The following is a 57,671-nucleotide window of genomic DNA, read 5'->3' on the forward strand; positions in this document are numbered from 1 at the left end:
AGAGACGATAAAAAGAGAGTACAATGGACTACCTGTTCCTACATCGCGACAAGCGCACCTTTACTTCCGAAAGGCAGAAGAATCTGCTCTTCAGGGCGGCCCATCTTTACTGGGAGCAGAAGTTTGCAGGCCGCGAAATGGAGACGGCAAGGAAAGTCGATTGTGAGCTATATAAATATGTATTGTACTATTTGGAAGTGCGCCAGGTGTTTCTTGACCCGGAGATTTCGTTAAAGAAACTGAGTGGAATGATTGAAACGAACCAGACCTACCTGTCCAACGTGGTGAACCGCTATTTCGGCTGCCACCTGAAGGATTTGCTGAACAAGTACCGCGTGGAATATGCCAAGGAACTGCTCCGGTCGGACACATATACGCTAGAGGAGCTGCCCCGGCGTTGCGGATTCCTGTCACGAAGCACGTTCTACGCAGCTTTTAAGAAGATGACGGGCGCCTCTCCAAAAAAATATATGAAACATGAACAGAGGGCACAGCTCTCGGAAACTATAGAATATGTATAACCAATTTTAGTTTTTTAAATTTATAAATTTAAAGTTTTTCTATTATGAACAANAAGCACGTTCTACGCAGCTTTTAAGAAGATGACGGGCGCCTCTCCAAAAAAATATATGAAACATGAACAGAGGGCACAGCTCTCGGAAACTATAGAATATGTATAACCAATTTTAGTTTTTTAAATTTATAAATTTAAAGTTTTTCTATTATGAACAAAAAGTTTTTAAGTGCAATCCTGTTCGGAGCCTTAATGGTTTCGTCAACAGGAACATTTGTGTCTTGTAAAGACTATGATGATGACATCAAGGACTTACAGGAACAAATTAATTCTAACAAGGATGCGATTGCAGCTTTGCAGAAACTGGTGGGAGAAGGAAAATGGGTAACCAATATCTCTTCTATTGAAAACGGTTTCTCTGTAACCATGAGCGACGGTACCACCACCTCTATTACAGGCATCAAGGGTGCAGACGGAAAGAACGGTACTGAATGGACTATCGGCGAAGACGGCTTCTGGTATAAGGACGGCGAAAAGACCGCTTCTCAGGCTGTTGCCAAAGACGGAGAGGATGGCAAGGCAGGCGCAACTGCTCCTTCTCCTAAAATCAGTGCTGACGGTTTCTGGGTGGTTTACGAATGGGATGCCGCCAAAGGCGAATTCGTAGAAAAAACTACTGAAATCTCTGCTCAGGGTACTGGTGCTTATGTTGTGAAGAAAGACGGTGTTTACGTTCTGCATATCGCTGACGAAACAGGTGCATTCCAGGATGTTACTTTGCCCGCTACTTCTGATTCATTCGTAGCTGAAGCACCTTATTCAAAAGTTCGTGTGAAATACGAAACTTCTATTTGGAATAAGTGGAACGCCAACAAGGACGATGCTAAAACATTGTTGAAGAAATATCCTGAACTGGCAAATATAGCAAAAGATACCCCGATGAAACAAGGTGGTAATTTGCCTATCTTGGTTACTCCTGCAAATGTAGAACTGACAGATGCATTCTCATTCGCTTTGCAAGGTGTTGATGGAAAGACTGCTGATATCAAAATCTCTAATCCGACAAAGGGATTACCTGTTAATACAGAAATAGATAATGGATGGTATTGGTTTGATGAAAATGGTAACGGACAAATAGACCAAGGCGAAAATAGATATTATGGTTCTTCTATGGTAACAAGAGCAGCAGAAAACAATTGTTTCTGGTCTGTAAAAGTTGATCCTGCTTATGATGCTAAAAAGAAAAAATATGCAGAAGCAGAAAACTCTTCATTGTCTGTAACAAATGCTAAAGGTACTACTGTAAAAACTGCATTTGCATATAATGTGGAGTGCGATGTTATTTCACAGGACGTAAATGTATGGAATTCAAACTCTAATGTAGAATACGCAGCCAGCATTGATGTTTTTGCAAAACAAGGAGACAACGCTCCTATCTTTACAAAGAACCATGACTATGCAGGTTATGTAGTTCTTGAGGCAACCAATGCATTGCAGATAGAAAAATATCAACTGTCTATTGACGGTAGCAAGCTGATTATCGGTAATATGCCGGCTAATGAAAATGCTATTACTGTAGCTTTGAAAGTAACAGTTCTTGGTTTGAATGGTTCTGTAAAATCAGCTACAGCTGATGTGAAAATCGCTCAGTCTGTAGAGGTTGAAAGCTCTTTGAGTGCCAAAGCAATCACATTGAGTAAAGATGCCGTAGAAGTAAGATGGAATATGAGCGAACTGAATATGTCTGCTATTCAGTTAGATCAGTTGATGAAGGGACAGATTAAGTTCTTCATTAGCCGTGTGGATGCTGATGATGCTGACAAGAAATATGTAGCTTACAACGGAGATGTTAAGTTCTATGATGCTAAGAAGAATGAAGTGACTTATTCTAATGGAAAATGGTATATAAAGAATACTAATACAGAGTCTGCTGCTACTACATTCGGTCTTGACATTAAGGCTGCTACTGCCAATGTAAAAGTCAATCAAAACTATGAACATAACAAAGAAACTTATGTTGGTGAAATGTGGATGCCGAAAGAATATACAGTAGAAATGACTTCTGTTGATGGTTCTACTGTTGTCTTCTCTGCAACTACTACATTGGCTGTTTCTAACCCCGATGTAACTGCTGCTTATATCAAATTGGTTCCTGCATTTGTAGAAAACAATGTATTCCAAATTACAGGTAAGGTTGATGTTCAGAATGGTAAAGTGACTTATAAACTGGCTGATGGTCTGATCTTGAATAACGGTACTGCTTTGAAAGGCTTTATTGATATGGATAATAAGAACTATATCGATAATGGTGGTGATACTGAAGATAAGGCTGCTTATGGCAATTATAACTGGTTAGATGGCGATAAGGAAGCTGATCCGAATGCTGAATTGTCTGTTAATGTATGGAAGACTAAAACTCCAGCTACCCAAGATTGGACTGCGGCAAAATGGAACCAGTTGTATACTGAACGTAACATCCGTGCTGTCTACACATGGTTTGGCAATGACAAGAACATAGATAAATTTGACTATAAGGTAAAAGTTAAGAGTGAAATCTTCAGTGAAACTCCTGCTGAGGCAATCATCATGGATGCCACTAAGTTGTCAGCTGTATTCGGTGGACAGAATAAAACTAATATTATTGATATCAAGAAGGCTATCACTAAGGCTTTGGTTGCTGCCGGTACTGACAAGGGTAAGACTTATGAATTGTTTGGTTCTAATGGTAGTGAAGTAACTTATAAAGTAACAGATTACGATCAACCTGAAACAAATGGTGACTATGTAGTTAACGCTTCTGGTAAACCGGTTGCTATCAGTGCAGATGATTTGTTGGATTTGGGTATGACAATGGAACAATACATTGAATATACTGCTCTGTCTTCTAAACCTGCAATTCATATGACAGCTACTGATAAAGATGTAACTATAACAGGAGTAACAGGTGATGTTGCTTTGAAGGGTTGGGGAACATTGCAGACTACATTCGCTAAGTATTATACTGTAACAGGAAAGAATGAAATCAAGTTTAACAAAGAAAATGCTTCAGGTGTAACTGAAGAAAAGAATATTCCTGATGCAGATAAGAAACTTATTGCTTTGTTCAACAACTATAAAGCTAAGATTGCATTCTCTGAACATAATGGCGACAAAGAAACTACAGGAATCGTAGCTGTTGATTCTCGTATCGCTGCTAATGGTGTCGTAATCGCATTTGCTGATGCTTTGGAAGCTACTAAATACTTCCAGAATGTAGCTGCTGATGGTGTGGTTTCCGGTACTACAATCACAGCTGTAGATAGTGCTCCTGCCGATGTAACAGGTGGTAAAGTTACTGTTCCGATGCAGATTTCTGTAACAGATATCTGGGGCAAGACCATGGTACGTACATTTGATGTTACTGTAACTACAAAATAATCAACCTATAAAGTAAAAGCTTGCTTCCCCTTCGTGAGAAGCAGCTTCTACCCAAGGTAGAAATTATAAACTCTTTCAAGCGGGGAAAGAAAGCGCATCCGGCAACGGGCGGTTCTTTCCCCGCTTTTTTACTTTAAAAAGAAAATGACTATGAAGAATTATTTATTTCTGTCCCTATTATTATCTATAGGTATCTGCGTGGGATGCTCTTCCTCAGACGACAACAAGCCCAAAACTCCTGATGTGGAAATCCCCTCAGTAGACGAGTTGACCTCCATACAAGTAGGTCTGGTGGCCTATTACACTTTCAACAATAGTACAGGTGATGACGGTACCTCCCACCACTATGATGCAGCCCTTATCAATCATCCGGAGATGCTCTCGGATACCCCTTCGGGCAGAGGAAAGTCCGTCTGGTTGAAGAAAGAAGAAAAACAGTACATCAATATTCCCTACCAATTATTCAAGAACACTACTTATTCTGCCACCTTATGGGTGAAAGATTTTGGAGCGGGTATCCTGTTGTCTGCGGTAAACATAGACAAGGCGTTGGATTTCCCCTGCTTGGCAGCACGTACAAAGAGTGGCAAGTTTGAACTCTATTCCAATAACCGGGCAGACTTTAGTAAATCGTATGCCTTTTCCTACCCCTTCAGTACTTTGCAGGATGGGAAGTGGCACATGATTGGCTTCACCCATATTCCTAATGGTGACGGGTTCAGTTGTGAAAAGAAACTGTACGTAGATGGTAAGTTTGTAGCCAACTGTGAAGGCGTGTACGATGTACCTTCTTCTATCAAAGTACAAATAGGCGGTGACTGTGACGGACATTATAGCAGTTTCTCAGAAGATATGAAACTGGATAACATACGTATCTATGACCGTGTGCTCGAAGCGGAGGAAATGGATGCGATATATCGTTTGGAACGGCTGCAATAAATAAAGGCAGGGCATTTTGAGAGCTTGTTGGAATATGGATACATTTGATTCAAAAACAGAGGAATTCATTGATGCCTATGTCACTGCATTGCACCAGAACACTGCGGCTGTTTTTCTAGGGGCAGGTATGTCCAAAACATGCGGCTATGTGGACTGGACCGAACTGATGAGACCTGTAGCCGCGCATTTGAGACTGGATGTTGCCAGAGAGAGCGACTATGCGTTACTGGCTCAATATTATGTGAACGACGAACGCAACAGAGGGGCGTTGAATAAATTGTTGTTTGATAAAATGACTCCTGATGAAGCGACTTATTCCGAACGGCACACCATCCTGTCCCGGCTTCCTGTTTCTGTTTATTGGACTACCAATTATGACGAATTGATGGAGAAAGCACTGAAAGCGGAAGGAAAAAGAACAGATGTGAAAACCTGCATAAGCAATTTTATCCATCCGTTAAGTGGAAGTGACGCTACCCTGTATAAAATGCATGGTGAGGCATCAAAGATACATGATGTGATTATAACCAGACGCGACTATGAGGGATACAACGACAAATACCAAATATTCAGTGACCAATTCCAATGCCACTATGCCTCTAAAACCTTTCTTTTTCTCGGATTCAGTTTCTCGGACCCGAATATCAATTTCCTGCTCGGCCAGATAAAGAACAGGTATGGAGAGGATATGCCCGTTCATTTTTACATCACAAAAAAAGAAGATGACGCATACTTGAAGCAGAGGCAGAAGCATCAAACCGCCTTTCTGCAGACTTATGGGATTAAGACCGTATTCATAGAGGATTATTCAATGCTTGTGCCTGTTCTGAAAGAGATAGAAAACCGGTATAACCGAAAATATGTACTCATAGCCGGTAGTGCCGACGGATATGGTGACTGGGACACCCGACGTGCGGAGCTTTTTCTTTATCATCTGGGGTACCAGTTAAGAAAGAAAGATTATCAGCCGGTAAGCCAGCTGGGGAACAATATCGGAAAACTGGTGATGATGGGAGCTAATAAATGGGAACAAGGCGGTGCGAAATCTTATAGGACATGGACGCAAAAGGTATTGCCTCCTCCCGCAGAGGATGATGCGGACTTCATCTCTCTTTCTTATTCGGGGATAGGGGCCTGTATCTATTTGTTTGGCAACGAAGAGGGAAGCGAGGAGCTGGTTGACACTCCGACTTGGGAACGGGAACTGAATGCTTTCCGTAGGAGTGGCTTGAATATAGTGCCTGTGGCCAGCACCGGGTTTGCCGCAAGACGAATGTGGAAGAGAATCAGTGACCGTCCTGAAATATACGGTCATTGTCTTAAATATGACTCACCGGCAAAAGAAACGGGTATTTTTAATAGCCTGGGGATACCTTACGAAGAGAAGGAGATTCCGGCAAATGCTTTCGCGGACTATTTGAACGAACCGGAACTTCTGCCCGATTATGGACTGATACTGACTATTATAAGAGCTTTGGATATAAACCCTTAAAACAAAATATGCTATGGATGAATTCATTAACAAAAATGAATATAAGTATGATATATTCATTTCTTATTCCAGTACCGACAGACCTTTTGTGCAACAAGTGGTATATACCTTGAAAAACAACGGTTACCGGGTGTGGCGCGATGAGGATATCCTCTTCAAATATAGCGGAGAGAGATATAGACCCCATGTTGAGAGTGGGATAGACGAAAGTGCAGTGGTGCTTTATATTCACTCCAACTCGTCGGTACGAAAGACTTTCGTGCAGGACAAGGAACTACCTTATGCCCTGAAGAAAAAAAAGAAAATCTTGCTTTATCCGCATGGGATTAAGTCCAGACCTAAAAATCCAGAAATGTGGAGCATCCAGCGTGTAGCCATAGCAGATAATCCGGAAACGGGAGAAAAGGACGAGATGTTCAGCATCCTTTCCGCTGTACAACGTTGTTTCGGTGACCTGACCCCTTCAGGCCGATATGTGAAGCTTGAGACATGTAGTGAGATATGGTCACCGGAACACATAAGCGCGCAACTGACCAATGTAAAATTTATTCTGCCAATTCCCGAGAGCAGAAGGGAGGAACTGAGAAGTCTGGGATTTTATTCCGAAGCATCGGAAGATACACGGATGCTGGAAAGACTCCGCTGCTTTTTCGAGAAGTATTATAATGATAAAGACGCTGACACTTTCATTGAAGAGACGGCCTGTGAAGTGGCGGATTATGTTCTGGAACGTTTGAGAAGCCATGCTACCATGTTCAACGGACCGATGGTCGGTGTTTCTGAAATTACTGCCCAAAGATCGCCGGACGGAATAGAAACCCATTCATTGACGATGAAAATGTATCGTTCGGACTATTTCACCTTCAAGGTAATGAGCAAAATATATGGGAATTTGATTGCTTCTCTGGGTGACAAGGAGAATCCTTTTGATATACATACCGTTGAGGACATTCCTCATTATGCTCCTTTCCTCTGTTCTTTGGGAATGGGAGGCTTTCTGTTACAGAAAGAAGAACAGAAAGAAAGTGCCTTGTGGATAAAACGCAGTTCGGGATGCGAGGCTGCCAACCTTTATCATTTCAGCTATGACGAGACTGTGGCTATAAAAGACTTGGAGGAGGATGGGAAGACTGTGAATCTGTATGGAACATTATACCGAGGTATCAAGGAAGAATTGGGACTGTCTGGTGATGAACTGATGCACGAGGGAGGAATTTTCGAGATAGGTGTGATTCTGACTTCCAGCCGGATAGAATTGGAATTGCTGTCTTTCCGGGTACTGCATCCTTCGGCTCACTCCCGCTTCCCGGAACTGCTTGAAGCGGCAGATGACTCCAAACTGGAGGTGGGCGAACAGTTTTTCTTGCAGTTGGGAGATTATAGACGGGAGTTGGCAGGACGTTTCCCTACTCCGGAGGCACTGGCCCTAATACAGCGTCTGGAAGTACGTTATAAGGATGAGATGTTGCTGAAGCAGAAACGTAATACACTGTTGGTGCAGATAAGCCCTCTGGCCGAAGTGGGCAAAGATGTGAAGACTGACGACTTTGTGATAATGGGTGACCGTTGCCGCATAGGACAGGAATGCAAAATACACCATTTTGTTCATATCGATGATGATGTGGTGATAGGCAATCGGGTGAAGATACAGAACAATGTGATGATTCCGCATGGGGTAACCCTGGAGGATGGGGTGTTTGTAGGTCCGTCCGTGGTATTTACCAATGATAAGAATCCTCGTTCCATCACTCCGGACGGTCAGTTGAAATCGGGTGATGACTGGACGATGACACCTACCGTAATAAAGGAAGGTGCGTCACTGGGCGGTGGCGCGGTAATTGTCTGTGGAGTGACCATAGGCAGATGGGCGATGGTAGGTGCAGGCGCCGTGGTGACCAAAGATGTTCCAGACTATGCATTGGTCGTGGGCTGTCCTGCCAAAGTGGTAGGGAGAGTGAATGAAAAAGGAGAAATCGTAGCTAGGGAGGAGTTATGAGTAGGATAGATGCATACCGCTATCAGGTAGTGTTGCTGGGAGATTCCACTTTTCTCCAATCGGTCTCTCAGGACTTGCAGCAACAATTAGAGGACAAACTGGCGGAATTGTCTATAGACCGTATGCTGGTGAGGCTGCTTGTGTCGGAGGATGCCCAGGCGATAGATTACAGCTTGCCGGTGGTGGGACTTTATTTCGGTGGCGCGGCATGGGAGGAGAGGTTTGAAACCGACTCTCCCGTTTTACAGTCTCTGCTGAGTAAGGGCATCACTGTCTTGCCGGTAATAAACAGTTCGGATAGGTTCCGGCAGAATGTGCCGAAAGAATTGCATCCTGTCAATGCCATGCGCCTGGGGTCCGGAACTTCCGAAGAACGATTGGCTTCTGTTCTGAACTTTATCTTGCAGGAGTTCCATTTGTTACGCCATCACCGGAAAGTCTTTATCAGTTACTGTCGGGAAGACGCTCTTACTCAGGCTATGCACCTGTATGATACATTATCGGCTCATGGGTTCAATGTTTTTTTGGACACGCACAGCATTAGTAAAGGAATAGATTTCCAACAAGAACTGAAACACCAGTTGATGGATGCGGACATGATGGTAGCATTGCATACTGATAATTATATGAGTCGGGACTGGGTGAAGGAAGAGTTGAATGAAGCCAGTGTTCTGCAAATAGGAGTGATAGAGTTACTGTGCACAGACCAAGGGGACGGACAGGCAGGAAAGAGTATACCGGGTAGCTTGGGATTGCCCATTATAATGAAAAAGATGGATTTGTTGTGTCCTGTCCGTTATCAGGAGATTGAGGAAAAGATAGCCCTTGCCGTAGAACGTTTTTTGGCGAGGAGTTTGCAGGCCCGTATTTCCAATTTGATGGGACCTTTTATAAGTTGGCTGAAAAAAGAGAATTTATCTTATACGCTACATCCTTCACATGTGGTATATGCAGAAGAACAAGATAAAAGGATTTTATTTGTGCCCGCGATAGGTATCCCTGACGCCAAGGTGATGGATGACGCCCGACTGTGGATACAGGAGTATTTGCAGGATGAGGCAGGAAGGCAGGAGGTGAAAGTGTGCCTGGTATACGATCAGCTGTACATGAAGAAGAAATGGATGGAACATCTGCAATGGCTGGATGGGTACTTACCGGTAAAGACTGTTTGTATCCGTGAGTTGGATTCATATTCATATCATCATATATTGGAAAAATGGAAAACAAATTGAAGCATATTTTTCTGTCGGCCAGTATTCCTTCTCCGGAGCGGGATGCGAAATACTATGAAACTGCCGATATGATAGGCATCCGTGACGCAGTCCGCGCATTGGCCGCCACTATTCTTCCTCATGCCCGGTTGGTATGGGGAGGTCATCCTTCCATAACTCCCCTGATTCGTGAGGTGCTGGAAAGAGTAGGAATTAGTTCTTGTGAGATAGAAAAGCATGTGACCCTGTATCAGTCTGCTTTCTTTGAGGGCATGTTCCCCCCAGACAATGAATGTGTGGAACATATAATCTTGACTCAGGTAAGGTTCAGCCAAGGTGTGAAAGACCGCAAAGCCAGTCTGACAGAAATGCGTGAGCAGATGCTTGCTCCTGCACATAACTATGTAGCGGGTATTTTTATTGGAGGCATGGAAGGAGTGGAAATTGAATATGAACTGTTTAAAGAACATCATGCCGATGCGTTACTATTGCCGATGGCAAGTACGGGAGGTGCGGCATTAGAGATTTATAACCGGAATCGGGAAAGTTTTGATATACGTTTGAAGAATGACTTTGATTATCGGACTTTGTTTAGCGAACTGCTGAAGAACAGGCTGTAAGAGTACTGTCTGAGCCGCCCCCGATGCTTTGGCAAGAGCCTGTTGGTAGCTACATTGGAAGCCTATTTCCCAGGTAAGTATGTAGATACAGAAGTGAAAAGTGTTATCGACGAGTAGATAATAGCTTTACATGCATAATATGCGCTGTTTTTCCTTCAAACCTGTCAGCCATACCCTACCCCAACAATGGATTCCGTATCGGCTGACGGATTTGAAGTTTTTTGTTCCTAATACGGTATCCTGTTAAGATACAGACTTTTTTTAGAAAAGTTCTTTCAATACTTGCTTGTTGGCTTCATCGATGACAGCCGTATCCAGCGACGACAAATAAATCATGGTCGTTCCTTCGGAATCATGTCCCATGCTCTCGCTGATGACAGACAAAGGAATATGCTTATGTTTCGCCACGCTAGCCCATGAATGGCGCGCACAGTGCATCGTCAACGGATGGGTAAGCCCTACCATCCTGCCTATGTCCTTCAACCTGCGATTCATAAGAGTGATGGCATTTTTATACTGCTTTCTTTCGTCCACACCACTGTTTTTGAGAATGGGAAGCAGATAAACAGTGCGGTTCCAGGGATATTTCTTCACAATATTTTCCATACATCTCTCCCACCTGATATGGAGCAATTGCCCCGTCTTCTTCCTTTTATAGGATAAAATACCTTCCGACAGGTCTTCCTTACGCAAGTAGGCCATATCGACAAAAGACATTCCGCGAGTGTAGAAACTAAACAAAAACATATCGCGTACATAATCCAAAGTCGAGTTTGGAGGCAATTCCAGCAACCTTATCTGCTTTATCACACTGAGCGGAAGGGCACGCTTGATGGTTTTGCACACTCCTGTATAGACATGCTTGAAAGGATAGCGCTGCAAGGTAATTCCTTGCTCCACCGCACGATTGTACACTGCCCGAAGGATGCGCATATAGAAAGAGACAGTATTCATGCTCACTCCATTGCTCTTTAAATAGGCTTCATAAGCCACCATCATGTCTGAGTCCATTTCACTTAGCGATACATCTTCGCCATTCGTAAATCTCATAAAACTATTAAATGCAGCCGCATAGGTTTCACCTGTACGAGCTTGTTCCGACTCTCTCAAATGAGTAATGTTCGTCTGCATAAATAGTGCCAGGGATTTTTTACTTGAACACCTGTTCTTTAGGTTAATTGTAATCATCGTAATCTAATCTTTAAATTATTTTTCTGACTTAACAGCATCCGACAAAGATAAGTTGTCTGTTTTTTTATTCCTTTGTAATTGAGAAGATAAAACGATGAAGGCATAAGGTATTTTATAAAATGGGACTATTCGCTATGATTACAGGGCGTTCACCTCTGTCTTTAACCGCCCCAAGAGGAAAAATCTCATTTTCCGGGGTTTTATTTCTTTGGTCTGTCTAAAATCCCCCATTTCATCGAAAGAACGGTTAAGAGGAAAGAATCTCATTTCCACTTAACCGTTCTTATTTACAACATGATTACCGAACTTGCCTGCCATAAGCAGAAAGACAAGCTGTTCTCCGCCTTTGTGACAAAAACAAAGGCATAAAGAGAGCGAAATCCGTCTCCCCTACTATAGGCGGTTTTGGATATCCGTGTTACTCAAGTTACGTTCTTTACGTTTGATATCGGCACCGAAGTTATAGCTTACCCCGATACGGAAGCTCGTATAGGTAAAGGTATTGTTGAACTTCGTATAGAGTCCGTTGGAGTAACTGGTTCCGCGCATATTCTTCACCAAAAAATCGCTTACATTCAGGCTCAGATTCAGTTTGTTGCCCAACATACTGTAACGGATACCTCCACTGGCTCCATAGGAACCTTCCCGATGAATCACCTGGCCATGACTCGGTCCGGAATAGTAACCGGAAAGACTGGCAACCAACGTTTTGGCTGTATTCAGATAGAATGTGTTGCGGATATTGATGTTATAATCCCAACCGGAATTTTTAGGATGGGTTTCGGGCGCACTGGAAGTGGTCCTGTTATACTTTAACGTGTGCTGGACAAACGTCTGCAACCACCCCAAACGGAACGTATAAGAGTTGGTAATACCGAAAGAACGGTTTTTCATATAGTTGTCCCACAAAGTGGAAAGGACATGTGTTTCCTCGTTCAGCATCAGCCGCTGCGAGAATACATCAGTGGCATACGAATAGAATATAGAGAAATTCAAGTTGTTCTTCAGGGTATAAGAAAGCTCTGCATTATAGCGATAACTGGGTTTCAGGTCTTCTTTTCCGCGATGTTCGCTATATTTGTTTTCGTAAGTAAGGAAAGGGTTCACCATATTCTGTGCCGGACGCGAAATGCGGCTGGATATATTCATATTCAACACATTATCTTCATTCGGCTTATACATCAGATAGAAAGTAGGGAACAAGCGGGTATAGTCATGCTTGTCCGTTGTCTGCTGGGACTCGGAAATGCCTGTTGTCCGGGTATGCTCCAGACGAAGACCGGCTTTCATTGAGAAATGGGAGCCAAAGTTATGGCTATAGTCGGCATAAAGGGCATAGATTTGTTCTTTATACCGGAAAAAGTCATTTTGAGTGAAAGACACATTGGAGTTATCATACATCAGACGGTTGCGCGTGTCGGTGAAAGATGCTTTCGCACCTGTCGTGAAGCTGTAACTGTCACCGGGAAGGATGAAATCAAGTGCAGAAGAGATTACATCTACCGTACGGTGCTGATTCTTATCATAATTAAACTCCGAGCCGGGGATTATTTCTCCTGTCGGCAGGTGGCTTTCAGAATCAAAATCGAAGAATGTATTGGATTTGTCTTTCAGATAATCGACATCCCATATCATCTTGTGTCCTTTATCTCCCCATGACTTATCGACGTGGAAGTTTACATTCACACGATTCTGTGAATAGTCCTTATCATCACGGCCGAGCATGAATGAATCGGTACGAAGTTCCTGAATGTCGTGCACTTCGGTACGGTTGTCGGTTACATTATTGGGAGCATTGTTGATATAGGTAAGTTGGGTACCTATATTCCATTGTCTGCCCATATCGATATCTATTCCTCCGTCTACATAAAAGGAAGAAAGAGAATAATCGCTTTCGGAACGGCTGCGCCATGTTTGGTCGGTATAGAAACGCCCGTTACGCTCCACATAGCCGGTTTTACCGTAACTTCCGCTACCGTTCAGGTAAGCGGTTACGCGTTGGCGATTGAACTGTAGGCTCAGGCCGCCATACCCATAGTTATATTTCTCACCATACAGATAAGAACCGAAAGCGTTGCCTCCGATATGGTCTTTGACACGTTCCTTGAGGCGGATGTTAAGGATGCCGGCATTGCCTTCGGCATCATAGCGGGCAGGAGGAGTGGTAATCACTTCTACCTTGCTAATTTGAGAAGCACTGTAGGAGCGCAGAAAATTAATGAGTTCCTCACCGGAGAGTTTGGTCTCACGGTCGTTGATATAAATCTTGATTCCTCCTTTTCCTATGATGTCGACCCCGCTTTGAGACACGCGCAAGCCGGGTACATCGTGAAGGAGATCCAATGCATTACCGCCTACGCTGGCAATAGAGTTTCCCGCATCAAAGACAACACGGTCTATCTCACGCCTGATAACGGGCTTGGCGGCTGTCACAGTCACCTCACTCATCGCTATGGACGAGTTTTTCAATACTAAACTGCCTAAATCAGTATCTTTGGATAGGGTAAGAGGCAACGACAAATCCTGATAGCCCAACAGGGTAATACACAGTAAATAGTTCCCTTTGGGTTCTTGCAACCGGAAGCAACCATTCGTATCGGTAATCATTCCATCCAGATACGTACTGTCAGTGGAGTGAAGCAATATAACATTGGCCACTTCGACAGGAGTTCCCGTCTCATCTTTCACACATCCTGATATTCGGTAAGTTTGTGCCGTGATTGTTCCCCATGTACAACATAAAAGGACGAATAGGGAAACAAGTCTTTTTCGTAATAAAGTTTTCATTCTGTAATTCGTTTTGTTTGGCACAAAGGTAACAGCAAGAAGGGGCTTAAACAGACTAAACCAGGAAATAAAAAGTCTTAATCAGATAGAACTATTTCACTGATTATCAAATAGTTTTATTTATAAAAGTCTTAAACAGGGCGAATCGAATCTTAATGGAGACTAAATCCGTATTATGCTGCCTGCGTATTATTTATATATTCCACAATATCTCCTTTCTCATCCATTCCCAACTTCTTTCTGATGGCTGTTTTGCGAACATACACGCTGGCCACGCTCTGTTGTGTCACCACCCCGATTTCTTTTGTCGAGAAGTCGGCACACAACAAACAACATACCTGCTTTTCTTTCTCGGAAAGCAAGTATCCGTAAAGCGTCTCCATCCGGGAATAAAATCCGCTATAAATAGTATCGATAACCTGATAAAGGTCTTCCCACACCAAAAGAGTATCTACAGGAACCTCCTTGTTGGTGATTCCCGATATGCGGCGCAGCAAGTCCTGATTCTGCGAAGTGGGAGCAGTCGCCACCAAACGGATAATACCCAGTTGCTTCAACAGTATCTTTTTAAAGAAGGCGCTGTCATGCTCTGACTCACTCGCTTTATTCGCGTCTTCCAATAGCCGGGTAAGTGTTTCGACACGGTCTTCGGCTTCCGCCAAACGCAGGTGTCGATTGCGAATATAAAAGAAAACACACAAACCACCCACCGCAAAGATAAATAAGAAAGTGACCAGTAACAGTTGTGTACGCTGACGGTCGATTATCAATGTATAATTCTGACGTTCGAGCTTGATTTTTGTATCCATCTGTTGCTGTATGGTGCTCTGCTTGTTCCAATCTGCCAAGATAAGGGAATCGCCAAACCGTCCGGTTCTAATCGTCGAGATACTACCTTCCATAGCGTAGTCCACCACATTCTGTAATTCATAGAGCAAAAGGCGTGTACTGATGTTCACACCAGACTGCTGCTCTGCTTTCGCTTCAGCTTGCCACGCCATATCCAGATAATATGCAGCCGAATCAAGTTGCCGCAAATAAAGAAAGTTCTCAACCAGGATTGCATGGGTGACAGCCATCTTTTCACGATATACCGGCATCAACTCCCAAACACGGCGAATCAGTGCATTTGATTTCTCCACCTTCTCGGAACGCATCAGGTTAGAAGCATAGTTCCGCATATAATGGCATAAATATGCTGTATCTTTATTGGCTTCAGCCATCGCAATGCTCTTCTCATAATAATAAGTGCAAGAGTCGTCGCCAACCAGCCCAAGATTAATGGCGAGAAAATAGAACATTCCTGCCAAATCAGGGGAAGTAGTGTCAGGGGAATAAGCCAAGGCCTCTTTCACATGGCTGACCACCTTACGGTAATCTCTGCGAAGCTCGTAAACAATATTCGCCTTATAATAAAGCAGGTCGCGGACATTGACGGAGTCATTGGCTTGCTTTGCCCGTGCCACTCCGCTATCCAGCTCTGCAATGGCATCATCCAGCCGGTCCATCCATTTCAGGTAGTTCGCCTTCAGGATATAGCCTTTCATCACTTTCTCCCGGTCGCCATGCTTGCGGAAGTAATCCACCGCTTTAGGCAATAAAGAATCTTCTGTCATCGATATATTTCTTGCGCTATGGGCCATCGCTTTTATCCACACATAATTCATCAGTTCTTCTTCCGAGAAGTCGGCCAAATGTTCTTGCTGTTGCGCAAGCAGAGACAGGACACTATCAGGATAATCCGCCATCAATGAATCGGCGCGCTGTAGCAAAGCACGATGATTGGACGGACGACATCCGGCAACAAACAGCAATATGATAATAATTCCCCAAAGGAAAGGTAATTTCTTCATGATATAAATAACAAAGTTATGCCACAAAGATACAAGATTTAAACAAAAACGCATGGTTATTCCTTATAAAGAATTATATTTGTAAACGAACTCTACAAACCCTATATCTGTTATGAAAAGGATAAAATTCATATATTGGCTGACAGGGTTCTGCGTACTCTGTTCCTGCAACTCGAAAGCGGAAAACGACACGCAACAGGCCGCCGCTTTCGAAGTCCGGGATTCCATAGCCGAAACTCCTGCCGAAATTATAGTGAAGGAACTGGCAGCTGAAGATATAAGAATAGAAAAAGAACTGCTTTATGACAAGCATACTTTGGAGGATGTCTATCCTTATAAGGATACGACACGCTGCTTTCAATGGGAAAAGATAAAAGAGAGATTAGCCTTGTTGGAGAATATCCGGCAGAAACCATCACAATGGTGTATCCTTCAGAATTATAAAAACCGAAATGGAGAAGCTCCGCTGGTCAAGAATTTTAAACGGGATGCTTATAAACGTGTGGCCGATACTTTGGGGGTGGAACGATACCAGGGAGTGCCGTTATATGAGCTCAATGATACGCTCACCCCGGTACGTTATGGACTGGATGGACTGCTGACGCGCCATCTGGGTACGGATGGAAAGTTTACGAAAGTCACACCTCTATATATAGGAGGAGAATGGTATGCACCTACCAAATATGTGAAGCTCATTCCTGATACTGTTGTTTTTGATAAAGCTATCTTTGTAGACCGCCACAACCAGAATATCACGACCCTGGAACGAGAAAAGGAGGGGGAATGGTTGGTGCGCAGCATGAATCCGGCCACGACAGGGCAACGGCGGCCGCCTTATGCACAGCCCACACCACTGGGTATGTTTGTCTTGCAAGAAAAGAAGCCAAAGATGATTTTCCTCAAAGACGGCTCCACCGCAACCGGAGGTTTTGCCCCTTATGCCAGCCGCTTCAACAATGGTGGCTACATTCATGGTGTGCCCACAAATGCACCGGCAAAAGGTATTATCGAGTATAGCTATACTTTAGGGACGACACCCCGTTCGCACATGTGCGTGCGCAATGCAACCTCACACGCCAAGTTCATTTTTGATTGGGCACCTGTTAATGAGGCAATTATATTTGTTTTGGAATAGAAATCTTCATAACTAAAAAAGAAAATAACAGCAGACTATTTCCCTGTTATTTTCTTTTCTTCCGACTTTAAGCGCCGTTCTATCTTCTTCACATCCTCACCTCCAGGAAGCTGTTCGGGATAAATACCTCGACTGACCATCATATCACGTACGGCAGCATTATTGTCAATATGTTCTTTTTCGATAGCTCTCTGTCCATAAAGGTCTTTCTGTTGTACATTGATGGAAGTCATCTCTGCAGCAAAATCTTTCGCTTTTATACTAATAGTAGGAAGAAAATCAGCTAATGGACGACTATCAGGAGCACCCAGCTTACGCTTTAATAAGGCTGTATCCAAACGAAATAATGCTTTATCCCCCTTCGAACGGATTATAGCAAATCCTTTGCTATCTACCCCACGCTCATATAATACTCCGGACAGTAGCTTCTCTGTTTCTGCAAGCTTGGTTCGTGCCCGAACCCTCTCATAATCCAATAAACGTTGCTCTACCAGTTCGGCACGTCGGGTCTGTACCGCAAAATAATTTTGGGCAAAAGCTATCGCCGGCTTACGCGCATCACCATTCTGGGCAGTCAAGTAGCAGGCATAACGAGTAAGATAAATATCATCTATCTCTCTTTCTGCCCCTTTTGCCAAACTTATCATTTTGCTGACGTCAGCAAAATGATAAGCTATATCTTCGCCGGCATTGGCACATGCAGCCTTTGCTTTATTGATTATAGCCTCAAAGTTTCTCCATTGGGTGTATCCCAAAAGCGAGTATAACTCTCGTGCACTCCAACACTCCACTCCGTGATAGTCACAAACAATGCTTTCAAATTGTTTAAACAAGTCTTTTATTTCTTCGCTTTTCATTATACCCGCTTTTTTAATACATTTATATATAACCTACAAATATAGCTGTATTTTTCGATTTCACACTGTTAATGAGGCAATTATATTTGTTTTGGAATAGAAATGTACGTAACTTTGCACCCATTATTTAGTTTTCACCTATGTACAAAGCTTTTTTGTTTCTAGTCCTGTTTTTCTTCCCATTCAGTAACGTATCCACCCGGACATCTGTCCCCGAGGAGATGGCAAATATGGTCATTCCTGAAAACGAAGCACCGGACGGCGAAGCTTTATTTGAGGAAATGGATTTGGGAGGGACTGTAAACTTTCTGGCATTCAGGCAAGCTGTGCAAGGTTACAACAAAATAGAACAGAAAAAGAAACCTGTATTAACTCTTATCGACTTTACCAAACCGTCGACCGAAAAGCGTTTGTTCGTGTTCGATATGAAAGACAGAAAGCTACTTTATTCATCAGTGGTAGCACACGGCAAGAATAGTGGAGAAAACTATGCCACTTCTTTCTCCAATACGGTCGGTTCGTATAAAAGCTCACTCGGTTTCTATCTCACCGGAAGCACTTACCAAGGAAAGAATGGTTATTCATTATTATTGGATGGACTGGAGAAAGGAATCAACGACCGCGCACGCGAGCGTGCCATTGTAGTACATGGCGCCGCTTATGCCAATCCTTCCGTATGCAAGTCCGGAAGACTGGGAAGAAGTTTCGGATGTCCGGCATTGCCGCAGGCACTCACCAAACCAATCATTAATACAATAAAAGGAGGCAGTGTACTCTTTATTTATGCCAACAATAAAGAGTATATGGCGAAAAGTACTATTTTACCGCCTCTACAACCGCAAGAGTGGCTCTCTGAAACTCGAAAAACAGCAAATCAGCCATCTTCTTTCTAGAATAAGAAGTTCTTTTAAAATTCTCTTTCCTTCTTTTTTCTATAAAAACCAGGGGAAGAATATGCATAAAGTCATGATTAAATAGAATTACCCGACCAAAAAGATAACGTCAAGGGAATTAACCTATCAGATGCCGGCTTCACCAATCTACGAGAATCGCTTAAAAATTTCCCTCATGCATCCTTATCCGAATTAGAGGATTTATTTGTACTTTTGTTCGCATAACAAAAACACACAACAGTTATGGTGCTCAATTATATTTGGATTGCCTTCTTCCTAACCGCCTTTGCAGTTGCATTGGTACGACTCGTTTTGCTGGGAGATACCCAAGTCTTCCCCGAGATTATCAACTCAACCTTCAGTTCTTCCAAAACTGCATTCGAGATTTCATTGGGATTGACCGGTGTGCTTTCACTCTGGCTTGGAATTATGAAAATAGGTGAGAAAGGAGGAGTCATCGCTTTATTCTCTAAATTGCTGAGCCCTCTGTTTTGCAAACTTTTCCCGGAGATTCCCAAAGGACATCCGGTGACCGGGAGCATCTTTATGAATCTGGCGGCAAATATGCTGGGGCTGGACAATGCAGCCACACCGCTAGGACTGAAAGCAATGGAAGGTTTACAGGAACTGAACCCCAAGAAAGACACAGCCACTAATCCGATGATTATGTTTCTGGTCTTAAACACTTCCGGACTGACACTCATCCCAATCAGTATCATGGTATATCGTGCCCAACTGGAGGCAGCGCAACCGACAGATATTTTTGTACCCATTCTTCTTGCCACTTTCTTCTCAACTCTTGCAGGGATTATCACTGTCAGCATTTACCAGAAAATAAACTTGCTTAACCGCACTATCTTATTGTTTCTGGGAGGAATGAGCCTCCTGGTAGCAGGTATCATCTACTTTTTCAATACCCTCTCCCGGACACAGATTGATATTTATTCGACCACCATTGCCAACGTTTTCTTATTCTTAATCATTATCGGTTTCATCATAGCAGGAGTGAGAAAGAAAATCAATGTATATGATGCATTCGTAGAAGGAGCAAAAGAGGGATTCAGCACCGCTGTACGCATCATCCCCTATCTGGTTGCAATCTTGGTTGCAATTGGCGTTTTCCGTGCTTCCGGTGCAATGGACTATCTGATTGACGGCATCGAAGGTACAGTCAAACTATGCGGCATCAACAGCGATTTTGTGGGCGGACTGCCTACTGCCTTAATGAAGCCGTTAAGCGGAAGTGGGGCCAGAGGACTTATGGTAGACGCCATGACCACTTACGGTCCAGATTCCTTTGTCGGACGTCTGGCATGTATCTTTCAAGGCTCAACGGATACTACTTTTTATATCCTTGCTGTTTACTTTGGCAGTGTAGGTATCGTAAAAACCCGCCATGCGGTGCCTTGCGGACTGTTGGCAGACCTGGCAGGAGTGATTTCGGCTATCTTTATTTGTTACCTTTTCTTTGGATAAAAGAGGATTATCAGAATACTTTATCTATCTTTGCCCGTCTTTAAAAATGAGAAAAGTATGATTAGTTATCAGACAGAAGGCATTGAGATGCCTGCCATTAAGAAAAGGGAAACTACCGAATGGATAAAGAAGGTTGCCGCCGACTATGGAAAAAGAGTCGGTGAAATAGCTTATATCTTCTGCTCCGATGAAAAGATTCTGGAAGTAAACCGCCAATATTTACAACATGATTATTATACGGATATCATTACGTTCGACTATTGTGCCGGCAACCGTCTTTCGGGCGATTTATTCATCAGTCTGGATACTGTCCGCACGAATGCAGAGCAATTCAACCAACCGTACGAACGAGAACTTCACCGCGTCATCATACATGGTATCCTGCATCTTTGCGGCATCAATGACAAAGGTCCCGGAGAACGCGAAATAATGGAAGCGGCAGAAAACAAAGCATTAGAAATGCTGAATATCTGATTCGCTTCTTCCACACATACTATCAGTCTTGAAGCGGAAAACAGGGTCGGTTTTTATTCTTGGGGATTTAATAGATGAAGCAAACACCTGTCGAAGTTGTGTCGAAACGCTCATAAACTAAAAATCACCCTCTTCCGGGCGCTGCATACGTTTTAAACTCCCTAAGTCGTTTCATTAGCCGGACTAAGCGTTTTCGTCCTTTCGATTACGTCTGTCTGTCCGTCGGATTACTACAGTCTCCGGCAGTGGACTGTATAGTCCGCTACAGTAGACTGTACAGTCCATTGCAGTGGACTGTACGGTCTGCTGCAATGGACTGTAATAATCTTCCGTTTAAAAGGGCTTGGTTGCCCCTACGAAACGGCTTACTCTTCCCTTTGCATCCGATATGACATATCGCATCCCCAAGAAACCAATCTGCCCCGACATACATCGCTCCCAAACAGAGCACTTCAATGAGAAAGTACTCGATTCCTGACAAAATAATCCCTCGATTCTCTTTTTTATCATCCTTTTTCCTCTCTCTATCATTTTCTAACAATCCCTCAACCTACTTTCTGACAACTTTTTAGTAATTTTGCCACGGTAAAAAGAAATAAATCAATGGATTTTAAGTACGACGTAATTGTAATTGGTGCCGGACATGCCGGTTGTGAAGCAGCCGCTGCCGCAGCGAACCTGGGTTCAAAGACTTGCCTTATCACTATGGACATGAATAAGATTGGGCAAATGAGCTGTAACCCGGCTGTGGGAGGCATCGCAAAAGGACAAATCGTAAGAGAGATAGATGCACTCGGAGGATACATGGGAATTGTAACCGACCGCACTGCTATCCAGTTCCGCATGCTCAACCGCTCAAAAGGGCCTGCCATGTGGAGCCCGCGTGCGCAGTGCGACCGTGGTAAATTTATCTGGGCATGGCGTGAAATATTAGAGAACACACCCAATCTGCATATCTGGCAAGATACAGTAGAGGAGTTGATAGTCGAAAATGGTGAAGTAACCGGACTGGTCACTTGTTGGGGAGTTACATTCCATGCAAAATGTATCGTGCTGACCGCAGGAACTTTTCTGAATGGGCTGATGCATATCGGCCATAAGAAGTTGGCGGGAGGACGAATCGCCGAACCAGCTTCTTACCATTTGACCGAGTCTATCACTCGCCACGGTATCACTGCCGGACGAATGAAAACCGGTACTCCTGTTCGTATTGACGGTCGCAGCGTACACTATGAACTGATGGAAACACAAGATGGAGAAAATGACTTCCATCGCTTCTCTTTCATGAGTGAGCCGCGCAAACTTAAACAACTGCAATGCTGGACTTGCTTTACGAATGAAGAAGTGCACAAGATTCTGCGTGAAGGACTCCCCGACTCTCCCCTTTTCAACGGACAAATTCAGAGTATCGGTCCCCGCTATTGCCCCAGTATAGAAACAAAAATCGTAACCTTCCCGGATAAAGAACAGCATCAGCTCTTCTTGGAACCTGAAGGCGAAACGACACAGGAACTTTACCTCAATGGTTTCTCCTCTTCCCTGCCAATGGATATCCAACTAGCCGCATTGAAGAAGGTACCTGCTTTCAAGGATTTGGTTGTTTACCGCCCCGGCTATGCCATCGAATATGATTATTTCGATCCTACCCAACTGCAACATACGTTGGAATCGAAAGTAATCAAAAACTTGTTCCTTGCCGGACAAGTGAACGGAACAACCGGTTACGAAGAAGCCGGAGGGCAAGGTATCATTGCCGGCATCAATGCACATATCAACTGCCACGGTGGAGAGCCATTCACCTTGGCACGAGACGAAGCTTACATCGGTGTATTGATTGACGACCTCGTGACAAAAGGTGTTGACGAGCCCTACCGTATGTTTACCTCACGCGCCGAATATCGCATCCTGCTCCGTCAGGATGATGCTGACATGCGCCTGACCGAGCGGGCATATAAGCTGGGCCTTGTCAAACAAGACCGCTATGAGCATCTGTGCAGCAAGCGTGAAGCTGTAAACTCCATCATTGATTTTACCAAGAAGTTCTCTATCAAAGCAGCACTCATCAATGACGCTTTGGAAAGTCTGGGAACTGCCCGCCTCACCCACGGATGCAAATTAATAGATTTAATAAACCGTCCACAAGTAACGATAGAAAGCATCGCCGAACATATCCCCGCGTTCAAAGAAATGCTGAACAATATAACCGACCGCAAAGAAGAGATAATCGAAGCAGCCGAAGTACTTATCAAGTATCAGGGATATATCGACCGTGAACGGATGATAGCCGACAAGATTCACCGTCTGGAAGCTATCCGCATAAAAGGTAAGTTTGATTATAATTCGCTGAACTCGCTCTCTACCGAGGCCCGTCAGAAATTAATAAAGATAGACCCTGAAACATTAGCGCAAGCCAGCCGTATCCCGGGAATCTCGCCCAGCGATATCAATGTCCTGCTGGTGCTTCTCGGAAGATAAAGAGGCAATGTTTCACGTGAAACAAGTTATTTAATTATTAAACAATAAAACGCTGGTTATGAGCAAAGAAACGCTATTAGCTAATTTAAGAGAAATACCTGATTTTCCTATCCCGGGTATTTTATTCTATGATGTCACTACGCTGTTCAAGAGTGCCGAGTGCATGCAAGAGATGTTGGACACATTGTATGAGATGTACAAGGACAAAGGCATCACCAAAGTGGTGGGTATCGAATCGCGAGGCTTCATCATGGGTGGTGCTTTGGCCGCACGTTTAGGCGCAGGTTTTGTAATGGCACGTAAACCGGGCAAGCTCCCCGCTGAAGTATTGGAGGAAACATACGCCAAAGAATACGGAACCGACACCATCCAAATACACAAGGATGCTATCAGTGAAGACGATGTTGTTTTGCTGCACGACGATTTATTGGCTACAGGCGGAACAATGGCAGCCACTCATCGCTTAGTGCAGAAGTGCGGTGCCAAGAAAACATATATCAATTTCATTATAGAATTAAAAGAGCTGAACGGAAGAAAAGCATTCCCTGCAGATATCACTGTGGATACACTGCTGCAATTATAACTTCGCCTGCAGTCGAAAAATGTACTTTGGAGGTGTGTCAAAACTAAAATGGCCTATCCAATCGTCAACTGTAGAGGCAGGGGTTGCCTGCCCGAAGACACAAAGCAAACTGTTTTCGGGCGAGCGAACCTCGCCTCTACGAACTAAACGACAGTATTATCCACATTTTGACACAACCCCATATTCCGAATAATGTATTCGCGAATAGCTGCGAATAACCAAACATTACCGCTACAGCCAAAGATAGTATATAAACCTTTGGAATAGACGTATGAAATCCGTCTTTAGCCCAAGACAATAACATTGTAACAATATGGAGAAAAAAGAAGAGATTAGCACCAATGAATATCTGAGAGGAATTGTTCTCAATCTTCCCGAAAGCCCCGGCATTTATCAATATCTGAATGCTGAAGGAACCATTATTTACGTTGGAAAGGCAAAGAACTTAAAACGTAGAGTCTCTTCTTATTTCAACAGAGAACACCCTAACGGAAAGACACGGGTGTTGGTCAGCAAGATTGCAGATATCCGTTATATCGTAGTGAAAACAGAGGAGGATGCTCTCTTACTCGAAAATAACCTAATCAAGAAATACCGTCCGCGTTACAATGTGATGCTGAAGGATGACAAGACCTACCCTTCTATCTGCGTAAGCAACGAATACTTTCCCCGCATCTTCAAGACACGTAAGATTATACGCAACGGCTCCAGTTATTACGGCCCGTATAGTCATGTTCCATCGATGTATGCCGTACTCGATTTGATTAAAAAGCTCTATCCTATCCGTACCTGCAAACTGAACCTCACCCCGGAGAATATCAACGCCGGAAAGTTTGATGTCTGTCTGGAGTATCATATAAAGAATTGCAAGGGACCGTGCATAGGACGCCAGTCTCACGAAGATTACCTGAAAGACATCAGTGAAATCAAGGAAATTTTAAAAGGTGATACACAAATTGTGAGCGACCTGCTCATGGAGGAGATGCAAGCTTTGGCTTCTGAAATGAAGTTTGAAGAAGCGCAAAAGATAAAGGAAAAATACGACCTCATCGAGACCTATCGTTCCAAAAGTGAGGTTGTCAATTCCATCATTCATAATGTCGATGTATTTTCCATTGAAATGGATGAAAACTCAGCTTACATCAATTACCTCCACATCACCAACGGTTGCATAAACCAAGCCTTCACATTCGAATATAAAAAGCGTTTGAATGAAACCAAAGAAGAACTTTTGCAATTGGGAATAGTGGAAATGAGGGAACGATACAACAGCACTTCACGCGAGATTATTGTCCCGTTCGAGGTGGATATGGAGATGAACAATGTCACTTTCACCATCCCCCAAAGAGGTGAGAAGAAACACTTGCTCGACCTTTCCGTCATGAATGTAAAGCAATATAAAGTAGACCGTCTGAAACAAGCGGACAAGCTGAATCCCGAGCAAAAGAAAGTGCGCATCCTGAAAGAAATACAAGACCAACTGCACATGGAGAAAATGCCTGTCCACATCGAATGTTTCGATAACTCCAATATCCAAGGCTCGGATGCCGTAGCCGCCTGTGTGGTGTTCAAAATGGGTAAGCCCAGCAAACAGGACTATCGCAAGTTTAATATTAAAACGGTAGAAGGCCCCGATGATTATGCCTCCATGAAGGAAGTTGTCCGACGCCGCTATACTCGTGCCGTCGAGGAAGGTTCTCCCCTGCCCGACCTCATCATTACTGACGGTGGAAAGGGGCAAATGGAGGTCGTTCGTGAAGTGATTGAAGACGAACTTCATCTGAATATTCCCATTGCCGGACTTGCCAAAGACCGCAGACACCGCACCTCGGAACTGCTTTACGGATTTCCTCCACTTACCATCGGCATTAAACAAAGTACACCGTTATTTCATCTTCTAGAGAATATACAAGACGAAGTACATCGGTTCGCCATCACTTTCCATCGTGACAAACGGAGCAAGAGTCAGGTAGCCTCTGCTTTGGACAGTATTCCGGGAATCGGCGAGAAGCGCAAATCCGCCCTTCTAAAAACGTTTAAGAGCGTGGCACGCATTAAAAAAGCCACACTAGAAGAAATAGCTGCCGTAGTGGGCGAAGCCGCCGCTAAAAATATCAAAGAAAGCCTTACAGAATAAAAGGGATTTTCTACCTTTGCATCTATACTACCTGCAAGAAACGATAAAAAATAAAATATGAGAATAGTTATACAACGAGTAAGCCATGCATCCGTCACCATCGATGGGGTCTGCAAGTCGGCCATAGAAGAAGGATTAATGATATTGGTAGGCATTGAAGAAGCTGACAATCAGGAAGATGCAGACTGGCTATGCAAAAAGGTTATTGGTCTGAGAGTGTTTGATGATGAAAATGGAGTAATGAATAAGTCCATCCTCGAGGCTGAAGGTAACATATTGGTTATCAGCCAATTTACTTTATTCGCATCCTATAAGAAAGGCAATCGCCCCTCTTACATCCGTGCGGCACGGCCTGAAACAGCCATTCCTTTATATGAATACTTCTGCAGCGAACTCAGCATCGCCCTTGGACGTGAAGTAGGCACAGGAGAATTCGGAGCCGACATGAAAGTTGAACTTCTGAACAACGGCCCTGTTACTATATGTATGGACTCAAAAAACAAAGAATAATATGACACTGGAAGAAGCACAGAAAGAAGTAGACCGCTGGATTAAGACATACGGTGTGCGCTACTTCAGCGAACTGACCAATATGGCCGTACTGACTGAAGAAGTGGGTGAGCTGGCCCGCATCATGGCACGTAAATATGGTGACCAATCCTTCAAGGAAGGTGAAAAATGTAACCTTGCAGACGAAATGGCCGATGTGCTTTGGGTGCTCCTCTGCCTCGCCAACCAGACAGGTGTAGACCTGACGGAAGCCTTTCATCGGAATCTCGAAAAGAAAACAAACCGAGACAAGGACAGACATAAAAACAACCCCAAATTATAAAGAATTATGGAACATAACCACGATTGTAGCCACGGTCACGAACATGACCACGGACACGAAGACGCTCATGACAAGTATATGGAAGCACTTGCCAAATACAACACCCATCTGAATGATGAAGATGTAAAAGCAAAAGTAGCCCATTTCATCGAAGAGCATCTGGCTGAAAACAATACACCGGAAGTTAAGAAATTCCTCTTCCATTGCATTGACCTCACCACGTTAAAGTGTACCGACTCGGAAGAAAGTGTGATGAAATTTACCGAGAAGGTGAACGATTTCGTTGATAAATATCCCGATTTGGACAATGTAGCCGCCATTTGTGTTTACCCCAATATGGCAGAGATAGTAAATGATACACTGGAAGCCGACAAGGTAAACATTGCCTGTGTATCGGGGGGATTTCCCTCTTCACAGACATTCATTGAAGTGAAAGTGGCAGAAACAGCCATGGCTATTCATAGCGGTGCAGGCGAAATAGACATTGTCATCCCGGTCGGTAAGTTCCTGACAGGTGACTACGAAGGAATGTGCGATGAAATCGAAGAATTAAAAGCAGTATGCGGAGACAAGCATTTGAAAGTAATTCTGGAAACAGGAGCACTCGGAAATGCTTCCAACATTAAGAAGGCATCCATTTTATCGATGTATTCGGGTGCAGACTTCATCAAGACCTCTACCGGCAAAGAGAATCCTGCCGCCACTCCCGAAGCGGCCTATGTGATGTGCGAAGCCATCAAAGAATATTATATGGCTACGGGCAGAAAGGTCGGCTTCAAACCCGCAGGAGGTATCAATACCGTGCACGATGCACTGGTATACTACACCATCGTAAAAGAAATATTGGGTAAAGAATGGTTGACCAATGAATTATTCCGTTTGGGAACAAGCCGCCTGGCCAATCTGCTCCTTTCCGAGATTGTCGGTCAGGAAACCAAGTTCTTCTAAGAGCCGCATACGCTACCATTATCGATAAGGGTGTGTCAAAACAAAAATGCCCCTTCCGAAAAGTTACAGATTGTAACTACCAAACTTAAAAGAGCCGTATCAAACTCTGTCGCGAGTAATGATACGGCTCTTTCTCTTGCTTTTAACGACACCATCATACCCCCAAACAATGGGCATTGTTTGGGAAAGTTGTTTCCATTGTTTTCATAAAGTGTCCCTATTGTTTTGAGAAAGTCTCCCTTCGGAAATTAAATTACCTGTCCATCTAAAAAACGCTTGAAGCAATTCCCTATTCCAACTTGAGGTGAGGGCTATTTTTCCCGTTCTATCACGTAATCAATATAAGCAGTCAAAGCATCTTTAATGCCTGTGTCGGCAGTGGAAGGAAGCAACCCCAATGCTTTATTACGATAGTCCACCATCACCTGTTTAGCATACTCTATACCGCCATTCTTCTTCACATAATCGATGAAAAGGGATATTTCTGCATCTGTGGCGTCCAAGGATTTAATGCGAAGCGCCAATTGGCACATCCGCTCATCCCCCAAAGTATTCAGAACATGCAATGCCGGTAATGTCAACTTACCCTCATGCATATCATTGCCGGTCGGCTTGCCTATCTCATCGGGAGAATAATAATCGAAGATATCATCCTTAATCTGGAAAGCAATCCCAATCATCTCACCAAACAACCGTGCATTTTTCACCATTTCATCGGAAGAGTCGACCGCTACAGCCCCGGCTTCGGCACTGGCTGTAAAGAGAGCGGCTGTCTTCTTACGAATCACATCATAATAAACTTCTTCGGAAAACTCGGAAGCATTGATATTGGTCAACTGGATAATCTCACCTTCTGCAAGATTTTGCCCCAGCCGTGCCACCAAATCAACAATACGGATAGAACCCGTCATGGCAGAATGCTTCAGACTGGTAGCCAACATATAGTCTCCCACCAATACAGATACCTTATTATTATAGATAGCATTCACCGACGACTGCCCGCGTCGCTTATCGCTTTCGTCCACCACATCGTCATGCACCAGACTTGCCGTGTGAAGCAACTCCAGCGAAAGAGCGGCATGAAGTGTAGAATGATTGATTTCACCGAATAATTTGGCCATCAGCAACGTCAGGATAGGACGCATCATCTTGCCATTCCTCTGCTTAATATAGGTCAGCACCTCACTAAGTAAAGGATTGGAGCTTTGGAGCGAAGCGTCAAACAAGGATTTGAACTCTTCAAACTCCTTAATAATAGGCAATTTGATTTGCTGTAACTTCTCCATACAGGTTAATTTGAGCACAAAAGTAGTAATAAAACGCGGAATACGGTATTTTTTTGTACTTTTACCATGAAAAAACTAAAGATTTTTAAGAATGGACAAACTTTTTCTGCTGGATGCTTATGCATTGATATATCGCGCATACTACGCTTTCATCAAAAGCCCGCGCATTAACTCCAAGGGTTTCAACACTTCAGCCGTACTCGGCTTTGTCAATACGCTGGAGGATGTATTGAAAAAAGAAAACCCGACACACATTGGTGTAGCATTCGACCCTGCCGGACCTACTTTCCGCCACGAAGCATACGAACAATACAAGGCCCAGCGCGAAGAAACGCCGGAGGCAATCCGTTTGTCCGTACCTATTATAAAGGACATTATCCGCGCTTACCGCATTCCCATTCTTGAGGTTTCAGGTTATGAAGCCGATGATGTAATCGGTACATTGGCTACCGAAGCCGGACGGCGCGGCATCACAACTTATATGATGACTCCCGACAAGGATTATGGCCAACTGGTGAGTGATTATGTGTTTATGTACCGTCCCAAATATGGTGACAAAGAATTTGAGGTAATGGGGATAGAACAGGTAAAAGCGAAGTTCGATATCCAGTCGCCGGCCCAAGTCATCGATATGCTGGGATTAATGGGTGACTCATCCGACAACATCCCCGGCTGTCCGGGCGTGGGAGAAAAGACGGCACAAAAACTCATCGCCCAATATGGAAGCATTGAGAACCTCCTCTCCCACACCGATGAGTTGAAAGGCGCACTGAAGACAAAGGTGGAAACTAATCGAAAAATGATTGAGTTCTCCAAATTTCTGGCGACCATTAAAATCGACGTTCCCATTGCGCTGAACATGGACGAGCTGAAACGTGAAGAACCCAACGAAGAAGAACTTCGGAAGATTTTTGAGGAAATGGAATTCCGCACACTCATCGACCGCGTTTTTAACCGTGAAAAGAAAACGGCTTCGGCAAGTGCGGCTTCAAAGTCACACGGCAATGCACAAGGCTCACTTTTCGGTGACCAACCTTCGTTATTTGACCAGCCGAGCCCTTCGTCATCTTCACAGGCTTCATCGCAAGGCAATCTCTTTGCAGAATTTGAAGACGAGAATACAGGAAGCGGAAATTATTCAAATCTCGCATGTTTAGAAAACTTAAAATACGACTATCAACTCGTTGATACAGAAGAGAAAAGAGTCGATTTAATACAAAAGTTACTTACAAAAGAAACTTTCAGTCTAGACACGGAAACAACAGGAACCGACCCTATCACCGCCAAACTGGTAGGAATGAGTTTCAGCTACGCCGAAAACCAAGCTTTCTATGTTCCCATTCCCGCCGAACAAGAAGAAGCACAAAAAATTGTTAATGAGTTCCGACCGGTATTTGAAAAAGCAGGAGCACTGAAAGTGGGACAAAATATCAAGTACGATATGTTGGTGCTAAGCAACTACGGAGTGGAAGTTTGCGGTCCGCTGTTCGACACCATGGTAGCACACTACGTGCTGCAACCCGAACTGCGCCATAACATGGACTATCTGGCAGAAATCTATCTGCATTATCAGACGATTCATATAGAAGAGCTCATCGGACCTAAAGGCAAAAGCCAAAAGAATATGCGTGACCTCCCTCCCGAAGCTATATATAAGTACGCGTGCGAGGATGCCGATGTCACCTTAAAGCTAAAGCATGCACTAGAGAAGGAACTGAAAGAGCAAGGAGCCGAAAAACTCTTCTACGAAATAGAGATGCCCCTAGTACCCGTCCTTGCCTATATGGAAAGAAATGGCGTGCGTGTAGACACGGAAGCACTGAAACAAACCTCGGAGCATTTCACAGCTCGCATGAATCAAATAGAAGAAGAAGTGCACCGGTTGGCAGGGACAGACTTCAACATTGCATCGCCCAAACAAGTGGGAGAAGTCTTGTTTGACAAGTTACACATCGTAGAAAAAGCGAAAAAAACAAAGACCGGCCAATACGTGACCAGTGAGGAAGTATTGGAAAGTCTGCGCGGAAAGCATGAAATAGTGGGCAAGATTCTGGAACATCGAGGACTGAAGAAACTACTTGGAACCTATATCGATGCCCTACCCCTGCTTATTAATCCGGAAACAGGCAAAATACATACGTCTTTCAACCAGACGGTAACCGCCACAGGGCGCCTCAGTTCGAGTAACCCGAACCTGCAAAATATCCCTATCCGCAACGAAGACGGTAAAGAAATCCGCAAAGCATTCATCCCGGAAGACGGATGCGAGTTTTTCTCTGCCGACTATTCTCAGATAGAGCTCCGCATCATGGCCCACTTAAGCGGTGACAAAAATATGATAGAAGCCTTCCGCGAAGGAGACGACATCCATGCCGCCACAGCCGCCAAAGTATATAAAATAGCCATCGAAGACGTGACGCGCGAACAACGCAGTAAAGCCAAAACCGCCAATTTCGGTATTATCTACGGCATCTCGGTGTTCGGACTGGCAGAACGCATGAATGTTCCCCGCCAAGAAGCTAAAGAACTGATAGACGGCTATTTCGAGACCTATCCGCAAATCAAGGAATATATGGAGAAAAGCATCGAACGAGCACGTGCCAACGGTTACATCGAAACCATCTTCGGCCGTAAACGTTTCTTGCCGGACATCAATTCACGCAATGCCGTAGTACGCGGATATGCTGAGCGAAATGCCATAAACGCTCCCATTCAGGGAAGTGCAGCCGACATTATCAAGGTAGCCATGATTAAGATATTCCAACGCTTTCAATCTGAAAGTATACGTTCAAAAATGATACTTCAGGTGCATGATGAGTTAAACTTCAGTGTTGTGCCCGAAGAGAAGGAAAAAGTACAGCAGATTGTAATGGAAGAAATGGAAAAAGCCTATCTGATGCAAGTACCTTTAAAGGCAGACTGCGGCTGGGGAAATAATTGGCTGGAAGCACATTAACAAAAGTACATAAGCAGACAATACGCTATATCACAACATATTAAAGGAGACCAAACGAATGGTCTCCTTTTTTATCCGCCTATCATTATCGTACGCTCAAGCCCCTGTTTATCCCCTTCCTCCCCAAAGACCGCCAACCCGATAACACAGAAATAAACAACTGTCATTTCCCCGCTACTCCCCTATTATTCAAAATAAATACATGAGGCCCTTTTTCTCCCCCTTAGATACATTCTGTTACATACCGAAAACTTCAAATTATTAATATTTGTTTATTTAGTGACATTTTGCAAAAATATCATCTTTTTATTGCAGATTTGTTAGGTTGTTCAATTTCTTTTTGTACATTTGCACCGCTTTTAGAAACAATATGAAAGTAACAATCTAACACGCTAATATCATGAAGAAGATTAATTTTTTGAAAGGAATGCTCTCTGTAGCAATGCTATTTATTGCCAGCCTTACAATTTCCGCTGCAAATCCGGGTGACAACCTGATTCACAATACAGAAGAAGTAAACGGAGTAATCGTTTCGGAAACTGTTTTCAAGATGGACGGTAATATGCTGACCAATTACATGAAGCACAACTATAAGTACGATGCAAACCAACAACGTACCGAAGATGAAACCCAGAAATGGAACAGTAACAAGAACTGTTGGGAGAACACCCTCTGCATCCGCTACACTCACGGAAACAAGAGCATTACTACCGAATATTACAAATGGAACTCTAAGAAGAAAGAATATATATTAGTACCTGAAATGACCGTAACTATGGATAAATAAAATGTTCGCTTAACTAACAATCTAACACTTTTCATAAAATTCTAAACGAAAGGGCAGTCGCGATGACTGCCCTTTTTCGTACTCCTCCGACCAATTCTACCTGCAATTATGAAGCACGATAAAAAAAGAATGGTTATCTTTGCAGGCAAATTAATGGATAATAATCAAAAAAACAGATAGATAATGGCTTTACAATGTGGCATTGTCGGCCTTCCGAACGTAGGAAAGTCGACACTTTTCAATTGCTTATCAAATGCAAAGGCTCAAGCAGCCAACTTCCCTTTTTGTACCATCGAACCCAATGTAGGCGTCATCACCGTACCCGACGAACGTTTGACCAAGCTTGCCGAGCTGGTCCATCCGGGACGCATCGTACCCACCACAGTGGAAATAGTTGACATAGCCGGACTGGTGAAAGGCGCCAGCAAAGGCGAAGGATTAGGAAACAAATTCTTGGCCAATATCCGCGAGACCGACGCCATCCTGCACGTGCTCCGCTGCTTTGACGATGAAAATGTAACCCACGTGGACGGCAGTGTAGACCCTGTACGCGATAAGGAAATCATCGACACCGAACTCCAGCTGAAAGACTTGGAGACCATTGAAAGCCGCATCCAGAAAGTGCAGAAACAGGCACAAACGGGCGGTGACAAGGTGGCCAAGCAAACATACGAAGTGCTTGTCAAATACAAAGAAGCCTTGGAGCAGGGCAAGTCTGCCCGCACCGTACAATTTGAAAGCAAAGACGAACAAAAGATTGCCAAAGAATTGTTCCTGTTGACTTCCAAACCGGTGATGTATGTATGCAATGTGGACGAAGCGAGCGCAGTCAGCGGTAACAAATATGTCGAGATGGTGCGCGAAGCCGTAAAAGAAGAAAATGCAGAAATCTTGGTCGTAGCAGCCAAGACAGAAGCCGACATTGCAGAACTGGAAACATACGAAGACCGCCAGATGTTCCTGCAGGAAGTAGGTTTGGAAGAATCAGGTGTCAACCGTTTGATTAAAGCAGCCTACAAGCTGTTGGATTTAGAGACATTCATCACAGCCGGAGAAATGGAAGTGAAGGCATGGACTTACCGCAAAGGCTGGAAAGCCCCCCAATGCGCCGGAGTTATCCATACCGACTTTGAAAAAGGCTTTATCCGTGCCGAAGTCATCAAATACGAAGATTACATTCATTATGGTTCGGAAGCAGCCGTAAAGGAAGCCGGAAAGATGGGCATTGAAGGCAAGGAATATGTGGTGCAGGATGGCGACATCATGCACTTCCGCTTCAATGTGTAAGATATTCTCTTGTTGGGCAATTGTAAGATATCATTAACAACTGCCCAACATAACATTAATCAATCATATACCCAAAATGACAAACAACGAACCTAACTTTCTTATTATAGGAACCGGTGGCGTTGGAGGCAGCATTGCCGGTTTTCTTGCTTTAGCAGGAAAAAATGTGACATGCATTGCCCGTGGCAAACACCTGGAAGCCATCCGCGAAAAAGGACTTCACTTGAAGTCGGATTTAAAAGGCGAACATTACCTTCCCATAAAAGCCTGTACAGCCGAAGAATATGACGGACAAGCAGACGTCATCTTCGTATGCGTAAAGGGATATTCCATCGACTCCATTCAGGACGTTCTGGAACGCGCTTCGCACCCAGACACTTTAGTGATTCCTATCCTGAATGTGTATGGAACCGGTCCCCGCATCGGCCGACTTGTTCCACGTGTAACGGTGCTCGACGGCTGCATATACATTGTCGGTTTCGTATCCGGCACAGGCGAAATCACGCAAATGGGCAAGATATTCCGCCTTGTCTTTGGAGCACGCCCCGAACAAGGCATAGCTCCCGAACGCCTGAAAGCCATCGCAACTATACTGATAGATGCAGGCATCAAGGCAGACATATCGGATGACATCAACCGAGACACTTTCATCAAATGGTCCTTCATCTCTGCCATGGCATGCACAGGAGCTTATCACGACGTACCGATGGGCGCATTGCAGCACCCCGGCGCAGAACGCGATACCTTTATCGGCCTGTCGCGCGAAAGTAGCGAAATGGGACGTCGCATGGGCATCATATTTCCCGAAGACCCGATAGAATACAACCTGAAAGTAATTGACAAGCTAGACCCCCAAAGCACTGCCTCCATGCAGAAGGACATTGCCAAAGGCCACGAATCAGAGATACAGGGAATGCTGTTCGACATGATTGAACTGGGAGAAAAACTGGAGGTGGACATGCCTACTTATCGCAAAGTGGAAAAGAAATTCAAGACCTGTCATTCGTAACCCCCAAAATTATGCACCAATTACTCCATATCGTCTGGAATCCCGAAATAGAGGCAATCTCTATCTTCGGCATCACTATCCGTTACTATTCCATCCTGTTTGTCACAGGACTGATTTTGGCCTACTGGGTCATCTCCAAACTGTATAAAGACCAAAAGATTCCGTATGAGAAATTTGATTCCCTCTTTATTTACTGCCTGCTGGGTATCGTTGCAGGCGCACGGTTGGGGCATTGCCTGTTTTATGAACCGGGCTATTGGCTTTCCCACCCTCTCGAAATGATTCTTCCCGTCAAGTTTATAGACGGAGGCATCAAATGGACAGGCTATCTAGGTTTAGCGAGCCACGGAGGAACCATCGGATTGCTACTCTCCCTTTGGATTTATGCCCGTAAAATGAAATTAAACTATCTTTCCGTACTCGACAACATTGCCATTGCCACCCCTATCGCCGCCTGTTTTATCCGTTTGGGCAACTTGATGAATGGCGAGATAGTCGGCAAACTGAGTAATGTGCCCTGGGCATTCATCTTCCCCCGCGAAGGAATGCAACCGCGCCATCCGGCACAACTCTATGAAGCCATAGCCTATCTCATCATCTTCGTCATAGGACTGTCTTTATACAAGAAATACAAAACCTCCCTCCTTCCGGGTTTCTATTTCGGCTACTGCCTCACCACCATCTTCGTTTTCCGCTTCTTCGTAGAGTTTATCAAAGCAAGCCAAGAAGCATACGAAGACAGCATGATGCTCAATATGGGGCAATGGCTCAGCATTCCGTTTATCCTCATCGGAGCACATTTTATGTATCACTCTTTCAAACCGGCTAAAAACAAATGAAACATATCATAGACATTGACACTTGGGAACGTCGGGACAACTATAATTTCTTCCGCACTTTCCACAATTCATGGATTTCCATCACCAGCGAGGTAGAATGCGGCGAAGCCCTTGCTGCGGCAAAAGCCTCCGGACGCTCCTTTTTCCTTTATTATCTTTATGCCATCCTTCGGGCTGCCAATGAAGTGAAAGAGTTCAGATTTCGTACAGACAAGCATGGAAATGTAGTTTATCATGACACGGTGGACATGAGTACCCCCATCGCCGTGCCGGGAAAGACCTTCTACACGGTGCGCATCCCCTATCATGAAGATTTCGAATGTTTCTATGCAGAAGCACGCCGCATCATCACTTCTATCCCCGAAGACGGCGACCCATACGGCACCGACAAAGAGATAGAAGAAAAAGGAGACTATGATGTAGTTCAGCTCAGTGCCACTCCCCAGCTTTACTTCACCTCGCTCACCTACACCCAGAAAGAACCGGAGCACCCGCTGGACTATCCATTAATGAATGCAGGAAAGGCTGTCATCCGGGGTGGAGTACCGGTGATGCCCATCGCCTTGACTGTCAGCCACGCTTTTGTAGACGGAGCGCATATAGCACAGTTCTTTCAGAAAGTTGAAAAGACAATGAAAGAACTGGCTGAAGCCAAATAACAGGTTAAAGGAAGGGATACCATTTCATGACCACGCACGAATGATATCCCTTTTACTAGAATTCCTTAAAACAGTCAATGCACTGTCCGGCTTCACATTCAGCTATGAATCTACCTGATATAATACCTCTAAAAGAGAAAGATAACTGCCTGAGAAGCATTTACGTACTTTTTTATCAGCACTTTCCCAAATACACAATCCAGCCTTCCTCCTGAGTGAACGAGAATAGACGATTAATATTGTAAAACCTTACCGACTGATATCATAAGTATATATTTTATAAGGCTCCTTCCTATTTACTGCATACAATATTCCATTCGGAGAAACAGTAAACTTGTCATATACTTTATCAAACAGAAATCTATTTTTCAAATTTCCATCCCAATCCCATACTTGCAATTCCGGTATGGCGCCTTTTACATATATCTGTTCACTAGTAACACCTTGATAAAAAAGAACATAAATCGTATCATCCATAGCCACTGCCGACAACCAAAAAGGGGTAGTAATTCTTTCTCTTAGCTTCTCCAATGTATTATGCCGCTCCGGAATATCTTTTAGCCTGATTTCCTGTAACAGTTCTCCAGCCATACTGTATTTGCGGATAAGGTTATGATATATATAAAAGTCAAATATAACCTTTTTGCCCATTCTTCCGGCCGTACATTTATAATCTAATCGGGCCTGTTCCTCCTGCTCTAGATTTTTAGATGGATAATCGCCAAAAGGGACAGCAGTTCCACTCGAATAAATAAAATGTTCTTTTCCACTAGAACCGTCCGTATTACCACTCATAATATAATAATCATTATCCAACCGAACTAACTGATTTATTGCATCAGGAATAGCTATTGCTACATTGTGTACTATACAGATTTTCTTGTTCTCAATCATGATTTCTCGTTCAATATCATTATCCAAAATAAAAAAGCTGGAGTCCGAACTCACAAAATAATCCGCTCGTGGATGAATCAATTCATTAGGTCCCCCGCCCTTATATCCTGAAGAGAATTCATATTTCAAGCTGTCCGCCGTCCAAAAAGAGAGAGTCGGGTCATTCTTTGGTTCGATAAACACCAAATGATTATTAAAATAAAAGAACCCACGTGGATCTAAAATTTTGGTAGAATCTAAATTAAACTCCCGGAACGTACCTTGTTCCAGCTTTACATCACTCAGATTCAGTTCTTTAAAATGTCGGGAAGAACATCCAACAGACAACGCTATCGACACAAAACATACAATGTAATAAATGTATTTCATAATTGCTTCCTTATTATTTAAAATAAAAAAAGACAGTTCATCAAAAAGAGCCAGCAACCATCAGAAGGATAATTCCGATGCTAATAATCAGTATTCCCTTTTTATAATAGTATTTTTCAAATTTACTCACAATAATAGTCATAATAAATGTGACTGACAAGAATATGTTTCTTTTTCACTATAAGTACCTACCCCCCAAACAATAGACATTGTTTGGGAAAAACCTCCTGTCAACTTTTGTCTTTCTTTATAAGACATCCGGAGAGTTGAAACGAAAAATGCCGATGCACTTCTCGTCCGCATCGGCATTTTCTATATAGACAAATATCTTATTCAAAAACGGTATCCTATAGAAACCTGTAAGGTAGAATTACGTAAACCATAGGTCGGTTGCGCCTTCATAAGCGTTTGTTTTTAGTTTCTCTCCTACTGCCACTTTTAGAACTTATAACCTATACCAGCAGAAAGTGTCAGCCCATGCCCTCCATAGTTCACAAAATTCGTTTTCAGAGAATACTTACAGTCCATAGAAACGAACCAATGTTTATGCTCCACAGACACTCCCCCTTTCAAACCGTAAGTGAAATGGTTACCAAAATCAAGATGCCACCATTCGCCATATTTCTGCTGACATCCGAACATAGCATACTGCACATAAGGCCCTGCATTAATACGCATAGAGAAAGCATCACTCAACTTCACTTTAAAAGAAGCCAATACAGGAAGTGTCAAAGCATATTGGCTAAAAAACGCATCTACCTTTGTCTTGTCCTTCGAATCATTTTCTTCGTAAGTAAGTATCAACTGCGGTTGGATATACCATGATTCACTCAACCGGATATCATACAGCCCACCAACATAGCCACCGGCTCTCCATGCAAATCCTTTGGCAGAAGTAGTTGACAGATTAACACCACCGACCACTCCCCACCGGTTCTGAGCAGCAGCCGAAAATACTACAATCATAAAAAGCGACATCAAAAATAATAACTTTGCTTTCATATCTCTTTGTTTTAAAATGATGCTGCAAAGTTAGGATGAGAATAGTATAACAACAAGCGAAAGCGATGACACTACAAAAAGATAATACACTATCTATCAGTAGTATACATTCTACACCTCTGACAATTTCCGCTTTATTCTGGACCTGCGCTGATTAATGGCTTGCGTATCGCTAAAACCCAGACATAATGCAACGGTCAAAGAAGAGAGCCCTGTCTGTTCCATACAAAGAAAGAACAAATCATCTTCAGTCAACCCCGAACACTTAGCTTGCAAAGAAGATACATACGTCGAATAAATCCCCAAAATCACTTTTTTAAGCTTATCTGTCTCCACCGTAGAGAAGACCATTCTATGCTTTTTATCTGTCTTATCCTGATTGGCCAATGCCATTACTTTTCTATAAATCGGTGTCTGCTGGAACTGCCAAGCCTGCAACTCTATCTTCTCTTTCTCCAATTGAGTTATCAACCGCTCTCTTTTGCTGATTTCATCCAGATTCTTATTTTCCTTATCCCGCAAAAGAGCGATGACAGCTTCATTCTCCTCTATCCGCCATTGCATCGTACGCAGTTTGTCATTCGTATACTCCAATGACTGTTGATAAAGCACTTCCTGCCTGTTCTTCCTATTAATACGGTATTGGTAAACGAGAATCATTACAAAGAAGATGACAACAGCGACAAAAACTATCAGTCCTATCGTCATTCTTGACTTTCTTTGTTCCTCCCTTATTCCCAGTTCCGTTTGATGCTTATAGACCAGATGCTGTACTTCGGACAGTTCCTCACCGGCATCCAAGGAATCCCGAATCATCACAAAAGTATCCAGATAGTGATAAGCAGACTTATAATTGCCCAATTGGGCTTTAACCACAGCAAGTGACCAATAAGGCATTGCTTGAGGCTCAGAGAGAAACAAGCTCTTATCCAAATAATAGCCGGCAGAATCATATTGCCCCAAATCAATATATAAATCACCCATATTCAAAAAATAAAGCCCCGATTGGGGATATTTGTCAGAGAGAGACTGCAACACCTTACGTGCATAAACCACAGCCGAATCTGTTTCTCGAAATTGTCTATAACGGATACTCAGATTATGCCAAGAGGCAATCATCATGCTTGTATCTCCTCCATTCTCCGCATACTCCACCGCTTTTCGCTGATAAGCAAGGGCAGAATCCTGTTTCCCCCTCATTGTATAGACATACCCGATATTATTATAGACCACGGCTGTATCTCCGGCATTATACGAATAATATAAAGACCGGTTCAACACTTCCAACGCCTTGTCATATAGCCCGCAATCTCCATACCATAATCCCAGCACGCTATAAATCAAGCTCCTGCATAGCGTATCCTCCGGATAATCCTGCAACACGTCCAACGCTTTCAGATTCATCTCTATCGCTGCCTTTTTATCATCCATCTGTGCCAGCAACCGCCCTTTATAAAGCAAAGCCACTGCCATCTCCTTATCATCATCGCCATAATAATCGAGTGCAAAATCCAATAATGAATCGCAAGGCAACAAAGGCAACTCATTTTTATCCATAGCCTCAGCCATTAGCAATGCATAATAGGCCCTGTCCGCTTCTGTCATTTCATCCAAAACAGATATACTCCTTAAAACAGTCAATGCACTGTCCGGCTTCACATTCAGCAATGAATCTACCTGATATAACAGCAGATTAGAGGAGTGGTGATTACAGGCAAACAAGCAAACAGCCAGCAGGCCGATGACATTTAAATTCACAATAAATGAACGCATAATAATTTTGTCTTTAGTTTTCTAGTTTTCTGCAGGCAAAGGTAGTAAAATACCTCTAAAAGAGAAAGATAACTGTCTGAGAAGCATTAAGAAGACAAAGTTTTACCATACACTGGTAAGAGTTCGCACGTAAGTACCCCCCCCAACAATGCCCATTGTTTACATAAACAATCACTACCGGTTGACCGTGAAGTACGCCGTCAGCGTACAATGTTTCCATAGCTTCTTCTTTTATTAATGAACGTAAAATATACATTAACCACTCTCGTGGTTAACTTTAACCACAATCGTGACTAAGCCTAACCACCCTCGTGAACAGACTTAACCACGGCGGTGGTTAAGCAATTGCAATAGGCTTCTTACATAAACGGTTACTATTGTTTGGAAAAACACTCTCTATTGTTTGAAAAAAGCCTCCAGCCAACTTTTGTCTTTCTTTATAAGACATTCGGAGAGTTGAAACAAAAAAAAATGAAAGTGTGTCGGAACTCTCATAAACTAAAAATCACCCTCGCCACAGGTAGTTGTAGCAAGGGTGATTTCGATAAAGATGTTCGTCAATTAATAGCCAAAGTCCTTTCCCCTATGAGTTCATAACCGACATCAGGCTTCACTTCAAGTCATAAGTATAATCATAAGGGCATTACATTTCTCCCTGCCTGCAACTCACATCTTTCAGCTTCCCCTGAAATCCATTCAGCGTATCTCCTATCTGCTGCAAAGGAAAGACCAAAGTCTCTTGATAGCGCATCTCATCCATCGACTTATACTTAGGATTATAGACCCGCATGGTTCTGCCTTCCAGACGCTCCTGCAATTTACCGTCCACATACAGGGAAGTGCCCTTGTAATCTCCTTCAATGCGGATGGAAGACCATCTGCCGGCCGGAAGACGATAAGAATTAAACACAAATGTGTAACCGTCGCGAGAGAAGGCAATCCGTCCCGTATTCTCCCAGTTTGTATATACCGTGGCATGAGCGCCTCTAAATAATACACCGCTGATATTCGTCTTTTCGTCCGGACAGATTTTGAATTCCACCGTATAGGGGTAGCCCACTTCCTGCAAAGCAGTCTGAACCGTATCCTTACCGGTAAAGAGCAGTTCCTGGCCGGGAACCGTCAGTGCGACATCTTTATGGGGAGAGATTTTGCCCGACAAGTTAATGCCCGGCGCTTCGGGCATCTCTTTGCAAAGAGCCTCAAATGCTTTATAAGGCACTTGTTTGTTGTCTCCCTTCCACAGTCTTTCGGTCAGCACCTGAACGGCCGGAAAAGCACGGATATGCACATCCTGTTGCGAGATGCCATTGCCGCATTGGTCGTTCCACACGGCAAACATTCCGCCCAATACCCCCGGAGTACCTTCGGGAAGTGTCTGCTTGCGGTTCATCAGCCAGGGAGTCCATGTCTCATACAGCCATTGATGGTCCAAAAACTCGCGATAGTAGCCCGCACCGGGCACAATATACAGATAGGTATCGCAAGTATTGATAAGCTTATATCCGTCTTTTAAAGATATTTCCGGGTCTACCCAGTCATACGACCACGCATTTACCGTTACTCCCTCTGCCTTTACAGGAGTCTTTCCGGGAAGCCATTTCAAGCCTCCCCACATACGCGGGGTCTTACCATACTTTTCAATGTACTTCAAGTAGCGGTCAGTGAAATAACGATACTGCTCGGCTTCTTTCTTATTGTATTCGTCCGTACCGATATGCACATCAGGGCCTATAAACACAGGATGCTCTCCTGAAAGATACTCATCAAGCAGCGAATCGATGAAACGGTACGTTTCCTCTTTATACAAGTCCAGATGGTCCATTCCATACTCTTTGCTGCCTATTTCGGGCTTGTATTGGGTGAAGCACAATGAATGGGCCGGAATGTCTATTTCGGGAATCACATTCACCCCATACTCCATGCCCAACCGCTGCAAGTCCGTAAACTCTTGTTTGGTATACGAACCGTCCTTTGCCGTCAGACCGGGGAAACGTTCGCTTTCAAGACGGAAAGCGGCATACGTCTTGTTCCAGTCATTGTCAAAGAACTGCGGAAAGCCGTTGTCGTTCAGGTGAATCTGGAATTCGTTCATCTTATAGAAGGAAAGTATCCTGACATATTGCTTCAGATAGTCCAACGTAAAGAACTTGCGGCCGGCGTCAATCATAAAGCCGCGGTTAGGGAATAAAGGAAAATCGCGTGCCGTCCCTTTCGAAATCTTTCCCTGCTGCTTATAAAGCATCTGCAGCAGCGTGCGGGTTCCCCAGAACACTCCTTTCCGGGTAGGCGCCTCAATCCCGGCATAACGGTTTACCGACAGTTTGTAGCCTTCATCGCCCAATTCTTTGTCGGGCTTCATCAGAGCCATATAAATATCATTTTTGCCCGGTTTACCGGTTCTCACGGAATAATTCCAGCCCAACATGGCGTTCAGGTCATCTGCCAATATCCCGGCGGTAGACAAAAGTACAGCCTCATCAGCAGGGTTTACAACAATATTGCCTTCGGCGGGAAGGGCCAGTTTGCCACTGCCTCCTTTCCATTGCTGAAGGGCAGGGATTACTTGGGGACACGGTTCTTGTGCGGAAATCGCAAGACATGCCATCCACAGACAGCATAAAGCAAAAAAGTTTTTCATAAGCATTGAGGTTTTAAAAAGAGGGGGATATTATTTCCCCCTGACTATTTTCTTGATATCATTCAGTTTATTCAAAGCTTCGAGAGGCGTCAGATTATTGACATCCAGCGTCAGAATCTCATCACGTATCTGACACAGCACCGGGTCGTCCAACTGGAAGAAACTGAGCTGCATCCCGTCTCGGCCGGAAGCTATCTCCGCCGTCGGTTTGGCAATCCCCTGCTGGCGGTTGTCCGTCTCCAACTGGTGCAAGATATCGTTTGCACGTTTCACGATGCTCTTCGGCATACCCGCCATTTTCGCCACATGGATACCGAAAGAGTGCTCACTGCCTCCCCTCTCCAGCTTGCGCAGGAAGATGACTTTATTATCCACCTCCTTCACCGACACATTGTAGTTCTTAATACGCTTGAAGGATTTCTCCATTTCATTCAGTTCATGGTAATGAGTGGCAAAAAGTGTACGCGCCTTTGCACGCGGATGCTCGTGGATGTGCTCCACTATCGCCCATGCAATAGAGATGCCATCGTAAGTGGAAGTGCCCCTGCCCAGCTCATCAAACAGCACCAGACTGTGCGGAGAAAGGTTGTTCAGAATATCCGCCGCCTCATTCATCTCTACCATAAAGGTAGACTCTCCCACCGATATATTGTCGCTGGCACCCACGCGGGTGAATATCTTATCCACCATGCCGATACGGGCACTCTCTGCAGGAACAAAACATCCTATCTGCGCCAACAGCGTAATCAATGCCGTCTGGCGGAGCAAAGCCGATTTACCCGCCATGTTAGGCCCCGTGATAATGATAATCTGCTGGCTGTCGGTATCCAGATACACATCATTGGCAATATACTTCTCCCCCACCGGAAGCTGTTTCTCTATCACCGGATGGCGTCCCTGCCTGATATCCAGCACATCACTATCCTCCACTATCGGACGGATGTACTTATTCGCTCCGGCAACATTGGCAAAAGCAAGCAGACAGTCCAAACGGGCTATCTGGTTGGCATTAATCTGAATGGCAGGGATATATTCGGCAAGGGAAAGAACCAAATCATTATAAAGCTTGGTTTCGAGCGTCAGAATCTTATCTTCCGCACCCAGAATCTTTTCTTCGTATTCCTTCAACTCCTGTGTGATATAACGCTCTGCATTCACCAGTGTCTGTTTGCGAATCCAGTCGGCAGGCACTTTGTCTTTGTGTGCATTGCGCACCTCTATGTAATAGCCGAATACATTGTTATAGGCAATCTTCAGGCTGGGAATGCCGGTCTGCTCACTCTCGCGCTGCTGCACCTGCAACAGATAATCCTTTCCCGAAAAAGCGATGCGGCGCAACTCGTCCAGCTCTTCATTTACCCCATCGGCTATCACTCCCCCTTTATTCACCAGCAACGGAGGGTCATTCTTTATCTCTTTGGCTATTTTCTCGCGGATATTGAGGCAAAGGTTAAGCTGTTCACCGATGCGGCGCAAACTGTCATTGTCGGCATTCAGACAAGCGTTCTTAATAGGCTCGATGGCCTGCAATGCCACTTTAAGCTGAACCACCTCACGCGGAGAGATACGTCCCACGGCCGCTTTAGACACAATGCGTTCCAGGTCGCCGATAAACTGCAACTTCTCCTCAATGAACTCTTTAAAGTCTGGTTCGCGGAAGAAATACTCCACCACATCCAGGCGCTCATTGATAGGCTTCTCGTCTTTCAACGGAAACACCACCCAGCGTTTCAGCAGACGGGCTCCCATCGGGCTGATTGTTTTGTCGATAACATCCAGCAGACTCGTGCCTCCGTCATTCATGCTACCCAGCAATTCCAGGCTCCGGACAGTGAATTTATCCAAGCGCACATAGCGGTCTTCCTCAATGCGCGACAGCGAGGTGATATGGCCGATTTGATAATGCTGCGTCATATCCAGATATTGCAGGATGGCACCCGAAGCGATAATACCGTTCTTGAGATGCTCGACGCCGAAACCTTTCAAATTCTTCGTTTCAAAGTGTTTCAACAGCTTCTCGCGAGAAGAAGTCTCGGTAAACACCCAGTCCTCCAATTCGAACGTGAAGAACTTGCTGCCGAAATTTCCTTCAAACATTCCCCGCTTTCCGCGTTCAAACAATATTTCCTTGGGAGCGAAGTTGTTCAACAGCTTGTCCACATAGTCAAACGGCCCTTCAGCCGTAAGAAATTCACCGGTAGAAATATCCAAAAAAGCAACACCACACGCAGCTTTACCGAAATGGACTGCCGCCAGAAAGTTATTCTCCTTATACGAAAGGACATTATCATTGATGGCCACCCCCGGAGTCACCAACTCGGTAATACCCCTCTTCACCAACTTCTTTGTCAGTTTAGGGTCTTCCAACTGGTCACAGATGGCCACACGCTTGCCGGCACGTATCAGTTTCGGCAGATAAGTATCCAGAGCATGATGCGGAAAGCCCGCCATCTCCACACTCTTCCCTTGTCCGTTGGCACGTTTGGTCAGTGTAATTCCCAATATTTCAGAGGCTACAATGGCATCTTCGGAATAGGTTTCATAGAAATCTCCACACCTAAAAAGCATGATTGCATCGGGATGCTTTGCCTTCAACTCAAAAAACTGCTTCATCATCGGGGTTAAAACCACATCATTTGCCACTGTTGTATCCTTTCTTTTTAAAGTTAATATCACCGGACAAAGATAGCAAATCGACCTCTGATTTTAAAACAGTGAAAGGAAAAGTTTTACACTATTTATCCCTCTTGCAGCTACACAATATCTACAATAATCTTTGCTTCTTTCAATTTTCGGAGTATCTTTTCTTCTTTCATTGAGCGTGCCGGCATCTTGCCATGAGCCAACCGCCATACTTTCCACGGAGTAACCTGATGCTTGAATGCCAGACTACAATAAACAAAACGATACTTTGAATTCCAAAATCTAAATATTTCCATTATCTCAATGATTTTATCTGTCTTGTAGCTCCGGCAAGACACTTATTATTATTAGAAACGTGGAACTATCTGTTCTAATATCCGCTTAGGAAGGCCCTGAGATTGCCTGTGAACACGAATATACGACAGCTTAGCCCCACGCTATAACAAGCGTGAGAACCAACTGCGTCCTTCATGTGTTCACGAAAATTTCTCAGGTTTTCCTAAACATGAAAAAGACACAACGTTTCTCTGCAACGTAATCTTTTATAAATCCGCAGAGACATCTCCATGTCTCAAACTTGTACAAAAGTAGTGATTAATTGTCAATATACGCCCAATAAATACCAAAATATTAACCGCATAGTCATTTTATTGTTTCTATCTTTGTGCACATAAACAAATAAAGACCAATGAAAAAGATACAAGTAAAAGAGCTGAAAGACAACATGTTTGAGACAATCAGCAAAGAATGGATGCTGGTAACCGCCGGCACAAAGGAAAAATTCAATACAATGACTGCCAACTGGGGCGGCATCGGATTCTTATGGAACAAGCCGGTAGCCTTCATCTTTATCCGCCCCGAACGCTACACGTTCGACTTCATAGAGCAGAATGATTACCTCACTCTCTCTTTCCTGGGCGAAGAGCATAAGGATGTTCACAAAATTTGTGGTTCTAAGTCAGGGCGAGATATCGACAAAGTGAAAGCAACAGGACTTCAACCCTTATTCACCGAAAATGGAAGTATTACTTTTGAACAGGCCCGGCTGACCTTTGAGTGCAAGAAACTGTATGCCGATATGATTAAGCCGGAAGACTTTATCGACCAAAGCATTATCGACCGATGGTATGGAGAAGCGCATGGCGGCTTCCATAAAATGTATGTGGTAGAGATTGTCAATGTATTGGAGGCAATCTCATAAAACAGGCGGCTGAGTACCTAAAATGGAAAGTATATATCCTGTTCTTGGCACAGTTTCCAAGGACAGGCTCTCGTCTTCCGACAGATATTTCCGCAGTCTCGCCACATAGTTATTCAAACTCTGCTCGCTGCCGGGAGTACCCTCCCACAGCTCCTGCACTATTTGTTCGCGACTTACTGTTTGATTCATGTTCTGTGCCAACAACTTCAGCAGTTTATATTCAAACTCAGTCAGCCTTCTCACAGGCTCATCGCCTTTGAACAACATACTGTCTCCGGCTCTCAGATTAAACATTCCGATGGATAGTCCTTTCGGATGGAAATATGGCGTGTGCCTGCGTATGTAAGCCACCAACTCCTCCATTTCGAAAGGCTTTCGCAGATAAGCGATGCCACCTGCATCCAGCGCCCTTGCCACTTCCGAACCGGCTATGTGTGAAGAGACAAACAGAATCGGTGTATCGGGAGCCGTCAGTTTGAGTTCCGCAACGGCATCTATTCCATTCTTTTCTCCTATCTCTACATCCAGCACCATAATGTCCGGCTGCATTTCCTGAACCACACCCTGAATTCCTACCAGCGTAGTGCAATACTCTGCAGCATAGCCCGATGCCCTCAATGCCAAGATTACCACTTGTCCCAATGCGATGTCATCGTCTACAAACAGAACTTTTGTCTTTTCCATCCGTCTTTTCTCCTTTCAATCAACGATATGGAATAATGAATGTAAAAGTGCTTCCTTCACCTTCGGCACTCTTCATCATTATTTCCCCTCCATGTTCATTTATAATATATTTGGATTGTGCCAAGCCTATGCCGTAACCCTTCTGCTGTTGCTCTTCGCTTCGGGGAACCCGATAGAACTGGGTGAACAATTTCTTCTGATGGGTGGCGGCGATGCCCCAACCATTGTCTTTGACAGACACACGCAACCGCTCATCCACAATAGAAAGAGAGACCTCTATTCTCACTCCTGCATCCGAATATTTCAAGGCATTCTCCATCAGGTTACGAAGCACGTTCTCTATATACATGCCATCGGCCATTACCTGCAAACCCGAAGGAAGTTCATTGATGATGCAGATGGTATGAGGCTTGTCCGGATAGAGGCAGGACAACTCCTTCTTCACTCCCGCTGCTATTTCCGGAACATCAATCAGACTTTTATTCAATACCACCTGATGACGATTCATGCGTGCGGTCATTAACAAAGCCTCTATGTTGGAAATCAGACGCTTCACACCCGCTTTACTCGTTTCAAGCATCTCCTTGGTCTCCTCATCGGATACCACTAATTTCAACCACCCCATCATCGTAATGACACTGTTCAATGGAGACTTCAAATCATGAATAGTGCCATTTATAGTCATTTCCCTCTTGCGGAGCAAGGCTTCCTTCCGACGAATGGCAGTCAGCTGGAAAAACAGACAAAGTAATACCAGCAGCATCATGCAGGCAGAAAGAGCCAGCGTCCAAAGCTGATGCCGCAGAAAATGAGACATAGGAATATCTGCCTTTACCTGAAGATATTGCAAGCCTTTTGTGCCAATAGGCATGAACTTAGATACATAATCAGGCGTATGGCTTTCCAAGTCTCCAACAGAAGAAATCATTACGGTGTCTTTATCATAAAGAAGAAATTGATGAGGATGATGGATAATGCTATCTGATAAATGCCAAAGGCTGTCCAAAGTATGCATATTCAGGGGGAAACCTGCTGCTAATAAATAATCTTGCGCCAATTGAGATACAATCTCTCCGGTTGTAGTACCTATCCCCATCTTTCTAGCTGCCGGCAAATTAAATGTATCTTTATTAGTCGGTAATTTACGAATACTGTCTAACTCTTGCGGAGTCATGTCCGACAATAATTTCACTTTAAGCACAGGTTTCGTTTGTATCGGCCGTCCCGACCGTAAATCACTTCGAATCCACTTTTCATCTTCTATTATTCTTTTTGTAACCTCACTTATATTAATTATATCTTCAGCCACATCTTGATTATATAAACTAAATATATAACTAATTTGCAGACAGACTGTTGCAGCCATAGCAATAAAGGTGATATAATAATATTTCTTCATTTTATAATCAGTTCTACGCGACAAAGATAATTGTTTCTGATCAAAAAGATTATAAAATGATTATGTTTTTATTATAAACGCTCTTTTTAAAACGACTTACCTTTGCGAAGTATAAAAAAAAACACTAATGGAAACAATAAACTTAGAAAAACTTACGACAGAAGCGATAGAGTTAATAAAGGGCGGTGGATGGGTCTTTCAAGAAAACCAATGGATATGGATTGAAGATGATCCCCCTACGGATGACAATGATTGGAGTTATAATATCCAATCTAAAATAAAATGACTATTTATTACCGGTAAATTAAATAAGTACAGAACCTAATCTGTATAATCAATAGGAGCAGATGCCGAAAAGCTTATAGAGTAGGTTCATACCAAAAACGTATAAGATGAAATCTATTACGACACTGGAAAACATCCCTGATTCATTGGATATCCAAGAAATGATGGATGTAAAAGGAGGCGCAGAAGCAAGAGCTATCTGTATCTTTGCTGCAGCAGTTAAATGCACTGTATCAGGTTCTGGTACCTGCACCGTATCAGGTTCTGGTACGGTTGTTGCACCGAAACCAAATCCAAATCCAACTACACCTACAGAACCCGGACATTAAAAGTCTAACAATGTAGAAGAAAGATGTCACAATATATTTGAGACACAAGTATATTTGTGGCATCTTCATTCACTCTATTTAAACACAAAATATGATAGATATCAATAATATATATATTTTAAACCCTGACTATCATTTTAAAAATGATATTGACAGAATTGTTATGTATTCCAACAAGCAAGTAAAATACAATGCTTCCATTGAATGGATAGGATACATACATCCGTTTCAGGCCATGATATTATCTCTCTTCACCGATAATAAAACGTTAGCAGAACATATAGATGAAATAGCAAAACATTTTCATTTATCTCCTAATGCGGTGTATGATATGATTCTTCCATATATAAACAACTCCGGATATTGCTTTACAGTTACAGATTCCAATAAAGTTATTTTCCCTGAAAATACACTCATACCTCTTTCCCAAATAGAAGCAGAAGATATGCATTATGATTTTAGCATAAGCGACCTTCAATGCAGCAATGTAGACCTGACACCGGATAGAATGCATCGCTCCCCACAATCTCTACTATTTATGCTTACCAACAAATGCGTTACAAACTGTAAATATTGCTACGCAGACAAGAAAACTAAATGCATAGAACTGGATACCGAAAAGATATTAGCTCTTATCGAAGAAGCCAAACAACTTAAAATGTCATATATAGATATCATAGGCGGAGAAGTATTTTGTAAAAAAGACTGGGAGATTATCCTTCACAAATTAGTGGCTTCAGACTTAACTCCTAGCTATATATCAACTAAGGTTCCTATTAATGCCAGTATTGCCGAAAAGTTATATAAAACAGGGTACAATAATGTCATACAGATTTCTCTGGACATCTTAGACGAAAATAAACTTATTGACCTGATCGAATGCAAGAAAGGCTATCTTAAAAGCATTAAAGATGGAATTGACATTCTACAAGAATACGGCTTCAAGATTCAGATAGATACCATTTTAACCAAACACAATTCAAATAAAAGCGATATAATAGAATTATACAACTATATCAAACAAATTAAAAATCTTGTTTATTGGGAAATCAGAGTGCCCGAATTATCAATCTATACTCCACAAACATTTTCAGAAATACAAGCCACTAAAAAAGATTTAACTGAAATTTGCTCCTTCATTAAATCGGAGCTAATACCTGATAAAGGATGTACTATCTATGTAAGCGATGAAGCCATAGAAGAAATTTATAAAAAAGGAAAGCCCAACGACCAATGCTTTAAAGGAGGGTCATGCGGAATTCTAGAAAATCGATTATTCGTATTGCCCGACGGGAAAGTAACACTTTGCGAACAACTATATTGGCATCCTCAATTCATTTTAGGAGACTTAAAAGAACAGACATTAGCAGAAATTTGGCAATCGCCGAGAGCTAAAGCCTTATTTGAAATGGGACAAACTCAGTTTCGGGAAAATAGTGCCTGCACGAAATGTCACATTTTTGAGTTTTGCAGAAAGAACCACAGACGATGCCTAGTAAAAGTTATAAAAGCGTATGGAGAAGAGAATTGGGATTATCCTGACCCTCGCTGCCAATATGCTCCAACTATTCAAACAAACCTAATTTATAAATAAACAATGAGACATTTATACATCCTCCTAGCATTGGTATATGTCACACATAGCCATGCACAAACAAGTAATATTGTCGGACAGGTAATAGACAAAGACAGTGTTGCCATAGAAGGTGTTGCCATCATTCTGCAAAAGCAGGACTCAACCTTTATAGCCGGAACCATAACGGACAAGGAAGGGCGGTTCACTCTTCCGATGACGGAAAAGCCCTATCGGTTGATGTTCCAACATCTGGCATACGAAACTATGTGTTTGAACTCATCTAAAGAACAAATAGGAAATATAATTTTAAAGGAATCAGACAGTAAACTGGATGAAGTAATCGTAAAAGCAGAACGGCCGGTTATTCGGATGATTAACAATAGATTAACCTACGATTTGCAGTCAGTAAAACAAAATAAAATAATCGCTAATGCTCACGAACTACTGAAAGAATTGCCCAGTATCAGCAGCACAGATGGAAACAGCCTCAACCTAGCAGGAGCGAACGGCACTACCATATTAATATCCGGCAAAGTCTCCAGCCTGAGTACCGAACAAATCATTGAATATTTAAAAACATTGCCGGCCGAAAAAGTGGAGAAAGTGGAAGTTATCTACAATGCTCCTCCACAACTACACATTAAAGGTGCCGTTATCAATGTGGTACTGAAAAAAGAAAATAGATACACCATGAATGGACAGGTACAGGCTACATGGACCAACCAGCATGAAAATTCTTTCAGCGGTGTGGGAAGTTTGTTTCTGACTAGCCCCAAATGGTCATTCGACTTAATGTATTCAATTGCTGACAACAAACAAATAAGTAAAAGCACAACTACAGCAAAACATACCTTGGGAAACGATATCTATGACATTGACTCGGAAAGTCGTACCAAATCAACTAGCAACAAACATAACGTATACACAAACATAGCGTATAACTTAGATGATACCCACTCACTGGAACTGTCATACAACGGACTATATGCCCCCCGGAACAAATCAGATGCATATAGCGTGAACAACCTATTTTCGGATGCAAACTCCCTAAACAAAGGAAAAAACTACTTACACAATGCCAGCCTGTACTACAAACATAAATGGGGAAACATTTCTGTAGAGTACACTAACTATACAGACGACAACACGCAAAACATGAAGTATATAAAAGACCACCACTCCATAGATGCATTCACCTATCAGCGAAAACAGAATATAGACCGCGTGAAAGCGTATGCCGACATGAGCCATAACTTGAAGAACAATTGGATATTAAACTATGGAGCCAGCTATAACTATGTAAAGAACAACAACAAACAAAGCAATGTAGACAAACAGCACGACAATGAAGGCAGTTTTACAAATGCCTTCGCTACAGAAGAACATACAGGAAATATTTATGCCGGTACCCAAAAATCTTTCTATGAAGGAAAACTGTCGATAGATTGTTCACTCATCGGTGAATTATACAAAATAAACAGTTACAGAAAAAATGCCTTGTTGCCTAATATAACAGTTACTTTTATTCCGGAAAACAATCACATCTTCCAGTTGGCATACAATTCCATCAGGAGCTATCCGAGTTATTGGCAAAGACAGAATTACACTTCCTATAATGATGAATATAGCATCTCTATGGGCAACCCTCTACTAAAACCGGCACGAACCGGCAATGCCAATTTGACCTATGTATTGAAGAATAAATACACTTTTCAAGTCTCCTACTATAAGGTGGAAGATTTTTTCATAGACCAAAGCTATCAATCGCCGGAGAAACTGCAATTACTGCATAAAACTTTCAATATAGACTACACGTCGTTGCTGAACTTTACAGCAGCCATTCCTATCAATTTCGGGAATATTGTCAGCTCAAACCTGATTGCTAACATATACAACGAACGTTATAAAAGCAACGAATGGTTTCAACTTGCATACAACAGAAATAAATGGACCGGATCGTTAATGGCTTACAACACTATCTTCATATCAAAAAAGCCCAATATAACCATGAATCTTATGGCTTTCTACAGAACTCCCAGCATACAGGGAATCTGGGATTTGGAAGATAACTGGTGCATCAACACCGGTTTGAGATATACTTTTGCAAAAGATAAAGCAATAGTCAGCCTACAATGCAATGACATTTTTGAATCCTTGTATCCCAAAGTAAAGGTAAGATTTGACAAACAGTATCAAAACCTCAACCAAAATTTCTATCAACGCAATATCACATTGAGTTTTACCTACAAATTCAACGGATTCCAAGATAGAACTCCTAAAGAAGTGGATACTTCAAGATATGGAGTAAATTAACGTACCATCATGAGCAAATTCCACGTTTACCACCAGCACGATTCCATGCAGTGCGGCATTGCCTGCCTGCAAATGATATGCAAATACCATGGGAAAGAGTATTCACAAGATACTCTTTCCCACTACTGCTTTGCTACCAACGAAGGCGTGTCACTACTGGGCATCAGCGATGCGGCAACCCGCCTGGGGCTGCACACCACGTGCGGACGAGTAACAATAGAACAACTGCACGAAGCTCCATTACCCTGCATCCTGCATTGGAATCAAAACCATTTCGTAGTTCTCTATCAAATAAAGAAAGGTAAAACATTCTATATTGCCGACCCCGGAAAGGGACTTGTAACCTATGACGATAGGGAATTTAAGGAACATTGGCTTAGCACCCGGTCTAATGGAGAAGAAAAAGGAATAGTCATGTTTTTACAGCCTACTCCTGCCTTTTATGAACAGCAGGAAGAAACAACAAAAGACAAACGCTCTTTCCGTTTTCTGCTGGGTTACCTCAGACAGCACCGCCGCTACTTCGGACAAATCATACTAGGAGCGTTGGTGGGGTGTCTGCTGCAGCTCATCTTTCCATTCCTCACGCAAGCGATTGTAGATGTAGGTATCGTCCATCAAAATCTGAACTTTATCTATCTTATCTTACTGGGGCAACTGATACTGACCATCAGCCGTGCTTCGGTCGACTTTATCCGCCGATGGATTTTGCTGCATATCAGTATGCGAATCAATATTTCGTTGGTTTCCGACTTTTTCATCAAATTGCTCAAACTCCCTATGTCGTTCTTCGACACCAAACTGATGGGTGACCTGATGCAACGCATGAACGACCACAACAGGATAGAGAAGTTTCTCACCACCCAAATGCTGAACGTCACGTTCTCACTGCTCAGTTTCGTGGTGTTCGGCTGTGTATTATTCAGCTATAATCTGGCCATTTTCTGCATCTTTCTGCTTGCAAGCGTTCTTTATGCTTTATGGATTGCCTTGTTTCTGAAAAAAAGAAAGATTCTGGATTATGAATTATTCGAAAAACAGGCAGAAAACAGCAACAAGACCTACCAATTCATCACTGCCATGCAAGAGATTAAGCTACAAGACTGCGAGCAACGCCGGCGATGGGAATGGGAAGATGTGCAAGCGGATTTGTTCGGCGTACAAATGAAAAGCTTGAAGTTGCAACAAACACAGGAGGCCGGAAGCATATTCATCAACGAAGTGAAAAATATAGTGATAACCGTGGTTGCCGCCACCGCCGTCATCCACGGACAAATGACACTGGGTATGATGCTGGCTGTGCAATACATCATCGGACAACTGAACAGTCCGGTGGAACAATTGATGAGCTTCCTTTATTCATTGCAAGATGTGAAAATCAGTCTGGAACGCATCAATGAAATTCATGAAATGAAGAATGAAGAGAATGAAAACAGGCTATTGACCGAAATACCGGGTATCTCCAATGACCTTTCTTTTGAGCATGTCGGCTTCAAATATGACCCGCACAGCCCGAAGATGACCATAGAAGATGTAAGCCTCACCATCCCCGAAACGAAAGTGACCGCCATAGTGGGTGCTTCGGGCAGTGGAAAAACCACCTTGCTGAAACTGTTGCTGGGGTATTATCCTGTAATGAACGGAGAAATAAAGATAGGAGAAGCCAACCTGAACAGCTTCAACCTGAAATGGTGGCGCAGGCAGTGCGGGGTAGTAATGCAAGACGGAGTGATATTCTCTGAATCCATTGCCCGAAACATCGCCGTGGATGACGGAGACATAGATGGAGAAAGACTGCTGCGTGCTGTAGAAATAGCCAATATAAAAGAATTCATCATGAGTCTGCCCATGCGGTTCAGTACCATGATAGGCAGAGACGGAATAGGATTGAGCCAAGGACAGAAACAACGTATACTGATAGCCCGTGCGGTTTACAAAGACCCGTTATATATCTTCCTGGATGAAGCCACTAATGCCTTGGATGCCAAAAACGAACGAGCTATAGTCGAGAATCTGGATCAGTTCTATAAAGGAAGGACAGTCGTAGTGGTAGCCCACCGGCTCAGCACCGTAAAAAATGCCCACCAAATTATAGTGTTGGATAAAGGACGTATAGTGGAGACCGGTAACCATGCTTCACTGATAGAGAAAAAGGGGGCCTATTATAATCTTGTAAAAAACCAATTAGAACTGGGAAATTAGAAAAAAGAAAAAATTATGGCAGATTTCAATAATATAGAACTGAGAAGTGAAAAGGTAAGGAACATTATCGGCAAAGTACCGCCCGAAATCATACGCACCGGAATAGGCGATATCACCGGCATCCTACTGATATTAATATTGGCGGCATTCTTTGTTCCTTATCCAGAAAGCATCAAGGGCACAGCCACCGTAACAGGGATTGATGTAACCGGTTGTATTCATGCCGAAGTGCTTATCCCCTACCGATACATTACAAAAGTAAAGAAAGGAATGCCTGTAGAAATGGAATTCGAAGGATATGAAGCAGCCCGGCATGGTTATCCAAATGGAAAAATAGTGAATTGCACAAAGACAGTAACTGTAATGGATGGAAATAATTTCTTCACAGCCGAAATAATACTAGACAACCAACATGCTTCTTATCCCATCCTAAAAGATATGAAAGGCTCTGCCTCTATCTTACTTTCAGACGAAAGCATAGCTTGCCATATCTTCCCAATGTTAGGACATTAAGACTGATGGTGACAAGAATGAAAAAAGCCTCTAAAACTGTAATTTTAGAGGCTTTTTGTCTTAAATAAACTGTTGATTTGTTGGACTACCAAGATTCGAACTTGGACAAACAGAACCAAAACCTGTTGTGCTACCATTACACCATAGTCCAATCATTATGTGCTTTCCTTGGAAAGCGGTGCAAAGATACGTTTTTCTATCTATATAATCCAAATATTTTCGCACTTTTTTTTGCCACAAAATGCAAATGTGTATCTTTGTAAGCCTAATTAAAAGACTTCTATAGTATGAAAAAACTTCTAGCCTGTATTGCGCTGGGCTGTATAGCGACGGCGAACAGTTACGCAGGAACTCCACTTTGGATGCGTGACGTGCAGATTTCCCCGGATGGTAAGGAAATCGTTTTTTGTTATAAAGGGGATATTTATAAGGTGCCTGCCAAAGGAGGCGCTGCTACCCAACTCACCACACAGAGTTCTTACGAGTGTACGCCTATATGGTCGCCCGACGGTAAAAAAATAGCTTTTGCCAGTGACCGAAACGGAAATTTCGATGTGTTCGTGATGCCTGCCGATGGCGGACCGGCACAGCGGCTCACCACTCATTCGGCAGCAGAACTGCCTTCCGCTTTTACCCCGGACGGCAAATACATACTTTTCTCCGCTGCCATTCAAGACCCTGCCAACAGTGCCTTGTTTCCCACATCGGCCATGACCGAACTATATAGAGTGCCCACCAAAGGAGGACGTACCGAACAGGTGTTGGGAACTCCTGCCGAAGCCGTATGTTTTGATAAAACCGGAAAAACCTTGCTCTATCAAGATAGAAAAGGTTTTGAAGATGAATGGCGCAAACATCATACATCGTCCATCACCAGAGATGTGTGGATGTATGACACGCAAAGCCGAAAACATACCAACCTCACCCGGCATGCAGGCGAAGACCGGAATCCGGTACTCTCTCCGGACAATCAGACTGTCTATTTCCTGAGCGAACGTGATGGCGGAAGCTTCAACGTATATTCGTTCCCGCTCGATGCACCGCAATCCGTCAAGCCGGTGACAAGTTTCAAGACCCATCCGGTCCGTTTCCTTTCTATGGGCAGCAACGGGACTTTGTGCTATACTTATGATGGCGAAATCTATACCCAACAAGGAAATACCGCCCCACAAAAGGTAAAAATAGACCTGATAC

Annotated in this window: 45 protein-coding genes, 1 tRNA gene and 2 pseudogenes (1 of these 48 running past the window's edge); 33 read left to right on the forward strand and 15 right to left on the reverse strand. The window is 43.4% G+C overall.

From position 1 onward, the window contains the following. Window positions 1-23: 23 nt before the first annotated feature. The 8 genes and pseudogenes from IR173_RS13185 to IR173_RS18235 form a co-directional block, all read left to right on the forward strand. Window positions 24-521: a helix-turn-helix domain-containing protein gene (locus tag IR173_RS13185; RefSeq protein ID WP_237040063.1), complete on the forward strand. Its 498-nt coding sequence runs from the start codon at window positions 24-26 to the stop codon at window positions 519-521. 203 nt (window positions 522-724) lie between these two features. After that, window positions 725-3,931 carry a PL29 family lyase N-terminal domain-containing protein gene (locus IR173_RS13190; protein ID WP_237040064.1) on the forward strand — a complete coding sequence of 1,069 codons (3,207 nt, stop codon included), beginning with the start codon at window positions 725-727 and terminating at the stop codon, window positions 3,929-3,931. 150 nt (window positions 3,932-4,081) lie between these two features. Beyond that, a complete protein-coding gene (locus IR173_RS13195) occupies window positions 4,082-4,870 on the forward strand; it encodes a LamG domain-containing protein (protein WP_237040065.1) in 789 nt (262 codons plus the stop codon). 34 nt (window positions 4,871-4,904) lie between these two features. Then, window positions 4,905-6,362, forward strand: coding sequence for an SIR2 family protein (locus IR173_RS13200; RefSeq protein WP_237040066.1), 1,458 nt, complete (start codon window positions 4,905-4,907; stop codon window positions 6,360-6,362). 13 nt (window positions 6,363-6,375) lie between these two features. Next, window positions 6,376-8,358, forward strand: coding sequence for a TIR domain-containing protein (locus IR173_RS18230; protein ID WP_394800673.1), 1,983 nt, complete (start codon window positions 6,376-6,378; stop codon window positions 8,356-8,358). After that, window positions 8,355-9,590, forward strand: a complete 1,236-nt coding sequence (locus tag IR173_RS13215) for a toll/interleukin-1 receptor domain-containing protein (protein WP_237040067.1) — start codon at window positions 8,355-8,357, stop codon at window positions 9,588-9,590. The genes IR173_RS18230 and IR173_RS13215 overlap by 4 nt, the downstream gene beginning before the upstream one ends. After that, a complete protein-coding gene (locus tag IR173_RS13220) occupies window positions 9,575-10,189 on the forward strand; it encodes an SLOG domain-containing protein (protein ID WP_237040068.1) in 615 nt (204 codons plus the stop codon). The genes IR173_RS13215 and IR173_RS13220 overlap by 16 nt, the downstream gene beginning before the upstream one ends. A gap of 3 nt (window positions 10,190-10,192) precedes the next feature. Continuing rightward, window positions 10,193-10,267, forward strand: a pseudogene (locus IR173_RS18235) (AAA family ATPase); the annotation flags it as partial. Window positions 10,268-10,450: 183 nt separating this feature from the next. On the opposite strand, the gene IR173_RS13230 reads toward IR173_RS18235, so the two are convergent. From IR173_RS13230 to IR173_RS13240, 3 genes are all read right to left on the reverse strand, one after another. Continuing rightward, window positions 10,451-11,377, reverse strand: a complete 927-nt coding sequence (locus tag IR173_RS13230) for a tyrosine-type recombinase/integrase (RefSeq protein ID WP_237040069.1) — start codon at window positions 11,375-11,377, stop codon at window positions 10,451-10,453. 396 nt (window positions 11,378-11,773) lie between these two features. Beyond that, window positions 11,774-14,167 (reverse strand): TonB-dependent receptor domain-containing protein, encoded by a 2,394-nt coding sequence (locus IR173_RS13235; RefSeq protein ID WP_237040070.1) that lies wholly within the window; start codon window positions 14,165-14,167, stop codon window positions 11,774-11,776. Between the two features lie 173 nt (window positions 14,168-14,340). Continuing rightward, on the reverse strand, window positions 14,341-16,020 hold the full coding sequence (locus IR173_RS13240) for a helix-turn-helix transcriptional regulator (protein ID WP_237040071.1): 1,680 nt from the start codon (window positions 16,018-16,020) through the stop codon (window positions 14,341-14,343). A gap of 112 nt (window positions 16,021-16,132) precedes the next feature. Here IR173_RS13240 and IR173_RS13245 point away from each other — a divergent pair, with 112 nt between their 5' ends. Next, on the forward strand, window positions 16,133-17,155 hold the full coding sequence (locus IR173_RS13245; RefSeq protein WP_237040072.1) for a L,D-transpeptidase: 1,023 nt from the start codon (window positions 16,133-16,135) through the stop codon (window positions 17,153-17,155). 35 nt (window positions 17,156-17,190) lie between these two features. Here IR173_RS13245 and dinD read toward each other — a convergent pair whose 3' ends face one another. After that, complete coding sequence (gene dinD / locus IR173_RS13250; protein WP_237040073.1) at window positions 17,191-18,012, reverse strand: DNA damage-inducible protein D; 822 nt, start codon at window positions 18,010-18,012, stop codon at window positions 17,191-17,193. A gap of 140 nt (window positions 18,013-18,152) precedes the next feature. On the opposite strand from dinD, the gene IR173_RS13255 reads away from it, so the two are divergent. The 3 genes from IR173_RS13255 to ybeY all read left to right on the forward strand — a co-directional run bounded on the left by IR173_RS13255 (window position 18,153) and on the right by ybeY (window position 20,855). Continuing rightward, window positions 18,153-18,905: a murein L,D-transpeptidase catalytic domain family protein gene (locus IR173_RS13255; protein ID WP_237040074.1), complete on the forward strand. Its 753-nt coding sequence runs from the start codon at window positions 18,153-18,155 to the stop codon at window positions 18,903-18,905. A gap of 243 nt (window positions 18,906-19,148) precedes the next feature. Beyond that, on the forward strand, window positions 19,149-20,381 hold the full coding sequence (locus IR173_RS13260) for a nucleoside recognition domain-containing protein (RefSeq protein ID WP_237040075.1): 1,233 nt from the start codon (window positions 19,149-19,151) through the stop codon (window positions 20,379-20,381). Window positions 20,382-20,438: 57 nt separating this feature from the next. Continuing rightward, window positions 20,439-20,855: an rRNA maturation RNase YbeY gene (gene ybeY / locus IR173_RS13265; RefSeq protein ID WP_237040076.1), complete on the forward strand. Its 417-nt coding sequence runs from the start codon at window positions 20,439-20,441 to the stop codon at window positions 20,853-20,855. 333 nt (window positions 20,856-21,188) lie between these two features. On the opposite strand, the gene IR173_RS13270 is transcribed toward ybeY, so the two are convergent. Further along, a complete protein-coding gene (locus IR173_RS13270) occupies window positions 21,189-21,365 on the reverse strand; it encodes a hypothetical protein (RefSeq protein WP_237040077.1) in 177 nt (58 codons plus the stop codon). 93 nt (window positions 21,366-21,458) lie between these two features. On the opposite strand from IR173_RS13270, the gene mnmG reads away from it, so the two are divergent. The 6 genes from mnmG (at window position 21,459) to deoC (ending at window position 27,830) form a co-directional block, all read left to right on the forward strand. Next, entirely contained in the window at window positions 21,459-23,330 is a 1,872-nt protein-coding gene (gene mnmG, locus IR173_RS13275; protein WP_237040078.1) for a tRNA uridine-5-carboxymethylaminomethyl(34) synthesis enzyme MnmG, read from the forward strand. Between the two features lie 58 nt (window positions 23,331-23,388). After that, window positions 23,389-23,913, forward strand: coding sequence for an adenine phosphoribosyltransferase (locus IR173_RS13280; RefSeq protein ID WP_237040079.1), 525 nt, complete (start codon window positions 23,389-23,391; stop codon window positions 23,911-23,913). 313 nt (window positions 23,914-24,226) lie between these two features. Further along, window positions 24,227-26,050 carry an excinuclease ABC subunit UvrC gene (gene uvrC, locus IR173_RS13285; protein ID WP_237040080.1) on the forward strand — a complete coding sequence of 608 codons (1,824 nt, stop codon included), beginning with the start codon at window positions 24,227-24,229 and terminating at the stop codon, window positions 26,048-26,050. A 57-nt stretch (window positions 26,051-26,107) separates the two neighbouring features. Then, entirely contained in the window at window positions 26,108-26,560 is a 453-nt protein-coding gene (gene dtd, locus IR173_RS13290) for a D-aminoacyl-tRNA deacylase (protein WP_237040081.1), read from the forward strand. Between the two features lies 1 nt (window position 26,561). Further along, window positions 26,562-26,882, forward strand: coding sequence for a nucleotide pyrophosphohydrolase (locus IR173_RS13295; protein ID WP_005945269.1), 321 nt, complete (start codon window positions 26,562-26,564; stop codon window positions 26,880-26,882). 6 nt (window positions 26,883-26,888) lie between these two features. Continuing rightward, entirely contained in the window at window positions 26,889-27,830 is a 942-nt protein-coding gene (gene deoC, locus IR173_RS13300; protein WP_237040082.1) for a deoxyribose-phosphate aldolase, read from the forward strand. Between the two features lie 311 nt (window positions 27,831-28,141). Here deoC and IR173_RS13305 read toward each other — a convergent pair whose 3' ends face one another. Next, window positions 28,142-29,116: a polyprenyl synthetase family protein gene (locus tag IR173_RS13305; RefSeq protein WP_237040083.1), complete on the reverse strand. Its 975-nt coding sequence runs from the start codon at window positions 29,114-29,116 to the stop codon at window positions 28,142-28,144. Between the two features lie 91 nt (window positions 29,117-29,207). Here IR173_RS13305 and polA point away from each other — a divergent pair, with 91 nt between their 5' ends. From polA to IR173_RS13335, 6 genes are all read left to right on the forward strand, one after another. Further along, complete coding sequence (gene polA / locus IR173_RS13310; protein WP_237040084.1) at window positions 29,208-32,072, forward strand: DNA polymerase I; 2,865 nt, start codon at window positions 29,208-29,210, stop codon at window positions 32,070-32,072. A gap of 400 nt (window positions 32,073-32,472) precedes the next feature. Continuing rightward, window positions 32,473-32,859: a DUF3836 domain-containing protein gene (locus IR173_RS13315; protein ID WP_237040085.1), complete on the forward strand. Its 387-nt coding sequence runs from the start codon at window positions 32,473-32,475 to the stop codon at window positions 32,857-32,859. A gap of 183 nt (window positions 32,860-33,042) precedes the next feature. Then, complete coding sequence (gene ychF, locus IR173_RS13320; protein ID WP_237040086.1) at window positions 33,043-34,146, forward strand: redox-regulated ATPase YchF; 1,104 nt, start codon at window positions 33,043-33,045, stop codon at window positions 34,144-34,146. A 76-nt stretch (window positions 34,147-34,222) separates the two neighbouring features. Then, on the forward strand, window positions 34,223-35,155 hold the full coding sequence (locus tag IR173_RS13325; protein ID WP_237040087.1) for a ketopantoate reductase family protein: 933 nt from the start codon (window positions 34,223-34,225) through the stop codon (window positions 35,153-35,155). Between the two features lie 8 nt (window positions 35,156-35,163). Then, window positions 35,164-35,994, forward strand: a complete 831-nt coding sequence (gene lgt / locus IR173_RS13330) for a prolipoprotein diacylglyceryl transferase (protein WP_237040148.1) — start codon at window positions 35,164-35,166, stop codon at window positions 35,992-35,994. After that, window positions 35,991-36,653 (forward strand): chloramphenicol acetyltransferase, encoded by a 663-nt coding sequence (locus tag IR173_RS13335; protein WP_237040088.1) that lies wholly within the window; start codon window positions 35,991-35,993, stop codon window positions 36,651-36,653. The genes lgt and IR173_RS13335 overlap by 4 nt, the downstream gene beginning before the upstream one ends. A 249-nt stretch (window positions 36,654-36,902) precedes the next feature. On the opposite strand, the gene IR173_RS13340 is transcribed toward IR173_RS13335, so the two are convergent. From IR173_RS13340 to IR173_RS13365, 6 genes are all read right to left on the reverse strand, one after another. After that, window positions 36,903-37,916 carry a TolB-like 6-bladed beta-propeller domain-containing protein gene (locus tag IR173_RS13340; protein WP_237040089.1) on the reverse strand — a complete coding sequence of 338 codons (1,014 nt, stop codon included), beginning with the start codon at window positions 37,914-37,916 and terminating at the stop codon, window positions 36,903-36,905. A gap of 438 nt (window positions 37,917-38,354) precedes the next feature. Continuing rightward, window positions 38,355-38,918 (reverse strand): porin family protein, encoded by a 564-nt coding sequence (locus tag IR173_RS13345; RefSeq protein WP_237040090.1) that lies wholly within the window; start codon window positions 38,916-38,918, stop codon window positions 38,355-38,357. Between the two features lie 111 nt (window positions 38,919-39,029). Then, a complete protein-coding gene (locus IR173_RS13350) occupies window positions 39,030-40,691 on the reverse strand; it encodes a tetratricopeptide repeat protein (RefSeq protein WP_237040091.1) in 1,662 nt (553 codons plus the stop codon). A gap of 643 nt (window positions 40,692-41,334) precedes the next feature. Next, on the reverse strand, window positions 41,335-43,332 hold the full coding sequence (locus IR173_RS13355; RefSeq protein WP_237040092.1) for a family 20 glycosylhydrolase: 1,998 nt from the start codon (window positions 43,330-43,332) through the stop codon (window positions 41,335-41,337). A gap of 30 nt (window positions 43,333-43,362) precedes the next feature. Continuing rightward, window positions 43,363-45,975 carry a DNA mismatch repair protein MutS gene (gene mutS, locus IR173_RS13360; protein WP_237040093.1) on the reverse strand — a complete coding sequence of 871 codons (2,613 nt, stop codon included), beginning with the start codon at window positions 45,973-45,975 and terminating at the stop codon, window positions 43,363-43,365. 110 nt (window positions 45,976-46,085) lie between these two features. Then, window positions 46,086-46,271: a hypothetical protein gene (locus IR173_RS13365; protein WP_237040094.1), complete on the reverse strand. Its 186-nt coding sequence runs from the start codon at window positions 46,269-46,271 to the stop codon at window positions 46,086-46,088. Window positions 46,272-46,663: 392 nt separating this feature from the next. On the opposite strand from IR173_RS13365, the gene IR173_RS13370 reads away from it, so the two are divergent. Next, window positions 46,664-47,176, forward strand: a complete 513-nt coding sequence (locus IR173_RS13370; RefSeq protein ID WP_237040095.1) for a flavin reductase family protein — start codon at window positions 46,664-46,666, stop codon at window positions 47,174-47,176. On the opposite strand, the gene IR173_RS13375 is transcribed toward IR173_RS13370, so the two are convergent. Together IR173_RS13375 and IR173_RS13380 are read right to left on the reverse strand one after the other, a co-directional pair. After that, the gene (locus tag IR173_RS13375; protein ID WP_237040096.1) at window positions 47,171-47,860 is read right to left on the reverse strand and encodes a response regulator transcription factor; all 690 of its coding nucleotides are present in this window, start codon (window positions 47,858-47,860) and stop codon (window positions 47,171-47,173) included. The genes IR173_RS13370 and IR173_RS13375 overlap by 6 nt on opposite strands. Window positions 47,861-47,879: 19 nt before the next feature. Further along, window positions 47,880-49,259 (reverse strand): sensor histidine kinase, encoded by a 1,380-nt coding sequence (locus IR173_RS13380; protein ID WP_237040097.1) that lies wholly within the window; start codon window positions 49,257-49,259, stop codon window positions 47,880-47,882. Between the two features lie 127 nt (window positions 49,260-49,386). On the opposite strand from IR173_RS13380, the gene IR173_RS13385 reads away from it, so the two are divergent. The 7 genes and pseudogenes from IR173_RS13385 (at window position 49,387) to IR173_RS13410 (ending at window position 56,477) form a co-directional block, all read left to right on the forward strand. Then, entirely contained in the window at window positions 49,387-49,545 is a 159-nt protein-coding gene (locus IR173_RS13385) for a hypothetical protein (protein ID WP_237040098.1), read from the forward strand. A gap of 106 nt (window positions 49,546-49,651) precedes the next feature. After that, a complete protein-coding gene (locus tag IR173_RS13390) occupies window positions 49,652-49,873 on the forward strand; it encodes a hypothetical protein (protein WP_237040099.1) in 222 nt (73 codons plus the stop codon). 91 nt (window positions 49,874-49,964) lie between these two features. Further along, window positions 49,965-51,467, forward strand: a complete 1,503-nt coding sequence (locus tag IR173_RS13395) for a radical SAM/SPASM domain-containing protein (protein ID WP_237040100.1) — start codon at window positions 49,965-49,967, stop codon at window positions 51,465-51,467. A gap of 3 nt (window positions 51,468-51,470) precedes the next feature. Further along, window positions 51,471-51,782: pseudogene (locus IR173_RS18240) on the forward strand (carboxypeptidase-like regulatory domain-containing protein); the annotation flags it as partial. Window positions 51,783-52,241: 459 nt separating this feature from the next. Continuing rightward, window positions 52,242-53,762: an outer membrane beta-barrel family protein gene (locus IR173_RS13400; protein WP_394800675.1), complete on the forward strand. Its 1,521-nt coding sequence runs from the start codon at window positions 52,242-52,244 to the stop codon at window positions 53,760-53,762. 9 nt (window positions 53,763-53,771) lie between these two features. Continuing rightward, window positions 53,772-55,964, forward strand: a complete 2,193-nt coding sequence (locus tag IR173_RS13405; RefSeq protein WP_237040102.1) for a peptidase domain-containing ABC transporter — start codon at window positions 53,772-53,774, stop codon at window positions 55,962-55,964. Between the two features lie 15 nt (window positions 55,965-55,979). Further along, entirely contained in the window at window positions 55,980-56,477 is a 498-nt protein-coding gene (locus IR173_RS13410; protein WP_237040103.1) for an HlyD family secretion protein, read from the forward strand. 80 nt (window positions 56,478-56,557) lie between these two features. Here IR173_RS13410 and IR173_RS13415 read toward each other — a convergent pair. Beyond that, window positions 56,558-56,628 (reverse strand) — tRNA-Gln (locus tag IR173_RS13415). 136 nt (window positions 56,629-56,764) lie between these two features. On the opposite strand from IR173_RS13415, the gene IR173_RS13420 reads away from it, so the two are divergent. After that, window positions 56,765-57,671, forward strand: partial view of a S41 family peptidase gene (locus IR173_RS13420; protein WP_237040104.1) — the 5' end (the start) only. It continues 2,348 nt past the right edge of the window; 907 of the gene's 3,255 nt are visible here — the first part of the coding sequence; its start codon is at window positions 56,765-56,767; its stop codon lies beyond the right edge, outside the window.

Source organism: Phocaeicola faecalis (genome assembly GCF_021730445.1).
Taxonomy (GTDB): domain Bacteria; phylum Bacteroidota; class Bacteroidia; order Bacteroidales; family Bacteroidaceae; genus Phocaeicola; species Phocaeicola faecalis.

Coding starts and splice junctions, on each gene's coding strand:
- IR173_RS13350 (WP_237040091.1), bottom strand. CDS start 40,691: ATGCGTTCATTTATTGTGAATTTAAATGTCATCGGCCTGCTGGCTGTT.
- IR173_RS13370 (WP_237040095.1), top strand. CDS start 46,664: ATGAAAAAGATACAAGTAAAAGAGCTGAAAGACAACATGTTTGAGACA.
- IR173_RS13340 (WP_237040089.1), bottom strand. CDS start 37,916: ATGAAATACATTTATTACATTGTATGTTTTGTGTCGATAGCGTTGTCT.
- IR173_RS13270 (WP_237040077.1), bottom strand. CDS start 21,365: ATGATAAAAAAGAGAATCGAGGGATTATTTTGTCAGGAATCGAGTACT.
- IR173_RS13190 (WP_237040064.1), top strand. CDS start 725: ATGAACAAAAAGTTTTTAAGTGCAATCCTGTTCGGAGCCTTAATGGTT.
- polA (WP_237040084.1), top strand. CDS start 29,208: ATGGACAAACTTTTTCTGCTGGATGCTTATGCATTGATATATCGCGCA.
- deoC (WP_237040082.1), top strand. CDS start 26,889: ATGGAACATAACCACGATTGTAGCCACGGTCACGAACATGACCACGGA.
- IR173_RS13245 (WP_237040072.1), top strand. CDS start 16,133: ATGAAAAGGATAAAATTCATATATTGGCTGACAGGGTTCTGCGTACTC.
- IR173_RS13195 (WP_237040065.1), top strand. CDS start 4,082: ATGAAGAATTATTTATTTCTGTCCCTATTATTATCTATAGGTATCTGC.
- IR173_RS13400 (WP_394800675.1), top strand. CDS start 52,242: ATGTATTCAATTGCTGACAACAAACAAATAAGTAAAAGCACAACTACA.
- IR173_RS18230 (WP_394800673.1), top strand. CDS start 6,376: ATGGATGAATTCATTAACAAAAATGAATATAAGTATGATATATTCATT.
- IR173_RS13305 (WP_237040083.1), bottom strand. CDS start 29,116: ATGGAGAAGTTACAGCAAATCAAATTGCCTATTATTAAGGAGTTTGAA.
- IR173_RS13235 (WP_237040070.1), bottom strand. CDS start 14,167: ATGAAAACTTTATTACGAAAAAGACTTGTTTCCCTATTCGTCCTTTTA.
- IR173_RS13185 (WP_237040063.1), top strand. CDS start 24: ATGGACTACCTGTTCCTACATCGCGACAAGCGCACCTTTACTTCCGAA.
- IR173_RS13260 (WP_237040075.1), top strand. CDS start 19,149: ATGGTGCTCAATTATATTTGGATTGCCTTCTTCCTAACCGCCTTTGCA.
- IR173_RS13385 (WP_237040098.1), top strand. CDS start 49,387: ATGGAAACAATAAACTTAGAAAAACTTACGACAGAAGCGATAGAGTTA.
- IR173_RS13200 (WP_237040066.1), top strand. CDS start 4,905: ATGGATACATTTGATTCAAAAACAGAGGAATTCATTGATGCCTATGTC.
- IR173_RS13405 (WP_237040102.1), top strand. CDS start 53,772: ATGAGCAAATTCCACGTTTACCACCAGCACGATTCCATGCAGTGCGGC.
- IR173_RS13220 (WP_237040068.1), top strand. CDS start 9,575: ATGGAAAACAAATTGAAGCATATTTTTCTGTCGGCCAGTATTCCTTCT.
- IR173_RS13280 (WP_237040079.1), top strand. CDS start 23,389: ATGAGCAAAGAAACGCTATTAGCTAATTTAAGAGAAATACCTGATTTT.
- ychF (WP_237040086.1), top strand. CDS start 33,043: ATGGCTTTACAATGTGGCATTGTCGGCCTTCCGAACGTAGGAAAGTCG.
- IR173_RS13410 (WP_237040103.1), top strand. CDS start 55,980: ATGGCAGATTTCAATAATATAGAACTGAGAAGTGAAAAGGTAAGGAAC.
- ybeY (WP_237040076.1), top strand. CDS start 20,439: ATGATTAGTTATCAGACAGAAGGCATTGAGATGCCTGCCATTAAGAAA.
- uvrC (WP_237040080.1), top strand. CDS start 24,227: ATGGAGAAAAAAGAAGAGATTAGCACCAATGAATATCTGAGAGGAATT.
- IR173_RS13240 (WP_237040071.1), bottom strand. CDS start 16,020: ATGAAGAAATTACCTTTCCTTTGGGGAATTATTATCATATTGCTGTTT.
- IR173_RS13355 (WP_237040092.1), bottom strand. CDS start 43,332: ATGAAAAACTTTTTTGCTTTATGCTGTCTGTGGATGGCATGTCTTGCG.
- IR173_RS13345 (WP_237040090.1), bottom strand. CDS start 38,918: ATGAAAGCAAAGTTATTATTTTTGATGTCGCTTTTTATGATTGTAGTA.
- IR173_RS13395 (WP_237040100.1), top strand. CDS start 49,965: ATGATAGATATCAATAATATATATATTTTAAACCCTGACTATCATTTT.
- IR173_RS13230 (WP_237040069.1), bottom strand. CDS start 11,377: ATGATTACAATTAACCTAAAGAACAGGTGTTCAAGTAAAAAATCCCTG.
- IR173_RS13255 (WP_237040074.1), top strand. CDS start 18,153: ATGTACAAAGCTTTTTTGTTTCTAGTCCTGTTTTTCTTCCCATTCAGT.
- mnmG (WP_237040078.1), top strand. CDS start 21,459: ATGGATTTTAAGTACGACGTAATTGTAATTGGTGCCGGACATGCCGGT.
- IR173_RS13215 (WP_237040067.1), top strand. CDS start 8,355: ATGAGTAGGATAGATGCATACCGCTATCAGGTAGTGTTGCTGGGAGAT.
- IR173_RS13380 (WP_237040097.1), bottom strand. CDS start 49,259: ATGAAGAAATATTATTATATCACCTTTATTGCTATGGCTGCAACAGTC.
- IR173_RS13325 (WP_237040087.1), top strand. CDS start 34,223: ATGACAAACAACGAACCTAACTTTCTTATTATAGGAACCGGTGGCGTT.
- IR173_RS13390 (WP_237040099.1), top strand. CDS start 49,652: ATGAAATCTATTACGACACTGGAAAACATCCCTGATTCATTGGATATC.
- IR173_RS13335 (WP_237040088.1), top strand. CDS start 35,991: ATGAAACATATCATAGACATTGACACTTGGGAACGTCGGGACAACTAT.
- IR173_RS13365 (WP_237040094.1), bottom strand. CDS start 46,271: ATGGAAATATTTAGATTTTGGAATTCAAAGTATCGTTTTGTTTATTGT.
- dtd (WP_237040081.1), top strand. CDS start 26,108: ATGAGAATAGTTATACAACGAGTAAGCCATGCATCCGTCACCATCGAT.
- IR173_RS13315 (WP_237040085.1), top strand. CDS start 32,473: ATGAAGAAGATTAATTTTTTGAAAGGAATGCTCTCTGTAGCAATGCTA.
- dinD (WP_237040073.1), bottom strand. CDS start 18,012: ATGAAAAGCGAAGAAATAAAAGACTTGTTTAAACAATTTGAAAGCATT.
- IR173_RS13295 (WP_005945269.1), top strand. CDS start 26,562: ATGACACTGGAAGAAGCACAGAAAGAAGTAGACCGCTGGATTAAGACA.
- IR173_RS13375 (WP_237040096.1), bottom strand. CDS start 47,860: ATGGAAAAGACAAAAGTTCTGTTTGTAGACGATGACATCGCATTGGGA.